Below are 53,954 nucleotides of genomic sequence, written 5' to 3'. Positions count from 1 at the left end.
ACGCGCGGCTATGCGGTGGACGACCGCCTGCTGACCAGTCGGGAGCAGACCGACGCCTTCAAGGCCGAACACGGGGTGAAGACCACGCCCCAGACCTTCATCGACGGGGTGCGCATCGGCGGCTACGACGACCTGCGGCGGCATTTCGGGATGAAGGTGAAGGACCCGGAGGCGACCACCTATGCGCCGGTGATCGCCATCTTCGGTGTCGCCGCCCTGATGGCCCTGGCGGCCACATGGGCCATGATGGGCACGGTGCTGACGATCCACGCGGTGGAGTGGTTCATCGCCTTCGCCATGTGTCTGCTGGCGCTGATGAAGCTGCGGGACGTGGAGGGCTTCGCCACCATGTTCCTGAACTACGACCTGCTGGCCCGGCGCTGGGTCCCCTATGGCAAGGTCTATCCCTTCGCCGAACTGTTCGCCGGGGTGATGATGATCGCCGGCGCCCTGACCTGGCTGGCGGCGCCCGTGGCCCTGGTCATCGGCGGCATCGGCGCGGTTTCCGTGTTCAAGGCCGTCTATATCGACAAGCGCGAACTGAAATGCGCCTGCGTGGGCGGGGACTCCAACGTGCCGCTGGGCTTCGTGTCCCTGACCGAGAACCTGATGATGATCGGGATGGCGGTGTGGATGCTGGCGCGGATGTAGGGCGTCAGTTCTGGATCAGGCGCAGCAATGTGCCGTCCGGGTCGATCATGAAGCCCACCCGGCCGCCCCAGGGCTCGAGCCGGGGTGGATGGAGGCGGGGCTGGCCGACGTTGGTCTCCGGCAGACCCGCAGCCTTGCAGACGGCGTAGAAAGCGTCGAGGTCGTCCAGCCGCAGGCAGCAGCCGAAGGAACTCTGCAAGGGGTCCAGGTCGGGATAGGGGAAGAATTCCAGCGTCAGCTCGCCGCGCGACAGGATCATCCAGCCGCCGTCGCGCCAGTCCTCCTCAAAACCGAGCGCGCCATAGAAGGTCGAGGTGGCGGCGAAATCACGCGAGGGCAGGTTCGGCGTCGCGTGATCGGTCATGGCCTTATCCCTCAAGATCCAGCGCATAGCCCGCCGAGCGGACCGTGCGGATGGGATCGCGCAGGCCGTCGGTGACGGTCAGGGCCTTGCGCAGGCGGCCCACGTGGACGTCCACGGTGCGGACCTCCACATAGACGTCCGAGCCCCAGACGGCGTCAAGCAGCTGCTCGCGGCTGAACACCCGGCCGGGATGCTGCATCAGATAGTCCAGCAGGCGGAACTCGGTGGGGCCCAGATGGACCTCCTTGCCGTCGCGCTTCACCCGGTGGGCGACCCGGTCGATGATGATGTCGCCGTGGCTGACCCGGTCGTCGGCCAGGCCCGGACGGATGCGGCGCAGCACGGCGCGGATGCGGGCGTTGAGCTCGACCATGGAGACCGGCTTGGTCAGATAGTCGTCGGCGCCCGTGTCCAGGCCGCGGACCCGGTCGGATTCCTCGCCGCGCGCGGTCAGCATGATGATGGGCACGTTGCGGGTTTCCGGGCGGCCCCGCAGGCGGCGGCAGACCTCGATGCCCGACACCTTGGGCAGCATCCAGTCCAGCAGGACCAGATCGGGAGTCTCCTCCTCGGCCTGCATCAGGCCTTCCTCGCCGTCGGAGGCGACGCTGACCTTGTAGCCCTCCTTTTCCAGATTGTACTGGAGCAGGGTGGCCAGGGCGTCCTCGTCCTCGAATACCAGGATGTGCGGCGTCATCCGTTCTGCTCCGGCGTGCCGATTTCACTGGGACTGGGCGTGGCGGTGGCGCGGGGGCGTTCGCCGGTCAGTTCGTCGCCGGTCATTTCGTAATGGATGGTCTCGGCGATGTTGGTGGCGTGGTCGCCGATGCGCTCCAGGTTCTTGGCCATGAACAGCAGGTGGGTGCAGGCCGTGATCGTGCGCGCGTCGCCCATCATGTAGGTCAGCAGTTCGCGGAACAGGGCGTTGTAGTGCTCGTCCACCTCGTCGTCGGTGGACCAGACGGCGACGGCCTGATCCACATCGCCGGTGGTGTAGGCGTCCAGCACCTGTTTGAGCCGCTGGGACACCAGCCGGCCCATGCGCTCGATGGAGCGGGTCAGGGGCGCCATGGGCTCGGTCTCGGCCAGGCTCAGGCCGCGCTTGGCTATGTTCTTGGCCAAGTCGCCGGTGCGCTCCAGATCCATGGCCAGCTTCATGGCCGCCAGCGACTTGCGCAGGTCCGAGGCCATGGGCTGGCGCAGGGCGATCATGCGGATGGCCTTGCGGTCGATCTCGTTGTGCATGGCGTCCAGCTTGGCGTCACGCTCGATGACCTGCCTGGCCAGGGCCACGTCGCGACGCACCACCGAGGCCACGGCGTCGTTGATCTGGGCCTCGGCCTGACCGCCCATGCGTGTCACCTCGGCGGTGAGGGCGTTCAGTTCTTCGCCATAGGCGCGGACGGTGTGTTCGTTCATGGCCATTGTGATGGTCCTCAGCCGAAGCGGCCGGTGATGTAGTCGAGGGTGCGCTTGTCGCGCGGGTTCTGGAAGATGGTCTCGGTGTCGTCGAATTCCACCAGCTCGCCCATGTGGAAGAAGGCGGTGCGCTGGCTGACCCGCGCGGCCTGGGCCATGGAGTGGGTGACGATGACGAGGCAGTATTCCTCGCGCAGCTCGTCCATCAGCTCCTCGATCTTCGCCGTGGCGATGGGGTCCAGGGCCGAGCAGGGCTCGTCCATCAGGATCACCTCGGGCTCCACCGCGATGGCGCGGGCGATGACCAGGCGCTGCTGCTGGCCGCCCGACAGGCCCGTGGCGGCCGCGTCCAGACGATCGGCCACCTCGGCCCAGAGCCCGGCGCGCTTCAGCGACTGCTCGACCCGGTCGGCCAGCTCGGTCTTGTTCTCGGTCAGGCCGTGGATGCGCGGGCCGTAGGCCACGTTCTCGAAGATCGACTTGGGGAAGGGGTTCGGCTTCTGGAACACCATGCCGACCCGGGCACGCAGCAGCACCGGATCCAGCGCCTTGTCATAGATGTCCTCGCCGTCCATGCGGATGGAGCCCTTCACCCGCGCGATGGGGATGGTGTCGTTCATCCGGTTCAGGCAGCGCAGGAAGCTGGACTTGCCGCAGCCCGACGGGCCGATGAAGGCGGTCACGGCCTTGTCGGGAATGTCGACGCTGACGTCGAACAGGGCCTGTTTGTCGCCATAGAAGACCGAGACGTCGCGGGTCTGGATCTTGATGGGGCCGGTGGGCTCCTGGTGCGCGGCGTGGGGCGGGGCCAGCAGGGGCGAGGTCGCCGCGGTCCCGCCGCTCTCGGCGCCGTCCAGCTGTCGGAAAAGATTGAAGCGCATGGGGACTACCACCGACGTTCGAAGCGGCGCCGCAGATAGATGGCGGCGGCGTTCATGATGATCATGAAGACGAGGAGAACCATGATGGCCGCGGCCGTGCGTTCATGGAACGCACGCTCGGAGGCGTTCTCCCAGATGAAGACCAGCACCGGCAGGGCGCTGGAGGGCGAGGTGACGGCCTCGGGCACGCCCGGCACGAAGCTGACCATGCCGATCAGCAGCAGCGGCGCGGTCTCGCCCAGGGCGTGGGCCATGGCGATGATCGACCCGGTCATGACGCCGGGCATGGCCAGGGGCAGGACGTGGTGGAACACGGCCTGGGTTCTGGAGGCGCCCATGGCCAGGGCGGCCTCGCGGATGGAGGGGGGCACGGCCTTGAGCGCGCTGCGGGTGGCGATGATCACCGTGGGCAGGGCCATCAGGGCCAGCACAAGACCGCCCACCAGCGGCGAGGATCGGGGCAGGTGCATCCAGTTGATGAACACCGCCAGACCCAGCAGGCCGTAGACGATGGAGGGCACCGCGGCCAGGTTGTTGATGTTGACCTCGATGATGTCGGTGATCCGGCCCTTGGGCGCGAACTCCTCAAGATAGATGGCCGCGCCCACGCCGATGGGCAGGGCCAGGGAGGCGGTGACCAGCAGCATCAGGGCCGAACCCACCACCGCGCCCAGCACCCCCGCCAGCTCCGGCTGGGTGGAATCGGAACGGGTGAACAGGCCGGTGTTGAACTGGCCCTGGATGCGGCCCTGATCGCGCATCTGGTCCAGCCAGAGGATCTGACGGTCGTTCAGGCGGCGGAATTGCTCCTCGCCTTCCCCGTCCAGCTCGCCCTTGTAATAGAGGTCCGCGTCCGCGCCGATGGGCAGGGTCACGGTGATGCGGTCGCCGATGACCTCAGGGTTCTCGCGCACCAGACGCTGCATCTCGAAGGCCACGCCCGCCGACATCAGCTGACGCATGTCGCGCGACGCGCTCATGGCCTCGTCGTCCTGGACGCCCAGGCGGGCCAGCTGCTGTTCGGCGACCAGCTGGTCGAAATTGGTCCCTTCGGGATAGGCCGGGTCGATGCGGGCGGGGTCCAGATAGACCTCGGTCTGCACCGTGTGGGTCCAGAAGGCGGTGTGGCCCTGTTCGATGATCCGGCCCAGCAGCAGGGCCAGGAAGCCGATGGCGATGGCGATGGCCAGCACGCCGTAGAGCTTGAACCGCCGCTCACGCGCGTGCCGGCGCTTGAGGCTCTTCCTCAGCTGGGCGGTGCTGCGACCGGAGGCGCCGGCGCGGGTCAGGGTCGCGTCAGTCATATTGTTCCCGGTAGGTCTGGACGATGCGCTGGGCCGCGAAGTTCAGGATCAGGGTCACCACGAACAGGGTCAGGCCCAGGCCGAAGGCGGCCAGGGTCTTGGCGCTGTCGAATTCCTGGTCGCCGGTGAGAAGGGTGACGATCTGGACCGTGACCGTGGTGACGGTGTCGAGCGGGTTGAGGGTGGTGCGCGCGGCCAGGCCCGCGGCCATGGTCACGATCATGGTCTCGCCGATGGCGCGGGACACGGCCAGCAGGAAGGCGCCGGCGATGCCCGGCAGGGCGGCGGGCAGCACCACACGCTTGATGGTCTCGGACCTGGTGGCGCCCATGGCGTAGGAGCCGTCGCGCAGGCTCTGGGGCACCGCGTTGATGATGTCGTCCGACAGGGACGAGACGAAGGGGATCAGCATGATCCCCATGACGGCGCCGGCCACCAGCGCCATCTGGTTCTGCACCAGCAGCAGGTGCTGGCCGAGGCCGTCCAGCGGACCGCCGACCAGTTGGGCGCCGATCCAGTTGAAGAAGGCGCGGAACGACGGCCCCACCGTCAGGGCGGCGAAGAAGCCGTAGACCACCGTGGGCACACCGGCGAGAATCTCCAGCACCGGCTTGATCACGGCGCGGCGCTTGGGCCCGGCGTACTCCGCCAGATAGATGGCCGAGAACAGGCCGATGGGCCCCGCCACCAGCATGGCGATGACCATGATCAGGAAGGTGCCCACGAACAGCGGCACCGCGCCGAAGGCCCCGGTGGACCCCACCTGGTCGGCGCGGATGGCGATCTGGGGCGACCACTGGGTCCCGAACAGGAACTCGGTGATGGGAACCGTCTGGAAGAAGCGCAGGCTCTCGAACACCAGCGAGGCGACGATGCCGATGGTGGTCAGGATGGCCACGGCCGAACAGGCGAACAGGGCCACGCTGACGAAGGCCTCGACCCGGTTGCGCGCCCGGAACTCAGGCCGGGTCTGACGCCAGGCCAGGCCCGCGCCGATCAGGGCGGCGAGAATCGCGGCGATCAGACCGCCCCAGGCCAGGGCGCCGTCGACGCGGGACGCGCGTGCGGCCTCTTCCTGCAGCGCCGTCGACAGGTCGCCGGTCCAGATCTGGCGCGGCATGCCGCCGGCGCCGACGATGCGGGCGTCCTCGATGAAGGCGGCGCGGCGCGGTGCGTCCAGGGCCTGCACGGCCTCGGGCGCCGAGGCGATGAGCACCGTCCGCTCGATGCGGGCGTCGAAGGTCGAGGCGAGAATCAGGATGATCAGGGCGGGGACCGCGGCCCAGATCAGCGCCCAGGCGCCGTGATAACCGGCGGCGCTATGCGCCTTGACGACGGTCGCACGACGGCGGGCGGCGCGCCGGGCCAGGACGAACACCGCCGTCGAGAACACGGCCAGAACCAGAAGATAAATAAGAAGCATTCACCGTCCGCACGCACGAGGGGACGAATCGGCTCGGATGACCGTTCGCCGGGCCCGTATGCCCACGACCCGCCGCCGCATTACGACGGTTCCGTGACAGTTTTATAACATCGTCCGATCCCGGACGGATTGTCACGGAGCGGCGACCCTCAGGGGGAGGTAGACGCCGAAGGCGGCGCCCTCGCCCACGATGCTCTCGACCGTCATGCCGCCCCGATGGCGGTTGACGATATGCTTGACGATGGCGAGGCCCAGGCCGGTGCCCAGCCGCTCGCCGCTCTTCTGGCCCTCGACCCTGTAGAAGCGCTCGGTCAGGCGCGGCATGGTCTCGCGGGCCAGCCCCGGGCCGTGATCGCGGACCGTGATCAGGACATAGCGGGCCTGGGAATCCCGGTCCGGCGTCAGCAGCGGCAGGCCCGCCGCGTTCGGCGTGCGCACCCGGGCGGCGTCGTCGGCGCCGACCCCCACCCTGAGGTCGATCTCGACCTCCGTGTCGTCGGGCGAGTATTTGATGGCGTTGTCGGTCAGGTTCTGGATCACCTGGATCAGCTGATCGCGGTCACCGGTCACACTGGCGGAGCCCTCACCCTCTCGTGTGACCTTCAGCCTGATGCCGCGCCGCGCGGCCAGGGGGCCGGTGGCGTCCACCACATCGGAGACGGCGCCGGCCAGATCCACCTTGCCCGACGGGGGAATATGTTCGTTCAGCTCGATGCGGCTGAGCGACAGCAGGTCGGCCACCAACCGCGTCATGCGCTCGGCCTGCACCGCCATGATGCTGAGGAATTTCTCCCGCGCCGCCGGGTCGTCGCGCGCGTGACCGCGCAGGGTCTCGATGAACCCCGACAATGACGCCAGGGGCGTGCGAAGTTCGTGGCTGGCGTTGGCCAGGAAATCGACCCGCATCATTTCGGCCCGCTTGGAATCGGTCTCGTCGCGAAGGCGCAGAACGGCCAGACGGCCCTCCGCCTCGCCGTGGCCGGGCAAGGGCGCGACCCAGGCGCTCCAGTGCCGGTCCTGGGCGCCGCCCGGCTCATAGTCGATGGACTGGGTGCGCCTGCCGAACAGGGCCTCGTCGATGGCCTCGAGCAGGTTCGGATCCCGAATCGCGGCGTGCAGCGGGTGATCCTGCCCGCCGGACGGCAGGCGCAGCAGCGCGGCGGCGGCGGCGTTCGCGCGCACGATGGCCCGGTCGCCCACGTCCTCGGCGTCATCGCCCGCGATGACCAGAAGAGGATCGGGCAACGCCTCCAGCGCCTCGGCGGCGAGCGCGGCGCCGGCGGCGGACACGTCCGGCTCGTCCTGTTCGGAAATCGGGAGCGCGAGTGACGGCCGCCTCAGCAGAACCAGGGCCATCACGGTCACGACTGCGCCCGCGGCCAGGACCGGGGCGACGCCGGGCTGGAGAACGGCGGCCAGCCCCATCGCCGCCAGGGCCGGCAGGATGACCACCCAGCGCCTCAGAGGGTCCAGATCGATGCGGGCTGCGGCGCGAGTGTCGGTCATATGTCTTCCAGAGGGGCGCCATCCTGTTGGCCCTGCCCGACAGTCTGACGGCTTCGCGTGACGGTTTCAGCCCTTTTTCACACCTTGGCCGTAGGAAGAGCGTGAAATCCGGGGGCACCGTGCTCGAAACGCTCACTTGTCTGGCGACAGAACATGACTGGCGGCTGCTGATTGCAGCCGTCTTCGTGTGCGTGCTGGGCACGGTCACGTGCATGCGCCTGTTCAACCAGTCCCATAACCGCAAGCGCAGCGACCGGGATCTGATGCTTCTCGTCGCGGGCCTCGTGGGCGGCGTGGCGGTCTGGACCACCCACTTCATCGCCATGATGGCCTTCCAGCCGGTCACGCGGTTTGACTACGACCTGTTCGCCACCCTGGGCTCGCTCATCATCGCCGCCTCCGGCGTTGCGGCGGGCCTGCTGATCGCCAGCCATCTGCGCTCCACAGCCGGGCGCGTGCTGGGCGGGGTTCTGGTCGGCGCCACGGTCTCGGCCATGCACTACACCGGCATGGCGGCCGTGAAGCTCCAGGGAGTCATCGCCTGGGAGACGAGTCTGGTGATCGGCGGGGTGATCGTTTCGAGCGTACTCTGGGCGGCCGCCCTGGTGGTGCTCGATCAGGGCGGCTGGCGACGCACGTCGGCGGCGACCCTGCTGGCGGTGCTGGGCATCTGCAGTCTGCATTTCAGCGGCATGGCCGCGGCGGAGATCACCTTCGACCCCACCCTGCCGGTGATCGAGGCGGGCGCGGGCGCCCGCATGGCCGTCAGCGCGGCCGCCCTCGCCGCCTTTCTGGTGACCGCCGCCGCGGTGGTGGAGGCGCTGAGCTTCTGGTCGCGGGCGAGCATGCTGACCCAGCTGCGCGAGGCCATCGACGCCATGCCCGACGGCCTGGCCTTTTATGACTCCCATGACCGGCTGGTGATCTGGAACGCCCGCTACGCCGAAATCAATCCCGAGATCTCCGAGATCCTGAAGCAGGGCGCCACCTTCCGCGAGATCGTCCAGATCGGGATCGACAAGGGGCACTATCCCGAGGCCGAGGGCCGGGAAGCCGAGTGGCTGGAGGAACGACTGACGGCGCGCGCACGCCTGTCCTGCGCCATGGAGCAGAAGACCTCGGACGACCGCTGGCTGAAGGTCCAGGACCGCCGCACCGCCGACGGCGGCGTGGTCACCCTGGTCAACGACATCACCGACCTGAAGCGCGACGCCGAGACCCTGGCGGCCGCCCGCGATGCGGCCGAGGCGGCCAACCGCGCCAAGTCGGAATTCCTGGCCAACATGAGCCACGAGATCCGCACGCCCCTGAACGGCGTCATCGGCGTGGCCCAGGCCCTGTCCGGCACGCCGATGAATGACCGGCAGCAGGAGATGCTGGAGCTGATCCGCTCCTCAGGCGTGACGCTGCAGCATCTGCTGTCCGACATCCTGGACCTGGCCCGGGTGGAATCGGGACGGCTGGAGCTGCGGCCCGAACCCTTCGACCTGCTCAAGGCCGTCAATGAAGCGGCCCAGCTCTATTCCGCCCAGGCCGAAGAGAAGGGGCTGCGCTTTTTCGTCGACGCGCCCGAAGACACCCACGTGTGGATCGACGGCGACGTGGTGCGCCTCAAGCAGATTCTGACCAATCTGGTCTCCAACGCGGTCAAGTTCACCAGCCAGGGCTTCGTCAGCCTGTCCATCTCGCGCGGGCAGGACGCGGACGGCGGGCCGGTGTTCCGGTTCATGGTCGAGGACACCGGCATCGGCTTCGACTCCGCCGCCCGGGCGCGTCTGTTCAGCCGGTTCGAACAAGCGGACGGCGCCATCACGCGCCGCTTCGGCGGCACCGGTCTGGGGCTGGCCATCTGCCGCGAGCTGGCCGCCATGATGGATGGCGGTCTGGACTGCGAAAGCGAGCCCGACGGCGGCTCCACCTTCATCCTGACCGTCCCGCTGCGCGAGGTCGCCGCCCCGGTTCAGCAGACAGCGGCGGTCGCGGTGAGCGACGAAACCGCCAAGGATCGCCCCTTGCGGGTTCTGCTGGCCGACGACCACCCCACCAACCGCAAGGTGGTGGAGCTGATCCTGTCCCAGATCGATGTGGACCTGGTCATCACCGAGGACGGCGCCCAGGCCCTGGCCGCCTTCCGCGACGGCGCCTTCGACGTGGTGCTGATGGACATGCAGATGCCGGTCATGGACGGTCTGACGGCCACCCGCGAGATCCGGCTGCATGAGGCGGCCATGGGCGCCGCCCGCACCCCGGTGGTCATGCTGACCGCCAACGCCCTGCCCGAACACGTGACCGCCACCCGGGAGGCGGGCGCGGACCATCACCTGTCCAAGCCCTTCGGCGCCGAAGCCCTGATCGACCTGGTCACCACCCTCGGCCGCTCGCCCGCCAGGATGGAAGAAGCGGCGGCCTGAGGTCATGTCCTCATAAGCAACCGAGGTCGACCTGCCGAACACCCGACGTCCCGAAGCGGGGCAACGGGTGGGGAGTGGACATCTACTCCATCACTTCGATCCCAATAATCTCGCCTGCCTCGTTTAGATCGAGTTGTATCTCCGGACCAACGTAGTTGGGAATGAGCGCGCTGACTCGCACCATGCCCTTCACGCATCCTACCGCTCCGGGGCCGGGATGGTTCGACAGGTAAAGATAGCCAACCGAAGGGTCGTCGCTGGGCTCAAATCGCATGGGGCACCTTTTATCGACCGATAGCCTAATCGCGCCACCCGGCGTCCGCTATGGGGCGTGAGCCGACCGTCGAAGATGGGTGGATAACGGACGCGCAGGGAGGCAGTCTGCCGAAATGGTCGAGCAGCCGAAGATAAAGCTCTCACGCCTTCGCGAGATTGGGTGGTCCGAGTGGGACCCTATCGGTCTTAGTCAGATGGGGAGCGATGACTGGAAAGACGGCGGCCCGTGCGCCGACGAATATGACAGCTACCTGCTTCAGGTGGCGGGACGACTGCGGCGCGGTGAGGCACGCGGAAACATTGTCGCCTATCTGGAAAAAATCGAAATGGTTCACATGGGCGGCGGTCGACTCGCCACGACGCGCACTCGGGCTGAAGCGACGGTTGCCGCGATTGCTCACTATCTCGCCGATCTTCCAGCGGGACCACTCAAGGTCCGCTAGGGGCCGGGAGCGGTCAAACGCCAGACGCCGGGAAGCGGACCTCCGGCGACCCCTTAAGAGCCGACGCGAGAAACGTCAGCAGGGGGTCGGAAGCGGACATTGATCGCGACCACTCTGCGTCAGGGTGTCAGCGGTCCCCAGCAGCCGATCAAGGCCGAAACGGCGTCGTGCCCCCATTGGGCGTAAGCATTGCCGCCTGCGATCTCGACTGTTGCGTAGGAACCGTCATCCGTCCGCGTCGCAAACCTCAAGCGGGTCTGGAAGCCGTCCTTGCGGGTAGGCGGGATTGGTTCAGCCTCGGCATGAACGCGGGACGGCCTCGGACTGACCGGTATGTCGGGCAGGTCGGCGAAGGACAAGGCGAGACGCCGCAGCGCAGGGCACATATCGGACCGGACCTCCTCAACCCCCCGTTCTGATGTGCGTGTGGCCCGCCAGAGCCGGCCCTCCAGCTGCGCTTCGGTTCGCACAGCAAACGGTTCGTCGGGTTCGATGACGATCTCGTGGGCGAGTGTGTAGTGACGGTCTTCGGCGACTGTGATCGTGACCAGCCTGTCGCTGCGCATGAGCGCAGCCTCGGCGCTGGCCGTGGAGCCGGACGTCAAGGCCACAAGTGAGATTACAGACCTCATCAAGCGCATGAACTGACGATAGCAGCCGAAGCCATATCGGTCATGCCCGCCAAGGCCCGCTCCGGGTCGGGAGCAGCCCTTAGCCTGCCGCCTGAAAGCGGACCCGCGATTTCATGATGACACGCCCTGGGCCTCCAGCCGCGCATAGGCCGGCAGGGTCAGGAATTCCTCGCAGGTCTCGGCCAGGCACAGGTCGGTGAACAGGCGCACCGCCTCCTCCAGATGCGGCAGTTCCTTCGGCATGCGCCGGATCTCGTCCTCGATCAGGGCCCGCACCAGCGCCTCATCCACCACCCGGCCGTCGTCCAGATGGGCCGACAGCGCGCGCCACTGCCACACCTGGGTGCGGCTGATCTCGGCGGTGGCGGCGTCCTCCATCAGGTTGAACAGGGGCACGGCCCCGCGGCCGCCCAGCCATGCTTCCGTATAGAGAATGCCCACGCGGATGTTCTCGCGCAGGCCCGCCTCGGTGCGCGGACCCTGATGGATCTCCAGCAGGCGCTCACGGCCGATGTCCTGACCCGACAGGGGCCGGTCCAGCTGGTTCGGGCCGGGCATCAGGCGGTCGAACACCTCCATGGCCACGGGCACCAGATCCGGGTGCGCCACCCAGGTGCCGTCGTGGCCGTTGGACGCCTCGCGCTCCTTGTCCGCCCGGACCTTGGCGAAGGCGGCGGCGTTGGCGGCCTCGTCGTTCTTGACGGGAATCTGCGCGGCCATCCCACCCATGGCGAACGCCCCGCGCCGGTGGCACGCATCGATCAGCTTGAGGGAATAGGCGTTCAGGAACGCGTCGCCCATGACCATCGCCGACCGGTCCGGCGTCAGGAAGTCCGGGTTTCCGCCCAGCCGCTTGATGGTCGAGAAGATGTAGTCCCACCGCCCGCAGTTCAGGCCGACGATGTGGTCCTTCAGGGCGTGCAGGATCTCGTCCATCTCGAAGGCGGCGGTGATGGTCTCGATCAGGATGGTGGCCTTGAAGCTGCCCGCCGGCAGGCCCAGCGCGTCCTGGGCGCGGCGGAACACCTCGTCCCACAGGGCCGCCTCCTCCATGGTCTCCAGCTTGGGCAGGTAGAACCACAGGCCCGACCCGGCCTCTGTCGCCGCCCGGGCGTTGTGGAAGGCGTACAGGCCGAAGTCGAACAGGGCTCCCGACACCGGCTTGCCGTCCACGGTCAGGTGGTTCTCGGGCAGGTGCCAGCCGCGCGGACGCACCTTCAGCACGGCGCGCCGGTCCTTCAGGCGATAGGCCTTGCCGCTTTTCGGATCATCGAACGACAGGGTCCCCGCCCACAGGTCCTTCAGATTGACCTGCCCCTCCACCTGGTTGGTCCAGGTGGGGCTGGTGGCGTCCTCGAAGTCGGCCATGAACACCTTCGCCCCGGAGTTCAGGGCGTTGATGACCATCTTGCGGTCCACCGGGCCGGTGATCTCCACGCGGCGGTCCTGCAGCTCGGCGGGGATCGATCCGACGCGCCAGTCGCCGTCCCGGATGTGGGCCGTGTCGGCCCGGAAGTCCGGCGTCTCGCCCGCGTCGAACCGCGCCTGCCGCTTGGTGCGCTCGGCCAGCAGCGCCAGCCGCCGGGCGTCAAAACGCCGGTGCAGATCGGCCACGAAGGCCAGCGCCTCGGGCGTCAGGATCTCGCCCGCACGGCCCTCCACGGGGCCGGTGACGCGGATGGCGGTGTCGGTCAGGGTGTCCAGGGGCATGGCCTACTCATACCCGTGCGCGGCTTCATTGATGACCAGCGGCGGCATGGCGTTGAAGTCCACGGCCACCGGCTGGGGGATGCGCGCCTGATAGGTCTTGATGACATGGGCCATGCGGTGGCGCACCTCCCGCTCGGCCGCCCCGCCCCCGTCCAGCCCCAGCGGGGCCAGGCAGAAGTCGATGATGGCGTCGGCGCTTCTGATCTCGGTCATGATGGTGCTCCTTATTCCGCCGCCACGAACTGGGCGGTCTCGGTGGAATCCTTCAAGGCGGTGGTGGACGAGGCGCCCGACGAGATGGTCATGGCCACCTGGTCGAAATAGCCGGTGCCCACCTCACGCTGGTGCCGGGTGGCGGTGTAGCCCGAGGCCTCGTTGGCGAACTCGCGCTGCTGCAGCTCGGAATAGGCCGCCATGCCCCGGTCGCGGTAGCCCTGGGCCAGCTCGAACATGCCGTTGTTCAGGCTGTGGAACCCGGCCAGGGTCACGAACTGGAACTTGTAGCCCATGGCCCCCAGCTCGCGCTGGAACTTCGCAATGGTCGCCTTGTCCAGCTTGGCTTCCCAGTTGAACGAGGGCGAGCAGTTGTAGGCCATCAGCTTGCCGGGGTGTTCCTTCTGGATCGCCTCGGCGAACCGGCGCGCATCGTCCAGATCCGGGTGCGAGGTCTCCCACCACAGCAGGTCGGCGTATTTCGCATAGGCCAGACCGCGCGCGATGCAGTGGTCCAGACCCGTGCCGGCCTTCAGGCGATAGAAGCCCTCCGGCGTGCGGTTCTCGCGGTCGATGAACGGGTGGTCCCGCTCGTCCACATCGGACGTGATCAGCTGGGCGCTCTCCGCATCGGTGCGCGCCACGGTCAGGGTCGGAACCCCCATGACGTCGGCGGCCAGCCGCGCGGCGATCAGGTTGCGCTCATGGGCCTGGGTGGGGATCAGCACCTTGCCGCCCAGATGGCCGCACTTCTTCTCCGAGGCCAGCTGGTCTTCGAAGTGCACGCCCGCGGCGCCCGCCTCGATGAAGGCCTTCATGATCTCGAAGCTGTTCAGCGGCCCGCCGAAGCCGGCCTCGGCGTCCGCCACGATGGGGGCGAACCAGTCGCGCTTCGCCCCGCCCTCGCCGTGCTCGATCTGGTCGGCGCGCTGCAGGGTGCGGTTGATGCGGCGGCACAGCTCCGGCGCCGCATTGGCCGGATACAGCGACTGGTCCGGATACATGGCCGAGGCCGTATTGGCGTCCGCCGCCACCTGCCAGCCGGACAGATAGATGGCCTTCAGGCCCGCGCGGACCATCTGCATGGCCTGATTGCCGGTCACGGCGCCCAGGGCGTTGATGAAGGGCTCGGTGTGCAGCAACTCCCACAGGCGGTTGGCGCCCCGCTCGGCCAGGGTGTGCTGGATGGGGAACGAGCCGCGCAGGCGCTCCACCTCCTCGGGGCCATAGGGACGCTCGATCCCGTCGAACCGCCCCGCGGGGGCGCCCGGAACCAGTTCCGCGAAAGTGGTCATGATGTGTCTCCGACAACAGATCTTGCGGCCTCGTCGCCGCGTCGCTGCTCAGAAAACATGCGAGCGCCCGGATTGTAACGGCTGCACGCCCGTCTTTCGCGCTTATTGGTCACATCGTGACTATCTTTTGTCAGTCACTTCATGACATCATGACTGAATGAGCGACGACGCCGACCGCAAACTGTTTCTGGGCGGACGCCTCAAGCGGCTGCGGCGCGAGCTCGCCCTGTCCCAGACCGCCATGGCCGCGGATCTGGGCGTCTCGCCCAGCTATCTGAACCATATCGAGCGCAACCAGCGCCCCGTCTCGGCCCAGCTGCTGCTGCGGCTGGCCGAGACCTATGACGTGGACCTGCGGGCCTTCGGCGGCCAGACCGGGCCCGGCGGCGAGGCGGCCCTGGCCGAGGTCTTCGCCGACCCCCTGTTCCAGGGCATCCCCATCCCGCGCCACGAGATCCTGCAGCTGGCCGAGGATCTGCCCGGCGCCGCCGACGCGGTGGTGCGCCTGTACCGCGCCCTGTCGCAGGGCCGCCCCGCCGCCCCGGCCGCCGAGACCGCCGGCCCCGCCGACTGGGTCCGCGACCACATTCAGGCCCGCCGCAACCACTTCCCCGAACTGGACCTGATGGGCGAGGCGCTCAGCAACGATCTGGCGCCCGATCCCGCCACCCTGCAGACCGCCGGCCCCGAGGCCCTGATCCGCGAGCGCCTCAAGGCCCGCCACGACATGGGCGTGCGCGTCATGCCCGCCGAGGTGATGGTGGAATGGACCCGCCGCTTCGACCCGCACCGCAAGCGGCTGCTGGTCTCCGAGGTGCTGTCCCCCGCCTCCCGCGCCTTCGCCCTGGCCTATCAGCTGGGCCTGATTGAGCACGGCGGCGAGCTTCAGGCGCTGGTGGATCAGGCCGCCCCGCCCGACCCGGCCTCGGCGCGCCTGCTCAAGGTGTCGCTGGCCAACACCCTGGCCGCCGCCATCCTCATGCCCTATGGCGCGTTCCAGACCCTGGCCGAGCAGAGCGGCTACGACATGGACCGCCTGTGCGCCCGCTTCGGCGTCTCGTTCGAACAGGCGGCCCACCGCCTGACCACCCTGTCGCGGCCCACCGCGCGGGGCGTGCCCTTCTTCTTCATCCGCGTGGACCGGGCGGGCAATGTGTCCAAGCGCTACGCCTCCTCCGCCTTTCCCTTCGCCCGGTTCGGCGGCGGCTGCCCCCGCTGGCGCCTTCACGACGCCTTCGGCTCGCCCGGCCGCGTCCTGACCCAGATCGTGGAGACTCCCGACGGCCAGCGCTGGTTCACCCTGGCCCGCACCGTCCCGCGTCAGGGAACCCACGACCACGACCTGGCCGTGGGCCTCGGCTGCGAGCTCAAGCACGCCCACCGCCTGATCCATGCGAAGGGCCTGAACCTCGACGCCCCCGAAGTCACCGGCATCGGCCCCGCCTGCCGCCTGTGCGACCGTCACCCCTGCCCCCAACGCGCCGAACCCCCGCAAGGCCGCCCCCTCACCGTCGACGACTGGGCCAAGTCGGTGAGCCCCTATCCGTTCGTGATCAGCTGACTTAGATCTTCCCGGTCAGAACGAGCCGCTTCAGCTTCTTGCCCCACACGATCGCGCTTTCACGAAGCCGGATCATCCTCGCCTCGGCGGGCGAGACCTCATCATCGAATGTCTTGAAGGCGACCCGCGCGCGACGCTTGATCTTCATGGGGCGAATGGTCGGGAAGTGAGGCTTCAGCCTGGCCTCCCACCAGTCCGCGCCGTGAAGGGTGACGTGGGCGTTGCGCCCATCCAACAGCAGGGTGCGCGCCGGGGCCGTGTCGATGACCAGAAGGGCGTGTTCAGCGACCGCCGCCATATCGGTGAGGACAGGGTCCAGGTCCTCTTCGGGAATATGTTCAAGAACATCGACATTGATCAGCACGTCGAAACGGCGCTTCGGGCGCGCCGAAAACGCCGGCACCGCAGGATCGTACCGGCCGATCTCCGCGATCCCCAGCCGCCGCCCCACCAAAGGCCCCAGCATGCCCTTGCCGCAGCCGTAGTCGATCAGCGACGTCGCCTTCAGCGCCTTCAGATGCGGCAAGATCCACGGGAGTGTCTTGTGTCCCGTGGACCCATAGGACGCGTCCTTGGCATGGAACGCCGCATACTCATCCACGAGTGCCTGATCCGTCATAATCCCCCCCATTTTTTTATGGTGGGTCATCCATCAGACTCCACTCGAAATATCAATGGTGTCTGAGATCAATTGGATCAGGGTCAAGACCTTTTGATCTTCGCGAACGGTCGTCTGGCTAGAGCAGCACCACCCGCCCGTCGCGCACCTCGTGCGCCACCCCCGCGCGCTGGAACAGCGAGGCGATCTCGGCCGCGGGATCCGCCGCGCCGTCCGTCAGCAGCCGGCGGATGTCGCCCGCAAGGGAGGCGTCGCCGCTCACCCGCGTCAGCTCGGCCAGCCACTCGTCGGCGGTCAGGATACCGTCCTCGCGGTTGGCGTCGATCATCCCTCGCACCACGGTGAAGACGTCCCCGCCCGTTCGCGCCGCGCCGGGCTCGGCCAGCATGTGGAACACGGCCCCGCAGGCGTAATAGGCCTGATGCTCGCTGCGCTCCGCCGCCGTGTGAATGGGCCGGGCGGCGAAGCCGGCGCATTCGTCCACCGCCGTCTGCAGTCGGGCGCGCGCGTCATAGGTCGGATCGATCCGGGCCAGGGCGCGCACGGCCAGGATGTCGGCGCCGCCCTCGGTGATCCACATGTCGCGCACGCGTTCGTAACGCACCACCTGACCCAGCCAGAAATGTGCGCCCTCGTGGGCGATGAACCACCGTGCGCCCGCGCGCACCTCGGGTGTCGGCTCAAGCACGCCGACACCCTCGAAGGTCATGATGACCAGCCCGGGCAGGACGCTGCCACCCATGCTCAACAGGGACGGGGTCGGCCCGGCCCAGCTGACCATCAGGGTCGGCCGGGCCGACTGGCCCGCGCCGAGCCGATCCGCGTAATGGCTCATGACCCGGGGCGTGAAAGCCGACAGCTCCGTCTCGATCCAGGCGGGCAGTTCCGGGTCGAACACGGCGGCCAGATGCGCCGTCTCGTCCACCGGCACATCGCCGAACAGCACATAGGTCGGCGCCTCGGGCCGTTCAGCCTCGGCGCGCCGCTCGCCGTTCATCAACACCGGTCCCGCCTGATCGCGGAACAGGGCGCGAACCACCTCCCCATCAAGTTCTACGCCGTTGAGGTCCATGGGCAGGGCGTCGGCGTCCGCCGCATTCGCCAGCGGCCGCATGTCGAACTGGTCGGAATACAGCGCCACCGAGCCGTCGGTGAACGTCAGGGCCGGATCATAGGCGGCCAGCAGATTGCCTGAGAACGGCTCGAACCGGATGCGCACACGGCGGGGGACCGGGACGCCGTCCTCGCCCACCAGTACATCGTGCCAGCCGCGCCGCTCGATGCGCACACCGGGCGTCTCCACCGTAAAGGCGCGAGGCCGCCACGGCTGATTGTCCACCCGCGTCAGCGCCGAGTCCGTGAACAGCCAGGCCGGGGCGTCGCGGTCCAGCACATAGTCGGCGGTCCACACATCCCCGTCGCGCAGCACCCGCACCGTGGCGGGCCCGGCCAGGTCCTGCTCCGGCATGGGCCCGGGCGTGGCGGCGCAGGCGGCCAGCAGGGCGGCGGCCATCAGGAGGCAGGCGTGGCGCATCATGGCGATCTCCATTGCTAAGCTCGCCATATCCCCGGCCCCGCGCCCGGTCATCTTAAGCTTGAGTCATTTGCGCGGCCGGTCAGGCCCTGAGAGACCGCAGCATCAACTCGTGCCGCCACGCCGCCACATCGGCCAGGGCCCGGTCCAGTTCATTGCGCACCCGGCCCAGCCCGGCGCCGTCCCCGGCCTCCGCCTCTGCGCAGGCGCGGGCCAGGTCGGCCGCCCCGATGCCCGCCGCCGCCCCGCGCAGGGTATGGGCCGCGTCGCGCCAGCCGTCGGTCCCCGGCGCCAGCATGGGGGCCCACAGGGCCGCCTGTTCGGTGAACAGGGCCAGCACCTCCCCGGAGACGTCATCGTCCCCGCCGGTGGTCCGCTCCAGCACCGAGAAATCCACCGCCCCGCTCAGATCCCGCCTCGCCATCGCGCCCTCCATTTCCGTTCATCATCATGACCGACGCAAAAGCCTTGCGAAAGCATTCGCGACCTAGTAGGTGGTCCGCCCTTCGCCGGACATGTCCAGCGAGGCGTACGATGGTTCGGGTGATTAGCTCAGTTGGTAGAGCAGCTGACTCTTAATCAGCGGGTCGTAGGTTCGAGCCCTACATCACCCACCATCGTTTCTCAATAAAAACAATAACTTACACCCATCTGGAGGGGTCGCCCCGTTCTAGCTTGGCCGTTTAGAACGGTGTTTAGAACGGTGCTCTCGGGCGCCGTTTACGGCCTTTAAGAACCAGTGACTTCTTCGTGATGGAGGAAGGTGACCTGTCTTTTCACGGTGCGAACCCTTCGGGTCGCTTGCGCCTGGTGTTCGGGGGATGGTGGTCTGAACTGAGACGGAGGTTCGCCGTGAGCGCACGGGTCGGTCAGCGATTTCTACGCACCCCGCAAGCAGGGGAATATCTGGGCCTCTCGAGCCGAACGCTCGAGAAGCACAGAACCTACGGCACGGGGCCCGTGTATCGAAAGCTCGGCGGACGCGTGGTCTACGATCTCGACGACCTTTGCCAATGGGCCGACAGCGGCCTTCGAGCCTCGACATCCGATCCTCATTCCGGCCCGCATCCGGCGTCACCCCGCGCCTAGCCTTGTCATCCGCCCTCATTTAGACTTGTGAATGGCGGGTTCCGGAACGGGTAGGTGCTGGTCTTGAGTCAGGGGACGCTTAGCGTCGACGGCGACCAGGGTCGAAACGCCGGGCTTCATCACAGAAGTTCCTGGCCCGCCCCCTTCCCTCATCGTGCTTCGATCAAACCTTGTCGAACAGCCGACGCGACGGCCTCAATTCGCGTTCGAACCTTCAGCTTGGAGCAGACTTTCTCAAGGTAGCTGTCCACCGTGCGCGGCGACAATGAGAGGATGGTCCCAATGTCTGCGGAGCTTTTCCCGCGACACACCCACTGCAGACATTCCTGTTCGCGAGGGCTCAGCGAGGCCGGGGGCGGCTGGGGTTCCGGGTCTTGGGCATTAGCTTCCATGCTACACCACTGGTTGACTCGGTCCATCCGTACACGGCGGATCGAAGCGAGAGCAACGTCAATGTTTTGCGGCTTTCCCGCAGGTTTCTTGCGGTCCCGCCAACCTTGCCGGATGGTTGAACCCGCAACCGTCGGCGACTACAGCCCTCCGGTCGGGCGCCGTGAGATAGGCGCGGAGCTGGAGCCGGGGTTCGCCCATGGTGGAGGCAGCGCTGCGCGTCGAAGTATCGGGCCTCGTTTCGCGAGGATTCCAACGCCCGACCCCTCCGCCTTGCGTCAGGATTCCGTTTGATTCATGCTCTAGTGTCGGCGTGCGCGCCGATAGGGGCTTGGAATCCCCTGTGCGAAGTCAAACTCAAACGACGCGCGCCCCGCGCGCTTGTCGCTTGTCGACGGAGAGAGCCCGTGCGTCCGCACGGCGGCGACCCGTCTGATCTCGTCTGCGGATTCCCCGTCCTTCCCTGAGGGTCGGAGAGGTGCGTTGACCGATACCAAAGAGCTGGAACCGGAAGCAGCGGAGGGCCTAAACGGCCTGTATCGCCGCTATGCCGGCTGGCTCGATGGGCGGCTCAGGGCGCACGTGGGCGCCGACCAGGCAGCCGACGTGGTTCAAGAGACTTATCTGCGGGCCGCGCCCTATCGGAGCGCGGACATCCGACACCCCAAGTCTTTCTTGCTGCGGATTGCGCTCAATCTGGTTCGTGACGAGAGCCGGCGCCTGAAACGACAGCACGAGGCATTGGGCGATTTTGGTCAAGAGCAGAGTGGGGCCGCTTCTCAGGCGGAACAGCTGATGCTGAAGCAAATCATCCTTACCATGCCGCCGCTGTATCGGGACATCTTCGTATTGAGCCGCTTTCGCCCGGCGCACCCGACCGGCTGCCATCACATCGCGCAATTTCGCCGCCTTGGCTCCTTTCCACGCCCATCCCGTGGGCAAGGCGCGCGGCAACCATTGGGGTGAGGCGGTCGCGACCCTGCGGACCACGGCCGGCTCGCCCTTCTACTTCAACTTTCACGTCGGCGACCTGGGCCACACCTTCATCTGCGGGCCCTCGGGCTCGGGCAAGACGGTGGTCCAGAACTTCATGCTGGCTCAGCTGGAGCGTTTCGGCGCCCAGCAACTGTTCATCGACAAGGATCGCGGGGCCGAGATCTTCGTGCGCGCCTCTGGCGGAACCTATCTGGCGCTGCGGAATGGCGAGCCGACCGGGTTCGCCCCCTTCAAGGCGCTGCCGCCCTCTCCCGTCAATCGAGCGTTTCTGGTCCGTCTGGTCCGCGCCCTCGTCGCCCGTCCGGACGAAACCCTGACGGTGCCTGAGGCGCGGGCCATCGACCAGGGCGTGGCCGCCCTAGAGGCCTTGCCGCGCGACCGCCGCTCGATCGCCGCGTTGCGCAGCCTGCTCGGCCAAGGCGACGCCGGCGGGGTGGGGGCCCGGCTGGAACGCTGGCAACGCGGCGGGCCACTTGGCTGGGTGCTCGACAATGAGGAGGACGCGCTCGGCCTAGAAACCCGCTTCGCCGGCTTCGACATCACCCAGGTGCTCGATCATGACGAAGTCCGCACGCCGGCCATGCTCTATCTGTTCCACCGCATCGCAGAGCGTGTGGACGGTCGCCGGCTGGTCCTCGACATCGACGAATTCTGGAAGGTGCTAGGCGACCCGGCTTTCACCGACCTTGCGCAGGACGGCTTGAAGAGAGGTCTGGGTCCAGGCCAAGTCGCTCGGCATGGACGTTACCGGATACCGCCCGAGACAGCGAGACCGCCAAGCTGGCGGCGAGGTCCAGGAGCGCCAGCAGGAAACGGCTCCCGCTCGCGTCCAGGTCGGGCGAACCGTGGACGATCGGGTGAAGATCGCTTCCGCCGTCATTCGCACGCTGGTCACCGATCCGCAGGCGCAGGGCCGGTTGATCGAGCGGGCCTGGACCCGGGCGACGGCGCATCTGGAGCGGATTCGTCGGGCACCGGACATGGGTCTGTGCGGCAGAGAGATCAGAACCGCGACCGCTGAAACGGTAGGTCCGGAAGGTTTCCGGCGGCGACGCCCTCGCCGCCGGAAGCCTGAACACTCGCTCCAGAGGAACGCTTCGCCTAGCCTTGGGGCGCTGGTTCCGGCGTGGCTGAGGCCTCATCGGACGGTTCAGCCGACGGCGCCGTAGGTTCTTGGGTCGGTCTCATGTCGTCACAGCATTTCATCTCGGCGTCAGCCGCCATATCCTTGCAGCATTCGCAAGCTTCGGCGGCGAGAGCCGCGCCAGCGCTCAGCGTCAGGATCGCGCCGGCGGCCGCCAGCAGGTTGGAAATTTTCATCGTCATTCTCCTAGTGAACCATGGATGGTCATGAAATTCCTCGAAACCGTCGTACCCCCCGTATGGGCGGATATCGGCCACGAGCTAAATTGATCGGCGGTCGCCGCGTAACGGCGCGCACGGCCTCCCAAGCAGCGGAAGCCGTTCTACGACAGCCGTTTTGGCGGATTCTTGTGTGGAAGCGGGCCAGCGCCCTCTCGCACGACATCGACGGCGTCGAACCTGATCCCCCGCCGCGCGGACGGGCGTTGGACAGTCGGCGCCGGCGGCAGGGGCGCCGCAACGGCGGCGCAGCCCATCTTGGCGATGCAATCGGGCGTCATCTCGTCGCAGGGGCTCATCGCCTTGCCGGAAGACTCGTCCTCCATCACCATCATTAGGGCGCAGTCCATCTCCGCCATGCCACCCGTCGATGCGAACACCTGCAACGGGGTGGCGTGCGCCGACGACTGCCCGATAAAGCCGGCCACTGCCAAGGCGAACAGAACGGTGCGAACGATATTCCACATGCCCTTCCATCCCACCCCTGCCGACGCGGAGTCAAACGACCGATCTTGCCTGCGTCAGGCCCTCGCGCGGCCAATGGGTGCCGATTGCCTTGCACCGCATCCCATTCCGGACAGCGCCGACCCGGGGTGAGTTTGCGTCAGCCGAAGGTCGGATGAGGGATTGAGCCCCGGCGCCCGTATATATCGTTGAACCCCTTTGGTTTCGGAGTATCCAGAATGACCCCTCGCAAGATCCTTTCCCTCGTCGGCGCGGCCAGCGCTCTGCTGCTGGTCGCCACCCAGGCCGAGGCCCATGCCCGCGTCGTCTCCTCCACGCCGGCGGCAACCGCGACCATCGCTTCTCCCCGGGCGCTCACGGTGACCTTCAGCGAGCGCGTGGTCCCGGCCTTCTCGGGCCTTGAGGTCGTCAACGCGGCGGGGGCCAAATTCGCCGTGACCACCACCGTCTCCGAGGACGGCAAGACCATCTCAGGGCGGACGGCCCGCCCGCTCGCCGCCGGCGCCTACAATCTCAACTGGCGCGCGGCGTCGGCTGATGGTCACCGCATGACCGGCGTTATCGTCTTCACCGTGCGCTGAGCCTTCGTGCTCGACAGCCTGGTCATTCTGCTCCGGCTCGCTCAGTACGGGGGCGCTGTCGTCCTTCTGGGAACGCCGCTGTTCCTCATCTATGGACTGCGCGCGTCGGACGGGGTGGCACTCGGTTGGCCGAGGCCGCTGCTGATCGCCGCCTCGGCCGTTGTCGCCCTGAGCTCGGCCGCAGCGCTCGGGGCCCAGACTTCGGTGATGGCGGGCTCGATCGCCGAGGGTCTCAAACCCGCTTCCCTGGGTTTCATGATCACCGGCACGAGCCTAGGGCCGGCCTTCCTGGCCCGCGCCTTGGTCGCTGCGGCCGCTCTGGTCCTCCTTGTGCTGGCCAAGCCTTCCCGACCGGTCTGGATCGTCGTCGCCTTGGCCGGGCTCGTCGTGAGCGCCAGTTTCGCTTGGACGGGGCACGGCGCGGCCACGGAGGGGCCGGGAGGTCTCGTTCACCTGACGGCGGCCATACTGCACAGCTGGGGGGCCGCAGTCTGGCTCGGCGCGCTCGCGGCCCTGCTGATCCTGACGGTCCGCCACCGTCCCGCCCCAGCCGCTGACCGGATCCTTCACCAGGCGCTTCACGGCTTCGCAGGCGTGGGGACCGCGTCGGTCGCCGTCCTGGTGCTGAGCGGCCTGGTCAACAGCTGGTTCCTGATCGGACCTGACCGACTCTCTGGTCTTCTCACCACGCCCTACGGCCTGCTGCTGACGGGCAAGCTTGTCATCTTCGTGCTCATGCTGGTCCTGGCCGCAGCAAATCGCTTCCACCTAACCCCGGATCTCGCCCGCGTCCTCGATGATCCCGAGGATCTTCGGGTCGCGGTGGGACGTCTGAAGCGCAGCCTGATCATGGAAACTCTGCTGGCCCTAGCGCTTCTCGTGCTCGTTGCGGTTATGGGCACCTTAGCGCCTGTCTCTGCAATGGACATGACGATGTAGCCGTCAGGTTCTGAAATGGGTGCAAAGAAGCCTCGAAACCGCACGAAGACCCAGAAACGTTTCTCGAAGCCGTCGTGCGCCGCCGGTCCATCGGACCCGGGGTCCTGGCGTGTCCTTTTGCACCCGGTATTGTGAGGCGACATATCGGTTCCCTGGCAAAAACCATCGCCAAGGCCCTTCTGGCCGCCGCGTTTGTGATGGCAGGCATCCTCCAGCTGACAGCGCCAGAACCGTTCCTGGCGATCACACCCGACTGGGTGGTCTGGCCGCAAACGGTGATCCGCGTCACGGGCCTGCTGGAGATACTGGGCGCGAGCGCCCTGTACGTCCCGCGCCTGCGTCGCGCGGCCGGACTGGCCTTGGCCGCGTATGCGATCTGCGTCTTCCCGGCCAACATCAAGCACGCCATGGACTCGGCCGCTGAGGCCAGCGCCTTCCCAGGTTGGTGGTATCATGGCCCTCGGCTAGCGCTTCAGCCGATCATCGTCTGGTGGGCGCTCTGGTGCTCTGGCGTGATCGACTGGCCCTTCCATGGCCGCCGCAAATCACCCGACTGATTGGTCCAGGCCGTCGAGACAGGCACAGACTCAGCGTTTGGATCCCCTGGACGCGCGCGCCGTCTTCAGGTCCCGCGAAATCCTTATCCACAACAGGATGAACCCTGACACGACGATGCTCAGCGTCAACGCCGTGGTGATGATGATCAAGGGGTGATTGAAATCCTCGCCATCGTTCCAGTCCATGACATGGAGACGCCAGAAGAAGTCGAAGATCCGCCAGACGCCCGACCGGCGTGTCACCACCTCGCCGGTCGCCGGCGACAGGTAGAAACTGGTCTTTTCGCGGTCGGCGAAGTCCACCCGCCACAACGGCCCGGTTTGTCCGGTCTCCTGGGGCGCGGTGTTCAGGAACACGGCTTCCGACACCCCCGCCTCGCCCCTGTAAGCGCGCCTGGCGAAGCCCGTGGCCTGGGCGGTCGACATCGGTCCGAACGGCCGACCTGTCGCAGCCGACACGATGACCGGCTCGCCCGCCGCCGGTGTCAGGGTCCACGCCGGGCCCCGCGGCGTTGTGCGCAACTCCGCCTGGACCGGCGCGACGCCCGCGCGGCGGGCGATCTCGCCGAGGGCCGGAAGGGCGCCGAGCTCCAGCGGCACCGGGTTGAGTTCAGCCGCGCGATGCTCGCCGCGCACCGTCTCGATCGGGATGGCCGTCATCACCAGACCGCCGCCGACCCAGAACAGCACTTGAAGACCGACGACGAGCGCGATCCATTTATGCAGTTGGGTGGAGAGCCTGAGAACCTTCATGCCCGCGCCTCCGCCTAGCCGTGACGCGCGAAGACGCGCGTGCCGCCGCCCTTGAGGATCAGCAGGGTTTCATAAGGCTCCCGCTGGCCGTCGGGCGTCTCCATGCCGGGAGACCCCAGCGGCATCGCCGGCACCGCCAGACCCAGGGCGTCGGGACGCTCCGCAAGCAGCCGGCGCACGTCCTCGGCTGGTACATGGCCCTCCAGGACATATCCCCCGATCACGGCCGTATGACAGGAGGCTACAGACGCGGGAACGCCTTCGGCGCCGCGAACTGTGCCAGGGTCGCTCACCTCGGTGATTTGCGCCTGAAAGCCCGCCGCTGTCATGTGCTCAACCCACGCGCCGCAGCAGCCGCAGGTGGGCGATTTGTAGACGGCGAGGTCAGATGAAGGATGCAAGGTTTGCGAGCAGGCTGCGGCTGCCGAGGCGCTGACTCCAATGATCAGAAGAGAGCGGCGCGAAAGCGACATTATCATTGGCTCGTTACTCTGGTGATTGAGAGGCGGGGTAACCCGGTTGGGCGTCAAGTCGCCCGACGCAAGGGCCGAGCCGAAGAGTGATAGATGTCGAACCTCCACTCGTCGCCCCGCTTGCGCAGGACGCTTGTGGCGACGCCGCGGCGCTCGATCGGTTCGCGCGCCGTGTCCTTGAAGGTGATGTGATAGGTGTAGGTCTCGCTCACGAATGCGGTATCGCCGTCGATCTCCACAGTCATCTCGTGGTTACGAAACTCGAAACCCGCCAGATCGGTGAACTCGGGTCCGAGATGGTGCTCGAGATAATAGGCGAACGTCCCCTCGACGCCGCCGTTCTCGAAAATCGCCGAGTCCTCCCAGAACAGAGCCGTGGTCTGTGACACGTCCATCCGAATAATGGCGTCCTTGTAGGCGGTGACGACGGTTCGGACCTGCGCCTCGTCAGCGGTTTGCGCATGACCGGGGGCGTGTGCCGAGCCTGGAGTGTGTGTCGAGCCGGGGGCGTGAGAGTGGGGCGCCTGGGCCTGGGCAGAGGTAGCGAGGATGGCGGCGAGCGCCGATCCGGCGAGTGCTGAACGAAACGACATGGATCAAGCTCCTGGTTAGCCGCGGCCGCGAAAGCGTCCTGGTCCGGCCGAAGTGGATCGAAAACAATGTGGCTGGACGGCGAGCGTCCTTGGGGACCGTCAGAACATCAGATGTCTCATGCCGTGAGTCAGCATCCCGCCCAGCAGGCCGTTGACCATCACGGCGGCGGCGGTGAGCGTCAATAGGCCGATGTAGATCATCTCACGCCCGCGCCCCGGTCGGCGGACCCAGTGTTCCTTCGCCCACCAGCAGAGCAGGCCCAGAAGGGCGATCGAGGTGCCGAGCCACCGGTGATAGGCGTGGGTCGCGTCGTCCTTGCCGGGAAGCCCCATGGCGAACCACCCCAGCGCCACCGCGACGATCGAGGAGATCGCCGCCAGAGCGATGATGACGCGGGTGCCCTGGGTCAGGACCGGCCGACGCAACGTCAGAGCAGCGATCTCGAGAAGGGCGGCGACGAGGAACAGTGCGATAGGGAAATGCACCGCCGCCGGATGCATGGCGCCGAACCAGCGATACAAACGCTGGGGCATGGGCCTGGGACTCTCGTCTGCCATCATGGCGCCGTGGTCCATGTCTTGGGCCATGTCCGGCATGGCCATCATCCCCCCCTCCGGCACGGCGCCGGCCGGGGCAGCGGCCTGGACGCGGGCCGCAGCCTGCTTGTCATGGTCCTCGTGCGCGATTGCCGGCGCGCTGACCGACAGCGCCAGCACCAGGGCGAGACCCGACAGAAATCTACGCAGCGCCATGGCCCTCTCCAATCCTGTCCCTTCTGCTATCTACGCGCCGCAAAGCCCGTCCCCTCGCTCGAGGGATTTGGCGCGTTTCGGCGTAATAGGGATTAGGGGCGCAAGGAGAATGTTCGATGATGCGTAATTTGGATGATCTTCTGGTGCGGTGGGCGGCGATGCCCGTCGATAGGTCGCTCGACGGACTGGAGCCCATCGTCTGGCGCCGAGTCGATGTTTTAAGGGGGGAGCGCCTCGTCGCGCAGCTTCGGTTCGGGGCTGTGGCCATGGCCCTGGCGACCGGCCTTACCGCAGGCGGCGTCGGCGCTGTCGCCGCGCCACGACCGCCCGGCGAAATGGCCATCTTCACGGTTGATGCGGGCCTGTCGCTCCTGGTGCGCCTGGAAACCGGCCGATGATGCGCGGCTGGCGGGCGATCGTCCTGACGGCCGTGCTGGCCGCAGTCGCAGGCGGCGCGGGCACCTGGATCAGCGCCAGCTGGGTGCTGAGCCGGCGCGAACCGCCGTCGCTGCACGACATCGTGCACAATGGCCTCACGCTCTCATCCGACCAATTGACCCGCATCGAGGCGGTCGAAGCCCGGTTCGCGGCCCGCCGGCCTGCGCTCGAAGCCGACGTCCGCGCGGCGAACCGAGAATTGGCGCGCGCCATTGAACAGAGCGATGGCGACGGGCCCCAGGTCCAAGCCGCAGTGGACCATTTTCACGTCGCGATGGGCGCCCTCCAGAAGGAGACGATCGCCCACGTGTTCGAGATGCGATCGGTGCTGACGCCGGCCCAGGCCGAGGTCTTCGACGACCGCATCGTCGCGGCTCTCGCGCCCGACGAAAACTAGCGGTCCGGGTGGAGAGTCCAACGGACCTGTCAGCCCGCGCCGCCGGCGGCGACCGGGCGGCCTTCAGCGAGTTGATGCGGCAGACCAAGACGGCGCTGTTCCGCTTCGTCCGGCGCTATGTCGGCGACGAGCAGGAGGCATGGGATCTGTTACAGGAGACCTATGCGGCGGCTTGGATCAACATCCACCGCTACGATCCGATGCGGCCCTTCGAGGCCTGGATCCGGACCATCGCGCTCAACAAATGCAGGGACTGGAGCCGCCGTCGCGCCGTCCGGCGGCTCATCCGGGGCGGCGTCGATCTGTCTTCGCCGGAAGCCATGGCCGTGCCGGACGTGGCCGAGTCGGCGGACGAGAGGATGGAGGCCGGCGAGCGGCTCGCCCGGCTGAACGAGGCGATGAGCCGTTTACCCCCTCACCTCAAGGCTCCGCTTCTGCTCACGGCGATCGAGGGCCGCAGTCAGGCGGAAACGGCTGGAATGCTCGGGATCTCCATCAAGGCCGTCGAGACCCGCGTGGCGCGCGCCCGCCGCAAACTTTCCGACGCCTTGGGGGACACGAGCGCCGTCCGGACCATTCTGGAGTGACCGGTCCGCTGTCCCCGGGACCGTCATCGGCGTCCGGCCATATGCTCGCGCCGGACCGAGCGCCAGTCGATCGACATGGTCGGCGAGGGCTGCGGCGCGCGCCCGCGTAATCAAGTATAAGACGTCGCCCGCTCCCGCGGGTGGCCCAACAAGGCCGAATTCCTTTTGACCTAGGCGTCGCCAAAGGCGACCCGACCGTCACCCCTTTCTGAGGAGCCGTTACATGAGAACCTTGATCCTCACCGCCGCTGCGGCGGTCACCCTGGGCGCCTGCCAGCAAGCCGCCGAGCCTCAGCCTGTCGACGCCCAGACTGCGCCGGACGCCTCGGCGACGACCCCGATGGACGCCGCGCCGGTCGTCACGCCCGAGCCGACCCCGCAGCCGCAGACCGCCGAGTCGGCGCCCGCGACCCCGCGTGCCCCGGCGCCCCGACCGGCCCGGCCAGCGCCAGCGCCCGTTCCGACGCCGCCGCCCGCCGATCCGATGGCCGGCCATGACATGTCGAAGATGGACGACATGACCATGCCGCCCAACCAATAGTTCCGCGTAAGTATCAGGAGTTTTTCCCATGAACCGTTCAATTCTCGCCGGCTTCGCTATCTTGGCGGCGCTGGCTCCCGTCTCCCTCGCCCACGCCCAGAGCCAGCCGCACGCGGGCATGTCGGCGCAGGAGCACGCTGCAATGCAGGCACCGGCCAACGGCGTCGTGACGACCCCGGCGGACAACGCCATGCTGTCCGCCGCCCCGACCGCTTTCTCGGCGACCTTCCCGCACGCCATGGTCCTGACGTCGCTTCGCCTGACCGGCGGGCCTTCGGGGCAGGCGGTCGATGTGGCCGTGTCGGCGGATGCTGCGCCTGCGACCATGGTCAGGGCGCCGCTTCCCACCATGGCGCCCGGCTCCTACACCGCCGCCTGGGCAGCGAATGGCCCCGACGGCCACGAGATGAATGGCGTCGTTCGTTTCATGGTTCACTGAGGCGGCGGCCTCTCGCCTCCTGAGGGCCCAAACAGATGTGAAGGAACGCCGCGCGGCTTGCCGCGCGGCGTTCCTTTTTGACCAATCGGATCATCGGCCTCCTGACCTCTGATCATCGGTCGATTGCAAGCGGCGGTGAGATCGCGCGTGTGGCGGTCTTCATCCACGCTGGCTCTGGGGGCCGGGACCAGCCGTTCGCCCAGGCCCGCCAAGGTCCGGACCACGATATCGGCGTCGCCGGAACGGCCCCTTACCCTTGGCCCGCCTCCGGATCGTATAGGATAGTAAAACAGCCCAGAGCCTTGGACGGACGATGTCCCTTTCGGGGTTGCCGCCGATCACGCAGACTTTGCGGGGCTCACCCGCCAGGGGGCAAAACGCCCGTCTGAACGCGGCGGGGCAGGTCTTTCCGATACCGACTTCGCCCTCGATCCAGATGTGATCGAAATAGGATTCGGGACCGAACCGCTTGATCTTGGCGAGCTGCAACGGACCGGAGCCGTTGGTGAGAAGCGCGAAACGATGTCCCGCGTTCCGCAACTCAACCAGCAGCGCCTCCGCCCCGACCTCGAGCCGTATGTCTTGGTCTCGCTGCTGGCTGAAGGCGTGAGCGAGGCGCTCGGCGACCTCCGTCAGCGGTGCGGGATATCCCTCCCGGTCAAGCGCCTTTGAAGGCGGCGGCGGCGATGCGGCGGGCGGCGCGGCCCCGGCGGTGACTGTTCGGGTCACGCCAGAACGCTTCGCCGGCTTGGTTCAGGGCCTGTGCCGCGATGTCTGGCGCCAAGTCTCCAAGCTCGGCTTGCAACGCCAAGCAAACGCTCCGCTACGCCTAATCCGGCCTGCGGTAAGCCGAGATCAGCGTATCATCCATATCGATGACCACGACCGACGACGCCGCCCTGCGGGCGGGCGCCGGGCTGATCTTGCGAGCGGTCCGGAAGGGCCTGCGATAGCTTCAGGTCGGATGAGGTTTGCCGCCCTCAACCCCGCTAAAACCACGTCCGGATACCGACGACGAACCGCGTGTCTTCAGAACTTCGCCCATCGGCTTCGAGGAAGTCCGCCGTATTGCCGAAGCTCTTCGTCCATTCCAAGCCGACATAAGGGGCGAACTCCTTGCGGAACTCATACCGCAACCGAGCCCCCACCTGGAGCGACGACAGGCCGGACCCGACTCGAAGCTCGGGAATGTCCTCGGCTGACAACACCACTTCAGCGCGCGGCTGCACGATCCAGCGATTGGTGATTCGCTGATCGTATTCGGCCTCCGCCCTCGCCGTCAGCTCGCCCTTGGTGGACAGGAAGGCGGCTGCATCGACTTCGAACCAATAGGGTGCCAGCCCCTGGATACCGACGACCAGATCAGTCCGGTCGCCTCCGTCGGGGCGATAAGTCTGGCGCACTCCGGTTTGGAAATCGAAGAAAGGTCTGATGGCGCGGCTGTACAAGGCCTGAAGCTCGGCCTCCTCCAACCCGCCATCGAACTCACCCTCCCCTTCCGATTTCCACCAGAAGCGATTGATGTCTCCGCCCGTCCAACCCTGAACATCGAAGCCGTATGCCTCCTCGCCATCCGAGAAGCTCGCTTCCAATTGGTCGATGATGACGGAACTGGCGCGCACCTCGCCGTTCTCGATCCGAAGCTGCTCCCTCGACGCCGCCATCTCAGCCGGATCGAACAACAGATCGGCGGCATGCGTGGGACCAGAGGTCGCGGCCAACGGGACCGGCATCTCCGGGGGGCGCCCCGGGGTGTCGGCGCTCGTCGGCACGTCGGGGGGAATTGCCATCCCTAACATGTCGTGGCCGGCATGGGGATCCGCTTGTCCCGGCTGGGGCTGGCCCATCGCCGACATGTCGTGGCCTGCGTGCGGATCGGCCTGGCCAGTCGCGGGCCTCGGTTCCGATGGCATCGTGGACATGTCATGGCCGGCATGGGGATCCGCCTGCGCCGGCTGGGCTTGGCCCATCGCGGACATGTCGTGGCCTGCGTGCGGATCGACCTGTCCTGTCGCGGGCATCGATTCCGCTGGCATCGTGGACATGTCATGGCCGGCATGGGGATCCGGTTGCCTCGGCTCAGGCTGGCCCATCGCGGACATGTCGTGGCCTGCGTGCGGATCGCCCTGTCCGGCCGCGGGCATCATCGATCCCGCCGGCATCGTGGACATGTCATGGCCGGCATGGGGATCCGCCTGCGCCGGCTGGGCTTGGCCCATCGCGGACATGTCGTGGCCTGCGTGCGGATCGACCTGTCCTGTCGCGGGCATCGATCCCGACGGCATCGCGGACATGTCATGGCCGGCGTGAGGATCTGCGGCGGGCTGAACGCGTTCGGGAACGGCTCCCACAGGACAAATGGGAGCCCCGGTCGCGCTGACCCGCGCGGCGTCGCCGGTCGGGGCGCCGCGTCGAACACAGCCTGGCGGAAGCGGCGCGGATTGCGCGGGCTGGGCGGCGACCGAGTGCCCAGCATGGGACTGAGCCAGGGCGGGAGACGCGGATGCGAGGATGAGCGGCAGAAGGGCGACTGAGGTCCGGATCACGAGGCGACTCCATCCATGGGGCGCACGGTGACGACGTTGAACATCCCCGCGTGCATGTGCATCAACATGTGGCAGTGGAAAGCCCAGTCGCCGGGGGCGTCGGCCGTCAGATCGAAGGTGACCTTGCCGCCCGGCGCGACATTGACCGTATGCTTGAGGGGCTGGTGGCCGGCTGGTCCGCCCGTCACGAGTTCGAAGAAATGGCCGTGCAGGTGGATCGGGTGGGCCATCATTGTGTCGTTGACCAGGGTCACCCGCACACGCTCATCTCGCTCGAAGCGGATGGGTTCAACGATCTCGCTAAATTTGCGCCCGTCGAAGCCCCACATGAATCGCTCCATGTTGCCGGTCAGATGGATTTCCATCGTCCGTGACGGGGGACGCTGGTCCTTATTGGGCTGGAGCGACACCAGGTCGGTGTAGACGAGGACGCGGTGGGGAACGTCCTGTAGCCCGGTCGGGCGCTCGCCCAACCGGTTCGCCGGGGCCATGGCGATGGCGTCAACGCCCACCCCGACCGCCATGTCGGGCGGCGCGTTCTCAGGATCGCGCATGTTCATCCCGGCCATGGACCCATGGTCCATCCCGCTCATCGTCCCGGCGGATTGGGGAGCCATGGCGCTGTGATCCATGCCCGCCATGGCTCCGCCGGACGCGCCGGTCATGGCCCCGTGGTCCATCCCGGCCATGGCCGCGCCTGGTTGGGCTCCCATGGACCCGTGATCCATCCCGCCCATGCCGCCCATGTCGCCCATGCCCATGTCGCGCATGGTCAGGTTGGGGACCTCGCGCAGCGGCGGCACCTCGGCGCTCATGCCCAGGCGCGGCGCCAGGGTCGCCCGACCCATGCCGGAACGGTCGATGGCCTCGGAGACGATGGTGTAGGCGCGGTCCTCGGTCGGCCGAACGATCACGTCATAGGTCTCGGCGACCGAGATCTGGAATTCGTCGGTTTCGACCGGCCGGACGTTCTCGCCGTCGGCCTGGACCACCGTCATCGGCAGGCCGGGGATGCGGACGTTGAAGATCGACATGGCCGAGGCGTTGATGATGCGCAGGCGCACCCGCTCGCCCGGCCCGAACAGGCCGGTCCAGTTCTCCTGCGGCCCGTGGCCGTTGATCAGATAAGTGTAGGTCGTGCCGTTGACGTCGAGGATGTCGCGCGGATCCATGCGCATCTCGCCCCACATCCGGCGTTCCTCCAGGCTCATCCGGTCCTCGCCGGAGATGAGCCCGGCCAAGGTCGTCCGCTGCCGATTGAAATATCCCGGGCTCTGCTTAAGCTTGGTCAGGATGTCGTGGGGGTTCATGAAGCTCCAGTCCGACAGGACCAGAACATGCTCTCGGTCATAGCCGATCGGGTCCGCGGCCGCTGGATCGATGACGATCGGGCCGTAGTGGCCGAGCGCTTCCTGGAGCCCCGAATGGCTGTGGTACCAGAAGGTCCCGGACTGACGGATCGGGAACTCGTAGACAAACGTCTCGCGCGGTCTGATGCCTGGGAAGCTGATGCCTGGAACCCCGTCCATCTGGAACGGCAGCAACAGGCCGTGCCAGTGGATCGAGGTGTCCTCGTCCAAGGTGTTGGTCACAGACAGTCGCACGTTCTGGCCCTCGCGCATCCGAAGCAGGGGCGCCGGAAGCATCCCATTGATCGTCGTCGCGAGACCGGTTCTGCCGCCCACGGTGAATGGGGTCTGGCCGACGGTGAGGTCGATGTTCGGTCCCGTCAGGGTCGGCAGGTCGGACCTCAGTCCCGGCGTGCCGGTCTGTGCCCAGGCAGGCATCATGCCCTGCAAGGCCGCAAGACTGCCTCCGGCGACGGCGCCGCGCAGCAGCAGTCGACGATCCAGCTTCATGGGATACTCCTGAAAGTCATGATCGCACCTCCGAACGGCGACGATCTATAGGGATTTACGCAAGCGGCGCGGCCGTCCCTCGCGACACGCTGCCGCAGAGAGCCGACCGCGCCAGCGCCTTCTTGGACCGCCCGCCGAATTACCGCCGCGCCAGAAGAGCCTTCATCTGGGCGATTTCTCGTTCCTGGGAGCTGACGATCTCTTCGCACAGACTGAGCACTTCCGGATCCGTCAGCGACGCCTGCTGGCACATCAGGATGGCGCCGGAGTGGTGCGGGATCATCGAACGCAGGAATTCCGCATCGCCCACCGCCGCCTGGGTCCGCATCCCCCAGAAGCTGACCGCGAAGACCAAAGCGGCGGCGGCGCCGATCAGCAGATTGGTTCGTTTAGAGGGATACATTGACCTCATGAAGACCAGCATAAGAATCGCCATCGGCGAGACCATCATCAGGGTCATGTAGACGTTATTGAGGTTAAGGTAGAAATGATCGAGGGACGCGATCATCGTATACATCACAAGGTACATGATGATGAAATCAAGGACGAGTTCGATCGCAAACGACCGATAGCTCCCCTTCATGGCTTTCATGTTTTCCACGGCTGCAACCCTTTTCTGATCAAAACCCGCCCCCGCATCAGCAACGCTGCGTCAGCCGGCATTCCCGGGATGGGCTTCCAACCACGCGCGTAACTCGCCGATGTCGGCCGTCTGCATCTCGATCGTCTTCTGCGCCATGCGCCGGATGCCGGCGTCCTGGCTCTCGCGCAGCACCACCTGGGACATGTCGAGAGCGCCCTGGTGGTGAGCGATCATCTTGCTGGCCCACATCTGGTCCGTGTTCGCTCCGGTCGCGGCCATCATGGCGTCTATCATTTTCGCTTCGGCCGGCGCGAACGGCGGCTCACCGCCTCCGTCCGGCGCCGCCGCACCGTCTGCGGCCCCCACGTTCGTCTCAAGCCAACGCCGGAGCTCGGCGATGTCCCCGGTCTGCATGTCGATGGTCTTCTGCGCCATCCGGCGAATGTCGGCATCCCGGGTATCCCGCAGCACGATCTGGGACATGTCGAGGGCGCCCTGATGATGGGGGATCATCTTGCGGGCCCATGACTCGCCGGCGTTGGCTCCTGTCGCCGCCCTCATGGCCTCGTGCATTTCGGTCTCGGCGGCGGAGAACGGCGTCTGCGCCATCGCCATGGGTTCCGAGGAGGCGTCCGCCTCCGGCGCCGACGGCGCCTCTGCCGCAGGACTGCAGGCTGCAAGAACGAGAGCTGAAGAGCCGGCTGCAAGGAGGGTCAAGCGCGTGATGGTTGGGTTGATCATTGGAATCTCCGGCTTCGATGCGGTCGCCGGCGATTCGCGGGGCGGCCAAACAATGAGGGGCGTCCGGCATCCGCTGCGGCGGGGCGGACTTGACCTGCCCCGGCAACACGCCGGACATGGATGACAACCTAATCCGGGCCAGCCGCCACGGTTCCGCCTTGATTAAATATACCGGAGCGTCGCCAGATCAGGCGAAGGATCTTCCGCCGGGATGCGTATTGACCCAAGCGCCATTCATCATGTTCCCTGATCGCATCCCGACGCCGCCCCCTTCAAAGCCGGACCGCACGAAGCCGAAGCGCATTGGCGATGACGCTGACCGAGGATAAGGCCATCGCCAACGCCGCCAGGGCCGGTGACAGCAGAAGGCCGAAGATCGGGTACAACAGCCCCGCCGCGACCGGGATGCCAAGGGCGTTGTAGCCGAAAGCGAAGACCAGATTCTGGCGGATGTTGCTCATCACCGCCTTCGACAGCTTCCTGGCTCGGACAATGCCCTGAAGGTCGCCGCCTAGCAGGGTGACGCCGGCGCTTTCGATCGCCACGTCCGAACCTGCGCCCATCGCCACACCGACATCTGCGGCGGCCAGCGCTGGAGCGTCGTTGACCCCGTCCCCGGCCATGGCGACGATCCGGCCCTCGGCGCGCAGCCGCTCGACGACTGCCGCCTTGTCCTGCGGCAGGACCTCGGCCTGGACGTCGTCGATGCCTAGCTGGCGCGCCACCGCCTCTGCCGTGGTTCGGTTGTCGCCGGTCATCATCACCAGACGCAGGCCCGCCGCCTTCAGGTCGCGGATAGCCCCGGCGGTCGTCGCCTTGACTGGATCGGCGATGCCCAGGACGCCGGCCGCAGCTCCGTCCACGGCCACGAAGATGGCGGTGGCGCCGTCCTGGCGAAGCGCCTCAGCCTCGGCCTCAAGCGTTGCGACGTCGACGCCGATCTCCTTGAGGTAGCGGCCGTTACCGAGCACCACGCGGCGACCGTCGACCACCCCGGTGACGCCGCGCCCGACCGGGCTGTCGAACTCCGACGCCTCCGACAGCACCAGATTTCGGTCGGTCGCTGCGCGTACGACCGCATCGGCCAGCGGATGTTCACTGCTGCGTTCCAAACTGGCGGAGAGCCTTAGAAGCTCAACCTCGTCGAAACCGGCGGCTGGGCGGATAGTCGTCACCGACGGGCGTCCCTCGGTCAGGGTGCCGGTCTTGTCGAGCACCAGGGTGTCCACCTTCTCAAAGCGCTCCAACGCCTCGGCGCTCTTGATCAGAACCCCCGCGTGGGCGCCGCGTCCTACCCCGACCATGATTGAGATGGGTGTGGCCAGACCCAGCGCACACGGACAGGCGATGATCAGGACCGACACCGCAGCGACCAGCGCGTATGACAGTCGCGGTTCGGGACCGACCAGGCCCCAGACGATTGCGGCGAGAACCGCGATAACGATCACCGCCGGCACGAACCAGCCCGAAACCTTGTCAGCCAGACGTTGGATAGGCGCTCGGCTTCGTTGCGCCTGGGCGACCATCTGGACGATCTGGGCCAACAGGGTGTCGGCGCCAACCTTATCCGCCCGCATGACGAAGGAGCCGGTCTTGTTGAGCGACCCGGCAACGACCTTGTCGCCGACGGTCTTGGTCACCGGCATGGATTCGCCCGTGACCAGGGACTCGTCGATGGTCACGCGACCGTCCAGGATTTCGCCGTCGACCGCCACCTTCTCGCCGGGACGGACGCGCAGCCGATCTCCCACGACGACCAAGTCGAGCGTGACGTCTTCGTCGCCGCCGTCGTCACGAACCCGCCGCGCGGTCTTGGGTGCCAGATCCAGCAGCGCCCGGATGGCGCCGGATGTCTGTTCGCGCGCACGCAGTTCCAAGATCTGGCCCACTAGAACCAGCACTGTGATGATGGCCGCAGCCTCGAAATAGACCGGCGCGCTTCCGTCCATCCGCCGGATAGCGTCCGGGAACAGACTTGGCGCCATCACCGCGACCACGCTGTAGATCCACGCCGCTCCGACGCCGATGGCGATCAGGGTGAACATATTGAGGCTGCGGTTGCGGATCGAAGCCCAACCACGCTGGAAAAAGGGCCAGCCGGCCCACAGCACAACGGGCGTCGCCAGGGCGAACTGAATCCAGTTGGAGGTCTGGCCCGGAATCCGCATGGCCAGTCCCGTCAGATGGCCGCCCATTTCGAGCGCGAAGACCGGCAGGGTCAACACCGCGCCGACCCAGAGGCGGCGGGTGAAGTCGATCAGTTCGTGATTGACCGGCGCCTCGGCGGAGACTGTCTCCGGCTCCAGCGCCATGCCGCAGATCGGGCAGGAGCCAGGGCCTTCCTGGCGCACTTCCGGATGCATGGGACAGGTGTAGATCGCGCCGGGGGTGACGGACGCCGGTCCCGGGGCCTCGCTGAGATACCGGTCCGGATCGGCGATGAATTTGGTCCGGCAGCCCGCCGAACAGAAGAAGTGATCTTGTCTCTCGTGGGCGGTTCGATGCGCCGTGGTCGCCGGATCGACGGTCATGCCGCAGACCGGATCGACCGTCTTTGAGTCCCTGTCCGCCGATTTGGTCGAGCAGCAGCTGTGACCGGCTGGCGGCGAATGGGAGGGCATGGACATTGCGGGCTCCTTGGAAGGCCGCGCTTCAAATATACCCTACGGGGGTATATCGCAAGGCGCCGACCTGGGATACGGTCCAACCACTCGATCGAGGAATTGGATGCAGACCGAAGCTAAGCCCAAGGTGTTAAACCGCTTGAACCGAATCGAAGGACAGGTGCGCGGCATCGGTCGGATGGTCGAAGAAGATCGGTACTGCGTCGAGGTCCTGACCCAGCTCCAGGCGGTGCGGGCCGCCCTCCTGCGCGTCGAGAACGAGGTCTTGAAGGACCACCTCGACCACTGCGTCATGGGGGCGATGACCGGCGACGATCTCGCCGACCGCAAAGCCAAAGCCACCGAACTGATCTACCTTCTCGCTCGCGCCCGCTAACGCGACAGGTCCCGTCGGAGCGGTTCGGCGACGTGCTGAGATATCCTCCGACGCCGGGGTCCGGTATGAGGGCTGTCTGCATCCGATGCGTAACCCAATTAGGCGGACGTTTTATCCCCGCCCGCCTTGGGGGCCATCGCTCATGACGTCTGTACCGCCGACCCGCGACGGCTACCCCGCCGAACTGAGGGCCCTGACCAGTTTGCGGGCCTTCTTGGCGGTGGGGGTGGTGCTATTCCACTATCAGCTCCAGTGGGACCCAGCCTTGGGCTTCAGTCCGATTATTGAGCGAAGCCGCCTGGCGGTGGACGCTTTCTTCATGCTGTCGGGCTTCATCCTGACCCACGTCTACGGGCCGGCCTTCGCTGCCGGGACCTTCAATTACAGGCGCTTCATCGTGGCCCGGCTGGCGCGGCTCTACCCCCTGCATCTGACCGTACTGACAGGGGTGCTGATCATGGTGTTGGGCGCCATGGCGGCCGGGGTGCAGTTCGACGCCGACAGCTACCCTCCGCTCGCCTTCTTCCAGACCCTGTTCCTCGTCCAGTCCTGGTTCCCGACGGACGCCGTCATCAACTGGAGCGGACCCAGTTGGTCGCTTTCGGCGGAATGGTTTGCCTATCTGCTGTTCCCCGCCTTTGCATGGCTGGCCCTGCGGTTCCGAGCGCGCCCCTGGGCGTTGCTCGGGATCGGAGCGGTGGCTTTCATTGCGATCGACGCCCTGTATGTCCAGGCGTTCGGCAAGGTCCTGCCCCGGGCCGAGGATTCGCTCGGCATCCTGCGGATCGTCCCGGAATTCTTGATCGGCATGGCGCTTTATGCGCTGGGCCATCGCTGGCGCTGGAGCCGGCCCGTCGCCGCCGCCGCCGCCCTGTTCACCACAGTGCTCCTGCTCGGTGCGATGCAGCTGTCGCTGGACGACCGCATCATCGTCGCCCTCGCGGCCCCCGTGATCCTGACATGGTCGCTGCTCGCCCGCGCGGACTGCGAAGGCCCCCTTGCCGCCCCGGCCCTAGTCTTCGCCGGCGAGGCGTCCTTCGCCCTCTATCTCGTGCATATGCCCGTCATCGTCGCATTCAAGGGTGTCGTTGCCGAACTCCGAGGCATCGACAGCGCTTTCCGGATCACACCGGTCGAACTGACGGGGTTGTTTGTCGCCACGGCGCTGATCGCAGCCGCCTTGCATTTGCTCGTAGAGAAACCCGGTCGAACTTGGATACGACGCAGGTTCGAGAGCCATAGGTCTGAAGGAGTTGCGCCCGACTAATCAGCATCTATCCTGCTGCTGGTTCTTTCAGCCCAAATGATGGTGTCGGCCCGACCGCCTTGTCGGAGCCGTCGGCGACTCCTGATCTAATAGCTCAGACGCTGACGCGCAGACCTGCGGCCTCTTAAGCCGCAGGTCCGTGGTTCAAGTCCACGAATGCCCCCACTTGTCACCACTCCTCGCAGGGACTTTGTCATCAAGCTTATTCGGCCCGCAACGTCAGGCAGCTAGGCTAGGATAGCTACGGACACGCCGCCTTTCTGTAGGTCAAGGCCGCCAATTCATCAGCAGAAAGACGAACTCCTTGAATTCGGCCCGACAGAATTGGCCGCAAGCAATCTAGCGGCACTCATATCCGCAAAAATACCTGACGCTGTCGCAGCCAAGCTACTATAAACCAAGTGACGCCTAGCACGACAGCGAGTGAAAATAACGACGCTAGGGTCGCCCCTCCTACTAACCCGTCGAAAGCCCGGCCTACATATAAGCGTCCAGCGGAAAGCGCCGTCAAAATCAGCGCATGCAGAACGTAAGCCGCGATCGCATTGAGCCCGAACGACCGGAAGAATTCGGTGCCGATGGGCCGTCGGCCAAGGACGTCGACTAACCAGTATGCAGATGCCAGTATCAAAAGAGTGAGGCCAGCACTGACCATCGCATAGCTGCTAGTCCAGAGGTTCTTTACGATCGGGAGCGCCCCTGACCAGACAACGCCCACCGCCAAAAACAGAGCACCGCTAATCGCTAAGCGAAAGGATATACCAGCGGACGGAGTGCGCTTGCACAACCATAGACCCGCCATCACACCGATCATACACAGGGCCACCGCAGGAAACGTACTGAGAACCCCTTCCGGATCGTAACCCGAAGGGCCCGGTACGTAGATGTGGCCGCTGAGCGTCACGCGATCAAACCACGAGACGAAGTTTGCGCCCGGCACCGTTATATCTCTAGGGACACCGGAGGGTAGCGGCGCGAGGAGAGCCGCCCAGTACCCGACAAGAAGAGTTGCAATCATGACTATCTGGAAACGGCTGGAACTATGGCGAATGAGAAGGGCGGTCGCCAAATAAACAAGGGCGAGCCGTTGTAAAACGCCGAGTATACGGAATGTGTCTGGGTCCGGATCCCTCAACCAATAGAGATTGGAAAGCACAAGGCCTACGGCAAAGAGGCGGCTTGATCGGACCAGGACTCGTCGAAACGGTTGCTTTACAGAGGCGTCATAATTGAGCCCCAGCGAGACCCCCATCAGTACAACGAACGCTGGGAATACGAGATCAGCAGGGGTTAAACCCGTCCATTCTGCATGGAGAAGGGGCCAAGGCACGACGCTGACATGATGGTTTGCGACCGTAGCCGCCCAATTCACGATAATCATGCCTACGACGGCGAAACCGCGCATCACATCGAGCGAAGCAAGACGCTGCGCACCAACCATCGACAGTCCTCCGCTTCCTAAATTGATTACGTGGCGAGCGACTAGTTCCCTCACTCCGCTCGTTCGACTTCCTCGACGAATTAATTATTTCGCGCTCTATCTGAAAGGAAGGCGGCGCTCCGTGGGGGAGCTGAGTAGAAATCGCCATGAGACTGACCCAGAGCCGGATTCCGACTCAGGTCTATTCAGCGCCGGACGATCCGATGTTGCTGGCCCTTGTATTGGAGCTGACGGACCCCAAGGGGGTCTAGCGCGGCTCGTCGCAGCGGTTAATCGAACGGCCCAGGAAGAACCGCTCGGCGTGGACCTGTCGGTCACGCTCAACCCGAAGACGATTAAGCACGGCGGCAGGCATGTCGCGCTTCGCTGTTCCTTACTGATTTTTCCGCCTCAAAAGCGCTCGTGATTCTGCAATGAAAATGACGACAAACGGCTCACCGAAACACAGGGCTTCGTCCTGACGCTTTCGGCTGCCGCCAATCAGCGGCGACGGCGCGCCGATCGGTCGGGTGGCGGCGCCGCCGGAGGATGGGTGAAATCCTTCCCAAGCCACGCCTGATCGAGTTGACGCTCGATCTGTTGTCCTCGAGTTAGGACGGGCGGCATGTCGGGCACGAACTGCTCGATCCTGCGGCCCATCGCCTGGTCTTCCACCTGACCGGACCGGGCGAGCCTCAGCGCCTCCGCGACGAACGCTCGCCTTATGGTCAGCTGCCGGTCCCGGATCGGTCCGAGCCAGCCGGCGTCACGACCGTCCGGTCTGGCGGCGTCGCGATAGGCGCTGGCCAGCACCGCAGGGATCTCACCCGTCCCCGCGACGAACCGTTCCCGCAGCTTGCGTACGGGGATGCGCTCGGCCTTCTTGACTACGCCTCGCGCGCGACGCGGGGTCGCCTCGGCTTCGACGCCCCTCGCCCGCATCGCGGCTGCGAACCTGTCCCGCCAAACCTGCAGATCGGCCTTGCGCGGGTTCAGCCGTTCTCCATCCCGCCCGAGCGCCCGCACAGTCATATGCACATGAGGGTGACGGTCGTCTGTGTGGAGCGCGAACACATAGGGATGGCGGTCGCCGAAGGTTTGGTCGGCGAAGGCGCGCGCGGCGTCGTGGACCCGAAACGAGTCGGTCCCCGCCGGCATACTGAGCACGATCGACAGCGACACCGGCGAATTCCGTCGATGCCTTGGGTCGACCGAAAGTTCGGCCGTCCAGTCTTCCGCCAGTGACTTAACCGCAGATCGACCCTCCAGCCGCTCGCCGTCCGGCCCCTCCAGAACGAGCTTGCCGTTGCGCGAGATGTAGTCGAGGTGGCGCAGAAGATGGCCTCCATCGCGCGTCCGACCCGTGATCTTGACCATCACCTCCGGCGCCCGGCGCACGACCCGCGCCAGTTGCGCGCGCGTTCCCGACCCTGCCGCGGCGGTTGGTCCGCGAAGCACGGTCGGAGTGATCCGCGCGCGTCGAATGTCGATGGGCGGCCGAAGGACCTCCTCGAAGCCGAAGGGTGTCCGGAAGTCGGTCATAGCTCCGCGGACCAGTAGGCCAAGTTCCCGTTGAAGGCATCATGCAGACCCGCGATGTGCGCCCGGACTTCGTCGCTGAAGGCCGCCAGCTGGGCCGTCTCCAGGTCGAGCACCGTCCCTTCCATCACCGCCGTGTTCAGGGCGCGGGCGATTTGGTTGACGTTGACGCCGATCCGCCGGAGTTCGCGCTGGACCTCGATGAACGCCAGGGCCTCCGGCCGGGTGAACTGGGGCCGGTTGTGAAGGCGTCCGCGGATCAGGGCGACAGACCATTGGGTGCGGGACAGGCCCGCGCTCGCCGCCTCGGTCTCGAGCAGGGCCACATCCAGCTCGCCGAGGCGGAGGGTCAGCTTGCTCGACTTGCCGCCCGTCGGAGGGTTCTCGGGCACGGGAAGATGTGCCTGCGCGACGCCCTCCATGAGGCTGCGCAGGAAGCGCGACCGGCCCCCGTGACCGGCTGCGGCGGCGTCGAAACGACGGGCCAGATCGGGCGAGAGGCGAAGGGTGAGGCGGTCCATCGGTCGAGGGCTTTGTCAGACATTGCCGGCGCAAAGCCTATCCTGCCCTAGACAGTCACCTCCCTCGCCCCGTAGGCCTGCGGGGCTGCCCCGTCCTCCCCTCGGCGTCCGCTTCGCGACCGCTCGCCCACCGCCCTGAAGGGCGCCCCAGCCGGACGACGGGCGATGGATGGACCCCGCCATGCTTTCATCCAGATCGTGCTCTCAGCGTTCCAGGCACTTGTGCGGCGGCGGTTGGAGAACACACCCCTCAGGTTCGACTGCGTGTATTTTCTGTCGCCCCACGACGCCGCGGACGCGACCATCTTCACCGTCTATCCCGGTCAACCACACAGCTTCTTCACGGAGATGTCGGATGAACGGCTGGCGGTGATACGCCTTCTGCGGGTAGATTCAGCGACGTGACGAACGATCCAACCTCGTAGATCGACGCCGCCGCCACGCGGCGTCGATACGATTGACGGTCTCAGCCGGATTGAAGTTCGTGCAGGAAGGTCACCGCGCGTTGGGCGTGGGCGGCCGCGCTGAAGACGAAACGCTTGTCGTCGCGCAGCACCCGGAGCCAGGACTCGACATAGGCGGCGTGATCGTCACGCGGTTCCAGATGGAGTTCGAGGTCGGCGCACAGGAATGCTGCGCCCAATTCGGCGACCAGTTCCTCGCGAGCATAGCCTTCATCGCCGTGCCGACGACGCCCGAAGTCGCGGTCCAACCGACTGGCGTGGCGTGTCCAGTGGGTCATCTCGTGGCCGAGCGTGGCGTAATAGCTCCCGGCGTCGATGAAGGTCTCAAACGCCGGCATCTGGATAATGTCAGGCCCAGGCGCATAGAAGGCGCACCCGCCACCGTGCCGAACAACCGCCCCGGTCGCGCTGAAGAAGGCTTCGGCGCGGGCGATGCGATCGTCGGGGTTTTGGACGGGCGGCTTCACCGGCGCGAAGGCCTCGGGGAGTCCCTCGATCTGTTCGGTGTTGAAAACTGTGTAGGCCTTCAGGAACGGAATGCGGGCCGTCTCGGGCTCGCCGACGTCAGAGATTTCCTCGCGGACGATGGTGTTGGCGTAGACCACGGTCGATCCGGTTTCGCCCTTGCGGACGTGGGCGCCAAGCGCGAGCGCCTGTCGGAAGGTCATCCAGGTGGCGGAGACATAGCCTCGCGTCATGGCTTTCGACCAGAGAAGCAGGACGTTGACGCCATTGTAGGGCGTGCCGTCGTGGCGGAGCGGCCGGCTGACGGTTTCGCTGGCTGTCCAGGGCTGGGTCCACGGCCGGACCCCGGCTTCAAGCTGGGCGATGATCCGATCTGTGACGCGAGCGTAGAGATCGGGGCGAGCGGGTTCGTTGGGGCGCGTCATGGCGGCCTCCTCGGACGGGATGTGAAGGAAGGGGCGACGGCGCTTGGTCAGCGCCGCCGCGACTCGGTCAGCGAGACCAGATCAGGCTGTGCCCGCCGTCGATCTCGACCAGAGAGGCGTAGATCGGAGCGGGGAAGCTGGGATCGTCGAGCTTGACCGAGAGGTAGTCGCGGTTCTCGCGGGACGTCTTCTTCCAGGCGGCGCCGAACTCGGTCTGGCCGGAGAAGATGCGGAAGTCGGGAGCCTTCTCGTCGGTCTTCTCGTTGGCCCGCAGATTGGCGGACTTGACGTTGAGGGTGAGGGTCTTGATCGAACCGCTGTAGGTTCCGTCCGCTTGCTGGGTGAAGGTGCCGATGGTGGCCATGGTCGTCTCTCCTTGCTGATGTCGGGCCACGCCTGCCGCGGCCTCGATGGCGATCGACGGACCGGGAGACGGACGGCCCGCAGGTCGGAGCGCCGCAGGCGAGAGAGACCCCGAAGCGCACGCGAAGGACTGGGCGGGGCGTGTTTCTTGCTTGCGCGAGGAGGCCGTCAGGCCGGGGAAGAAACTCGCCCCGCCCGGTTGCGGAAGACGACCGGCTTTCGGTCAGATCAAGCCATTGAGAGGCCGCGCACGGCTGAGCCCGCTGCCAGGAGAGCCGGCCCGTCCGCTCCTCGGTCAGCCGGCAAACGGACGGTCGGCGGCGACCTTACCCGCCCGTCATAGGCGCGCGCCCAACGCCCTGGCTCAGAGAAGAACGATGCCGGCGCCCCCCGCCGCCACGATCACCGCCACGATGTTCAACCGACTGGTCCAAACGTAGAGCACCGCCAGCGACGCCGCGAAAATCCCCACGCCGATGACCAGGGGAGAGATCCGTTCGCTCGTCGCCAGGGCGAGTTCGACGGTCGTCGCCGCGATCAGGCCCACCACGGCGGCGGTGATGCCCTCCAGCAAGGCGTGCAGTCGCTTGTCCTCCAGCACGGCCTCCAGACGATCATACAGGACCAGGGAGAAGCCGAACGCCGGCAGGAACACCCCCGCCGTCATCACCACCGCGCCGACCGGCCCGCCGCCGACATAGCCCACGAAGGTGGCGAAGATGATTAGTGGAGCGGGCAGCACCCCCGACAGGGCCAAGCCGTCGAGGAACTGTCCATCGGTCATCCAGCCTCGCCCCACGGCGTCGTTGCGGATGAACGGGATGGCCGTATAGGCACCGCCGAAGGTGAGCAGTCCGGCCTTCAGGCCGGACGCGAACAAGGACAGGAGCGAGGCATCGACCGCTCCGGTCACGATCGGCGCAATGTCGAGGTCCGCTGTCGAACCCGACGACGTCACGACCCAGGCCAGCGCGACCGCGACGATGAAGACCAACGCGGCCAGGATCCCACGCCCCAGCGCCAGAAGCGCATAGACGAGCCCGGCCGCTGGCAGGGTGATCCAGAACGGCGTCCCCGCGAAGGCCGCCAAGCCGCAGACGACGGCGATGACCCAGAGCCAGCGATTGCGCAGAACGTGTTCGCCGATGCGATGCACGGCCCGGACGATGAGCGCGATGACGGCCGCCTGGATGCCGAGGAAGGCGGCTCCCAGCGCCGTCCCGTCGATGTCGAGGGCGAAATAGGCCCAAGACAGCCCCATCATCAGCAGGAAGCCCGGCAGCATGAAGCCCAGGCCAGCCAGCACGCCGCCGATGCGGCCCCTGGCCCGCATGCCGAGATGGACGCAAAGTTCGTGCGCCTCTGGGCCCGGCAGGGCCTGCATGACGGCCAGCAGGCGGTTGAAGCGGGGGCTGGATATCCAGCGCTCCTCGTCGACCAGCTCGCGGCGGATCATGGCGATCTGGGCGACGGGTCCGCCCCAGGCCATGAAGCCGAACTTCAGGAAGCGGAGGAACAGCGCGGCGTACCCGAGCGGGGGCGGCTGCGGATCGGCGGCGACGCGATCCAGCGACGCGCTCACGGCCGCTTCCGCAGGGTGGCCCATGTGAAGGCCTGAAACCCTCCGGCCGGGGTCCGGTGATAATCCGTCCAGTGGTCCACGAGATCGAAATCGACCTCGAACTCACGGTGCAATCCGGCCACGTCGTAGCGGCGGACCGGCAGTCCGCTGCATCGGTCGGGCCCTTCCGGCGCGAAGGTGGCGATGATCACATGGCCATCGGGCGCCAGGCCGGCCGCCAAGGCCCGCCGGTAGGCCGCTCGCGCCTCGACCGTGATCAGGAAATGAAAGACTGCTCGGTCGTGCCAGAGATCGTAGCGCCGCTTCGCCCGCCAGGTGACGATGTCGGCGACGCGCCAGTCCACCCGATCCGCTCGCGCGCCCAGGCGCGCTTTCGAGACCTCCAGGGCTTCCTCTGCGATGTCCAGGACGGTCAGGTCGCTCCAGCCCAGATCGAGCAGCCGGTCCACCAGGGCCGACGCGCCTCCGCCGACATCGATCAGTGACCGGCGCGGACCGGCGCCCACGCGGCGCAGCGCCTCAAGCGAGGCGGTCGGGGTCGCCTCGAACCAGCTGACCTGATCGGACGTCTTCGACCGATAGACGTCGTTCCAACGGTCGCCGTCATGACCGGTCATGGATTTCGGCGAGTCCCTGTAGGTTCAAATCAAGCCCCAGCGTCATCGTCGACCTCGTCGCGCAGTTGCACCAGCCGCTCTTCACAGACCATCTCCGCCAGCCCACGCAGCACCTCTACCCGTTCCGTCAACCAGGCCAGTTCCTCGTCGCTGATCTTGTAGTGCTTGGAGTAGCGCGCCTTGACGTATGCTTCGCGCAACAGCTCGAAGCAGCGCCGCTCGAACTTGCTCTCACGCGGCCACGCCGCCGTGAGGCGCGCGTCGATCGCCTCGCCCTTCTTGCGTAGAAAGGCGAGGTTGTGCGCTTTGCCGCTATACAGCGTCACCACCAGCAAGATGCAGTGGTAAAGGTGCTCAGCAGCCTGATGAAGAAGGAAGGCCGCCCAGTTGCGGTCTCCCATCTCGATATAAAACTTCGCGCCAGCCTGCGCTCCGGTGGCGCTGGTGATCCACTTCTCGAAATGCTGCTCGGCTTCCGCCAGCGCCACCTGCGCCTTAAGGTCCGCTGGCTTGTGCAGCTTGGCGCCAGGCGTGTCGTGCAGAACCACGCCCTCCCGCACGATGTCGGCGAAGAAGTAGCGACCCCGGTCCAACTGCTCGTTCACGTCGTCCAGGCTGTGAACGATCAGGCTGACCGGTGTCTTGATGTCCGGCCCCAAGGGCATCAGCCGGTTTTCGGCGTCATGCCAGAACTCGCCGTCGGTCAGGTCTTCGTGGTCGACCACGATCAGCAGGTCGAAGTCGGAGAAGTAGCGGCCGACCGGATCGTGCACCCAGTCGCCGCGCGCGTATGATCCGTAGAGGATGATCTTGAGGATATTGCCGTTCTTCAGCCGCGCGGCCCGGCGCGTCGAGATCGCCTCCTCGAACGACTCCCGAACCACCTCCACCACCCGGCGCAATTCCGCCTGCTTGCGCAGCGGCAGATGATCGAGACTCTTCTTCATCGCCAGAGTCTCCCTGATGGCGGCTCGAACAGCAAGCCTCGCGTCCAAGTGGAGCGCGCGTCGTGAATCCTAGGCGTTGTGGATCAAACGGAGCAGTGTCCCGTCGAGGTCGATCAAGGCACCAATGCGCAGTCCTGATGCTTCGACGGCGGGCGCGTGAAGCCGGGGCGCTCCCCAGCACTGCCCGGGCAGGCCGGCGGCCTTGCAGACGGCGTAAAAGCCGTCGAGGTTGTCGAGATGTAGGCAGCAGCTGAACGAACTGGTCGTCGGGTCGAGGTCGGCATAGGGAAAGAACTCAAGCGTGAGATCGCCGCGCTTGAGGATCATCCAGCCCTCGTCGCGCCAGCCTTCGACGAAGCCCAACGCCGCATAGAACCGCGACGTGAGTTCGAAATCCCGCGAGGGTAGATTCGGCGTGGCGTGATCGGTCATGGACTGAGCCTAGCCGCAACATCCCTTGCCATCCACCTGAACCGGCGGACAGGCGGTGTCGCCATAGGAGCAGAAGACGCAGCAGTCTCCGGGCAGGGGCCTTAGCTGGCGCCTGCATCCGAGGCAGTTGTAGAACCAGAGGCAGGCGTCGGTCGGCATCGTCTCCGTCGCGGCGTGGCGGCAGTGCGGACAGACGAGCGTCGAGGTCAGAACCACGGGCGTGCTCATCGGAGGGCTGCCAAGCGCAGCATGAGGAATGGTTCAATCAGGGGTTCCCAGACGAAGGCCGTCGCCACAAGAGCCGTCGCAACTACTAGAACCCAGAAGGACAGACGCGATGGCCGGTCGCAGCTCGCATCGGTTCGGCAGCGCCGCAAGCGCCAAAAGTGCAGCAGCCAGCCCACCGCGACGATGAGCAGGGCGATCGGGGTCAGCGTATGGCGCAGGCCCGCGAGCATCGCCGCGCCGGCGAAGGAAAGCCCGACGACGGACAGAGCTAGCGGCAGGACGCAGCAGGCGGCCCAAGCGAGAACCGACGCCGCGCCGGCAATAGCGGCTGAGGCGCCGACGGCAATTTCGGCCTTGTCGCGGTCGGTAGGATCGGGAGTCATCGGCAGCTCCTGTTCAGCGCCAGTCACCCGCTCTACAACCCGTAGCGGCTACGGGTTCAAGAGTGATGTGTGCGATGAAAATCGGCGAACTGTCGGCGCGGGCGGGGGTCCACCTCGAAACGATCCGCTATTATGAACGGATCGGGCTTTTACCTCCGCCTGGACGGACCAGCAACGGTCATCGCCGTTATGGGTAGCAGGAGGCCCAGCAACTGCGCTTCATCCGGCGGGCGCGTGATCTGGGCTTTGGGATTCCCACGATCCGCGATCTCGTGGCGCTTAGCGATGCCGAGACTGAAGCCTGCGGGGCTGTGCGGGACTTGATGCGGAGCCATCTGGAATTGGTGGATGAGAAGATCGCCGACCTCGAGCGGCTGGGAACGGTGCTGGGTCGCGCCCTCGACGGCTGCGAGGACGGCGATCAGGCGCGCTGCCCCGTCATCGAGGCGCTCGGCGCCGGGTGAGTTTCGTCGGTTGACGCCTTTGCGCAGAGGCGGCGCCGCATGCGAGGCTCGTTTCAGTGTCGGGACGCGGTGATGGTGACGGCGGCCTCGCGACAGGCCTCTTCGCAGCGGCAGCATTCGTCGGCGCAGAGGCGGCAGTGCTCGTGCTTGTCGGCGTGCTTGTCGCATTCGGCGGCGCAGTCGGCACAGGCCTGGGCGCAGGCTTCCAACATGCGCTTGATGAGGGCCTCATTGCCGCCCGCGCGCCGCGCGGCCAGACCGCCCGTGACGAGACAGACATCGGCGCAGTCCAGGTTCAGGCGGATGCACTGGGTCAGGTCCGCCACTATCTTCTCGGCCAGGCAGGCGTCGGCGCAAATGCGGCAGACGGCGGCGCAGCCGTAGGCGGCCTCGATGGCGCGAACGAGGGAGTCGTTGACGTCGCCTCGCACGTCGGGGTGGCTGTTGATCATCGGTTGGATATGCATGGGAAGCTCCTCACGGTTCCCGGAACAAGTCAGACCGATTGCCGCTGTTCCCGCGCCTGGCGTTCCCTATTCATCCGCGAGCCCCGCCGACGGCGGCGCGAGCGTCTGGCCTTGTCGGATAACGGGCGCCGGGACCGCTGACGCGGCCCCGGCTTTCCCGCCTATTCCGCCGCGAACGGAGCGTCCGTCGCCTGCTCAGCCGCCGGACCGAGTTGCGCCCGTCAACCGGTCGTGCGAAGGTCTTCCGCATGTGGAATGTCATCCGCACATTCATCATCGCCTTGGCGTTCGTTGGCTTTCTTGACCAGTCGATGGCGCGCGCCGCTCCGTTGCCTGTCGCTGCCGACGCGGTCGAGATGTCCTCGGACTGCGCGGAAATGGCGATGGACCAAGCCGACCCATCAGACGGGAAACGCATGCCGTGCGACGAGATGACGCCGGAGTGCATGGTCCAGATGGGATGCACGGCGGTTTCGCCGGTGCTGAGGCCTGAATCGATACTGTCTCATCCGTCGGTGGGCGTACCAGCGGCCTACGACCGGGTGGTGACGCGCCTGACGGGGACGACCCCGTGTCCGCTTCGAGATCCTCCCAGACTCCAGCCCTGACACTGTCTTCGCGGGCGGCGCACCATTGGACGCCGACCATTCGAGCAGCTGAACCCGTAGCCTGACGGCGACGGGTCCGAGGGTTTCGGAGTTCCTTGTCGTGTTAAAATCATCTGCCGGTCGGGCGCGCCGCGGCGCGCCGCTCTGGCTCCGCGCCGCATCGTTCGGCGGCTGCGCCTTGCTCATCGCAGGCTCGGTCCAGGCTGAACCTCTGACGTTCGAACAGGCCTTGGAGGCCAGCTCGGACGCGCCGTCCCTGCGCGCCAGCGAACTGGGCGTGGACGCCGCCCGGGCCTCTGCGATCGCCGCCGGTCGGCTGCCGGATCCCCGCCTGCGCGTCGGCCTGAGCAACTATCCGGTGTCGGGTCCTTCGGCCGGCCGGTTCGACGAGAGCGCGATGACCATGTTTCAGGTCGGCGTTCAGCAGGATGTTCCAAGCCGGGCGCGCCGGCGCGCCGAACGTGAAGTCGCCGGGGCGGATGTCGACGTGGCCCGGGCGAGGGCGGCGACCACCCTCTGGGAGGTGCGCATCGCCGCCGGCCAGGCCTGGATTGATCTGCACTACGCCGAGCGCCGGCTGGCCGTCCTCGATGAGCTTCTGGCGTCGCTCGAGCCGCTCTGGGAGGCGGCGCCCGCCGCGGTGGCGTCATCCCGGCTCCGCCCGGCCCAGGCCCTCGGACCTGTGGAGTTGAAGGCCGATCTTGAGGACAGGCGCGACGGCCTGGACGCGAACATCGCCGAGGCGCGCGCTGGACTTTCGCGCTGGACCGGCGATCCGGCGCCGACAACGGACGGCCCGCCGCCGGACATCGATCTCGATCCGACCGCCCGGCGCATCAGCCTTGCGGACCTGCCGCCCCTGCGGGCCTACCGCGCCGCCGCCGAGCGCGCCGAGGCGGATGTCGATCTGGCCCGCGCGGGCCGGCGGCCCGACTGGTCGTTCGAGGTGGGTTATTCGCGCCGCGACCCGATGTTCGGCGATCTCGTCTCCGTCGGCGCCAGCGTCCGCCTCCCGCTGTTTCAATCGACACGACAGGCGCCGCTGATCACCGCCCGCGCAGCCGATGCGCGACGCGTCGCCGCCGAGCGTGAGGCGCTCGAGCGCGCCCTCTCGGCGGAGCTCCAGGGCGATCTGGCCCGGTACGAATCGGCGCGAACGCGCTGGATCCGGGCGAGGGACGTGGTCCTGCCCAACCTGCGCTCCCGCGCCGATGTCGAGACCGCCGGCTATGCGGCCGGCTCCGCGGACATGTCCGGGGTCATCGACGCCTTTACCGCCCTGGCCAATGCCCGCCTCGACGCCCTGGACCGGGAAGCCGAGGTGGCGCGGCTCGCCGTCCAGATCACCCTGACCTACGGGAGCGGCCAATGATCCGGCTCGAGCGCAACCATCTCCGGTGGGCGACGGCCGCCGCCGGTCTGATCATCATCGGCGCCGGCCTCGGATGGGGACTCTCCAGACCTGGGGCGGATCGCGCGGAGGCGCCCGAAGCCGCGTCGGGCGAGCGCGAGGTGCTCTACTGGTACGATCCCATGGTCCCGGACCAGCGGTTCGACCGGCCGGGCAAGTCCCCCTACATGGATATGGACCTGGTCCCCCGATACGCCGACGAGGCCTCGGACACCGGGGCCGGCGTTCGCATCGATCCCGCTCTCGTCCAGTCGCTCGGCGCCCGCTTCGCCACGGTTCGATCAGGAACCCTGGAGGGCGATGTCGCGGCGACGGCCGTCGTCGATTTCAACGCGCGCGACGTGGCCGTCGTCCAGGCTCGCGCCGCCGGCTTCGTCGAACGCGTCTATGACCGCGCGCCCGGCGACGTCATCCGGGCCGGCGCGCCGCTGGTCGATCTGCTCGTGCCTGAGTGGGGCGGCGCCCAGCTCGAGTATCTCGCGCTCCGGCGCACGGGAGATGCGGCCCTCACGGCCGCTGCGCGCCAACGCCTCATCCTGCTGGGCATGCCCGAAAGCCTGGTCGCTGCGGTCGAGCGCTCGGGCCGGCCCCGGACGACGGTGACGGTGTCCAGCCCGATCGGCGGCGCCATTCGCACGCTCGGCGTCAGGGCCGGGATGAGCGTGCCCGCCGGCATGACCCTGGCCGAGATCAATGGGCTTTCGACCGTGTGGCTCAACGCAGCGATACCCGAAGCCATGGCGGGCCGCCTGCGCGTCGGGCGCACCGTCGGGGTGACGCTGGCGGCCTTCCCCGGCGAGCGGATGACGGGGCGGCTGACCGCCCTGTTGCCGGAAATCGCGGGCGACAGCCGGACCGTGACGGCCCGCATCGAGATGACCAATCGTGGAGGTCGGCTGCGGCCGGGCATGTACGGGCAGATCGTCTTCGGCGGCGAGTCCGGGACCACCCTGCTCGTACCGTCCGAGGCGGTGATCCGGACCGGCCGGCGGACGCTCGTCATGCTCGCGCTGGAGGGCGGCCGCTATCAACCCGCAGAGGTCCGGGTCGGGCGCGAAGCCGGCGGGCAGACGCAGATCCTCGCCGGACTCAATGAAGGCGAGCGGGTGGTCGCGTCCGGGCAGTTCCTGCTGGATTCGGAAGCCAGCCTGTCGGGCGTGGAGGCGCGCAACCTCGACCAGGCCGCGGCCGCCGACGGACCGGCCATCCACCGGGCCAGCGGACGGGTCCAGGCGATCGGGGAGGGGACCATAACCCTCGCCCACGGACCGGTGCCGGCGTTGCAGTGGCCGGCGATGACCATGACCTTCCGGATTCCGGAGACGGTCGATCAGGACGTATCGATCGGCGACCAGGTGGACTTCACCTTCGAGGCGGCGGACAGCGAACCGACGGTGCGCAGCCTGACCCGCAAGGAAGCAACCCGATGATCGCCGCCGTCATTCGCGCGTCGGTCCGGGCGCGGATTTTCGTCCTGCTGGCCGCGCTCGCCCTGCTGGCGGGCGGGCTTTGGGCCGTTCGCAGCACGCCCGTCGACGCCTTGCCGGACCTGTCGGACGTCCAGGTCATCATCCGGACAGCCTATCCCGGCCAGGCGCCGCAGATCGTCGAGAACCAGGTCACCTATCCCTTGGCCACGACCATGCTGTCGGTGCCCGGCGCCCGCACGGTGAGGGGCTATTCGTTCTTCGGCGACAGCTACGTCTATGTCCTGTTCGATGAGGGAACCGATCTCTACTGGGCCCGGTCGCGGGTTCTCGAATACCTCAGCCAGGTCCAGTCGCGATTGCCCGAGACGGCGAGGCCGGCGCTGGGCCCGGACGCGACGGGGGTGGGCTGGATCTACGAATACGCCCTGGTCGACCGAACCGGCCGGCACGATCTGTCCCAGTTGCGCAGCCTGCAGGACTGGTTCCTGCGCTACGAGCTGAAGACCGTGCCCGGCGTGGCCGAGGTCGCCACCATCGGCGGCATGGTCCGCCAATATCAGGTCGTGCTCGACCCGGTGAAGCTCGCCGCCTTCGGCG

The 53,954-nt window shown here is 66.9% G+C and carries 62 protein-coding genes and 1 tRNA gene (2 of these 63 only partly in view); 25 read left to right on the top strand and 38 right to left on the bottom strand.

Annotation, left to right across the window (positions count from 1 at the left end):
* Positions 1–651, top strand: the 3' portion of a protein-coding gene (locus tag IWC96_RS15780) for a glutaredoxin family protein (protein ID WP_021696747.1). The gene continues 96 nt to the left of window position 1, outside the view; only the last 651 of its 747 coding nucleotides appear in the window; the start codon falls outside the window, past its left edge; the stop codon is at positions 649–651.
* Between the two features lie 4 nt (positions 652–655).
* On the opposite strand, the gene IWC96_RS15775 is transcribed toward IWC96_RS15780, so the two are convergent.
* From IWC96_RS15775 to IWC96_RS15745, 7 genes are all read right to left on the bottom strand, one after another.
* Positions 656–1,015 (bottom strand): bleomycin resistance protein, encoded by a 360-nt coding sequence (locus IWC96_RS15775; RefSeq protein WP_021696746.1) that lies wholly within the window; start codon positions 1,013–1,015, stop codon positions 656–658.
* 4 nt (positions 1,016–1,019) lie between these two features.
* Entirely contained in the window at positions 1,020–1,712 is a 693-nt protein-coding gene (phoB, locus tag IWC96_RS15770; protein ID WP_196839262.1) for a phosphate regulon transcriptional regulator PhoB, read from the bottom strand.
* A complete protein-coding gene (phoU, locus tag IWC96_RS15765; protein ID WP_045318871.1) occupies positions 1,709–2,434 on the bottom strand; it encodes a phosphate signaling complex protein PhoU in 726 nt (241 codons plus the stop codon). The genes phoB and phoU overlap by 4 nt, the downstream gene beginning before the upstream one ends.
* Before the next feature lie 17 nt (positions 2,435–2,451).
* The gene (pstB, locus tag IWC96_RS15760) at positions 2,452–3,315 is read right to left on the bottom strand and encodes a phosphate ABC transporter ATP-binding protein PstB (protein ID WP_021696743.1); all 864 of its coding nucleotides are present in this window, start codon (positions 3,313–3,315) and stop codon (positions 2,452–2,454) included.
* 5 nt (positions 3,316–3,320) lie between these two features.
* Positions 3,321–4,619, bottom strand: coding sequence for a phosphate ABC transporter permease PstA (gene pstA / locus IWC96_RS15755; RefSeq protein WP_021696742.1), 1,299 nt, complete (start codon positions 4,617–4,619; stop codon positions 3,321–3,323).
* Entirely contained in the window at positions 4,612–6,042 is a 1,431-nt protein-coding gene (pstC, locus tag IWC96_RS15750; RefSeq protein WP_021696741.1) for a phosphate ABC transporter permease subunit PstC, read from the bottom strand. The genes pstA and pstC overlap by 8 nt, the downstream gene beginning before the upstream one ends.
* 132 nt (positions 6,043–6,174) lie before the next feature.
* On the bottom strand, positions 6,175–7,548 hold the full coding sequence (locus IWC96_RS15745; RefSeq protein WP_021696740.1) for a cell wall metabolism sensor histidine kinase WalK: 1,374 nt from the start codon (positions 7,546–7,548) through the stop codon (positions 6,175–6,177).
* Positions 7,549–7,667: 119 nt separating this feature from the next.
* Between IWC96_RS15745 and IWC96_RS15740 the strand changes: the two genes are divergently transcribed.
* The gene (locus tag IWC96_RS15740; protein ID WP_196839261.1) at positions 7,668–9,959 is read left to right on the top strand and encodes an ATP-binding protein; all 2,292 of its coding nucleotides are present in this window, start codon (positions 7,668–7,670) and stop codon (positions 9,957–9,959) included.
* Between the two features lie 389 nt (positions 9,960–10,348).
* On the top strand, positions 10,349–10,678 hold the full coding sequence (locus tag IWC96_RS15730) for a hypothetical protein (RefSeq protein WP_081703420.1): 330 nt from the start codon (positions 10,349–10,351) through the stop codon (positions 10,676–10,678).
* Between the two features lie 743 nt (positions 10,679–11,421).
* On the opposite strand, the gene aceB is transcribed toward IWC96_RS15730, so the two are convergent.
* The 3 genes from aceB to aceA are packed head-to-tail and all read right to left on the bottom strand — an operon-like array spanning position 11,422 to position 14,528.
* A complete protein-coding gene (gene aceB, locus IWC96_RS15725) occupies positions 11,422–13,020 on the bottom strand; it encodes a malate synthase A (RefSeq protein WP_196839260.1) in 1,599 nt (532 codons plus the stop codon).
* Positions 13,021–13,023: 3 nt separating this feature from the next.
* A complete protein-coding gene (locus IWC96_RS15720; RefSeq protein ID WP_021696737.1) occupies positions 13,024–13,233 on the bottom strand; it encodes a hypothetical protein in 210 nt (69 codons plus the stop codon).
* Between the two features lie 11 nt (positions 13,234–13,244).
* Positions 13,245–14,528 carry an isocitrate lyase gene (gene aceA / locus IWC96_RS15715; protein WP_021696736.1) on the bottom strand — a complete coding sequence of 428 codons (1,284 nt, stop codon included), beginning with the start codon at positions 14,526–14,528 and terminating at the stop codon, positions 13,245–13,247.
* Between the two features lie 157 nt (positions 14,529–14,685).
* On the opposite strand from aceA, the gene IWC96_RS15710 reads away from it, so the two are divergent.
* A complete protein-coding gene (locus tag IWC96_RS15710; protein ID WP_196839259.1) occupies positions 14,686–16,089 on the top strand; it encodes a short-chain fatty acyl-CoA regulator family protein in 1,404 nt (467 codons plus the stop codon).
* 1 nt (position 16,090) lies between these two features.
* Here IWC96_RS15710 and IWC96_RS15705 read toward each other — a convergent pair whose 3' ends face one another.
* From IWC96_RS15705 to IWC96_RS15695, 3 genes are all read right to left on the bottom strand, one after another.
* Complete coding sequence (locus tag IWC96_RS15705; protein ID WP_148291425.1) at positions 16,091–16,738, bottom strand: methyltransferase domain-containing protein; 648 nt, start codon at positions 16,736–16,738, stop codon at positions 16,091–16,093.
* Positions 16,739–16,826: 88 nt separating this feature from the next.
* Positions 16,827–18,245 carry a hypothetical protein gene (locus IWC96_RS15700; RefSeq protein ID WP_231379120.1) on the bottom strand — a complete coding sequence of 473 codons (1,419 nt, stop codon included), beginning with the start codon at positions 18,243–18,245 and terminating at the stop codon, positions 16,827–16,829.
* Positions 18,246–18,324: 79 nt separating this feature from the next.
* On the bottom strand, positions 18,325–18,666 hold the full coding sequence (locus IWC96_RS15695) for an Hpt domain-containing protein (protein WP_021696577.1): 342 nt from the start codon (positions 18,664–18,666) through the stop codon (positions 18,325–18,327).
* Between the two features lie 117 nt (positions 18,667–18,783).
* Between IWC96_RS15695 and IWC96_RS15690 the strand changes: the two genes are divergently transcribed.
* Together IWC96_RS15690 and IWC96_RS16060 are read left to right on the top strand one after the other, a co-directional pair.
* A tRNA-Lys gene (locus IWC96_RS15690) sits at positions 18,784–18,859 on the top strand.
* A 235-nt stretch (positions 18,860–19,094) separates the two neighbouring features.
* Positions 19,095–19,331: an AlpA family transcriptional regulator gene (locus IWC96_RS16060; RefSeq protein WP_081703410.1), complete on the top strand. Its 237-nt coding sequence runs from the start codon at positions 19,095–19,097 to the stop codon at positions 19,329–19,331.
* A 149-nt stretch (positions 19,332–19,480) separates the two neighbouring features.
* Here the strand turns inward: IWC96_RS16060 and IWC96_RS15685 are convergent, their stop codons facing one another.
* Positions 19,481–19,723, bottom strand: coding sequence for a helix-turn-helix transcriptional regulator (locus IWC96_RS15685; RefSeq protein ID WP_081703411.1), 243 nt, complete (start codon positions 19,721–19,723; stop codon positions 19,481–19,483).
* A gap of 481 nt (positions 19,724–20,204) precedes the next feature.
* Here IWC96_RS15685 and IWC96_RS15680 point away from each other — a divergent pair, with 481 nt between their 5' ends.
* Complete coding sequence (locus tag IWC96_RS15680; protein WP_081703400.1) at positions 20,205–20,687, top strand: RNA polymerase sigma factor; 483 nt, start codon at positions 20,205–20,207, stop codon at positions 20,685–20,687.
* The gene (locus IWC96_RS15675) at positions 20,656–21,738 is read left to right on the top strand and encodes an ATPase provides energy for both assembly of type IV secretion complex and secretion of T-DNA complex (RefSeq protein WP_021696578.1); all 1,083 of its coding nucleotides are present in this window, start codon (positions 20,656–20,658) and stop codon (positions 21,736–21,738) included. Before IWC96_RS15680 ends, IWC96_RS15675 begins: the two co-directional genes overlap by 32 nt.
* 80 nt (positions 21,739–21,818) lie before the next feature.
* On the opposite strand, the gene IWC96_RS15670 is transcribed toward IWC96_RS15675, so the two are convergent.
* Together IWC96_RS15670 and IWC96_RS15665 are read right to left on the bottom strand one after the other, a co-directional pair.
* On the bottom strand, positions 21,819–22,118 hold the full coding sequence (locus IWC96_RS15670) for a hypothetical protein (protein WP_231379119.1): 300 nt from the start codon (positions 22,116–22,118) through the stop codon (positions 21,819–21,821).
* A gap of 65 nt (positions 22,119–22,183) precedes the next feature.
* Positions 22,184–22,546, bottom strand: a complete 363-nt coding sequence (locus IWC96_RS15665) for a hypothetical protein (protein ID WP_045318780.1) — start codon at positions 22,544–22,546, stop codon at positions 22,184–22,186.
* Positions 22,547–22,762: 216 nt separating this feature from the next.
* On the opposite strand from IWC96_RS15665, the gene copC reads away from it, so the two are divergent.
* The 3 genes from copC (at position 22,763) to IWC96_RS15650 (ending at position 24,621) form a co-directional block, all read left to right on the top strand.
* The gene (gene copC, locus IWC96_RS15660) at positions 22,763–23,125 is read left to right on the top strand and encodes a copper homeostasis periplasmic binding protein CopC (protein ID WP_196839257.1); all 363 of its coding nucleotides are present in this window, start codon (positions 22,763–22,765) and stop codon (positions 23,123–23,125) included.
* A gap of 6 nt (positions 23,126–23,131) precedes the next feature.
* Positions 23,132–24,064: a copper homeostasis membrane protein CopD gene (copD, locus tag IWC96_RS15655; RefSeq protein WP_021696582.1), complete on the top strand. Its 933-nt coding sequence runs from the start codon at positions 23,132–23,134 to the stop codon at positions 24,062–24,064.
* A gap of 131 nt (positions 24,065–24,195) precedes the next feature.
* Positions 24,196–24,621 carry a DoxX family protein gene (locus IWC96_RS15650; protein ID WP_045318781.1) on the top strand — a complete coding sequence of 142 codons (426 nt, stop codon included), beginning with the start codon at positions 24,196–24,198 and terminating at the stop codon, positions 24,619–24,621.
* 30 nt (positions 24,622–24,651) lie between these two features.
* On the opposite strand, the gene IWC96_RS15645 is transcribed toward IWC96_RS15650, so the two are convergent.
* The 4 genes from IWC96_RS15645 to IWC96_RS15630 form a co-directional block, all read right to left on the bottom strand.
* Positions 24,652–25,374 (bottom strand): PepSY domain-containing protein, encoded by a 723-nt coding sequence (locus tag IWC96_RS15645; protein ID WP_196839255.1) that lies wholly within the window; start codon positions 25,372–25,374, stop codon positions 24,652–24,654.
* A 14-nt stretch (positions 25,375–25,388) separates the two neighbouring features.
* Complete coding sequence (locus IWC96_RS15640; protein ID WP_021696585.1) at positions 25,389–25,703, bottom strand: DUF411 domain-containing protein; 315 nt, start codon at positions 25,701–25,703, stop codon at positions 25,389–25,391.
* Positions 25,704–25,900: 197 nt separating this feature from the next.
* The gene (locus tag IWC96_RS15635) at positions 25,901–26,440 is read right to left on the bottom strand and encodes a nuclear transport factor 2 family protein (protein WP_045318783.1); all 540 of its coding nucleotides are present in this window, start codon (positions 26,438–26,440) and stop codon (positions 25,901–25,903) included.
* Positions 26,441–26,539: 99 nt separating this feature from the next.
* Positions 26,540–27,193 carry a DUF2231 domain-containing protein gene (locus IWC96_RS15630; protein WP_196839252.1) on the bottom strand — a complete coding sequence of 218 codons (654 nt, stop codon included), beginning with the start codon at positions 27,191–27,193 and terminating at the stop codon, positions 26,540–26,542.
* A 116-nt stretch (positions 27,194–27,309) separates the two neighbouring features.
* Here IWC96_RS15630 and IWC96_RS15625 point away from each other — a divergent pair, with 116 nt between their 5' ends.
* The 5 genes from IWC96_RS15625 to IWC96_RS15605 all read left to right on the top strand — a co-directional run bounded on the left by IWC96_RS15625 (position 27,310) and on the right by IWC96_RS15605 (position 29,595).
* Positions 27,310–27,591, top strand: coding sequence for a hypothetical protein (locus IWC96_RS15625; protein WP_045318784.1), 282 nt, complete (start codon positions 27,310–27,312; stop codon positions 27,589–27,591).
* Positions 27,588–28,028: a Spy/CpxP family protein refolding chaperone gene (locus IWC96_RS15620; RefSeq protein ID WP_021696589.1), complete on the top strand. Its 441-nt coding sequence runs from the start codon at positions 27,588–27,590 to the stop codon at positions 28,026–28,028. The genes IWC96_RS15625 and IWC96_RS15620 overlap by 4 nt, the downstream gene beginning before the upstream one ends.
* Before the next feature lie 8 nt (positions 28,029–28,036).
* Positions 28,037–28,615 carry an RNA polymerase sigma factor gene (locus IWC96_RS15615; protein ID WP_021696590.1) on the top strand — a complete coding sequence of 193 codons (579 nt, stop codon included), beginning with the start codon at positions 28,037–28,039 and terminating at the stop codon, positions 28,613–28,615.
* A 223-nt stretch (positions 28,616–28,838) separates the two neighbouring features.
* A complete protein-coding gene (locus IWC96_RS15610; RefSeq protein ID WP_021696591.1) occupies positions 28,839–29,156 on the top strand; it encodes a hypothetical protein in 318 nt (105 codons plus the stop codon).
* 28 nt (positions 29,157–29,184) lie between these two features.
* Positions 29,185–29,595 carry a copper resistance CopC family protein gene (locus tag IWC96_RS15605; protein ID WP_021696592.1) on the top strand — a complete coding sequence of 137 codons (411 nt, stop codon included), beginning with the start codon at positions 29,185–29,187 and terminating at the stop codon, positions 29,593–29,595.
* Between the two features lie 159 nt (positions 29,596–29,754).
* Here IWC96_RS15605 and IWC96_RS15600 read toward each other — a convergent pair whose 3' ends face one another.
* From IWC96_RS15600 to IWC96_RS15575, 6 genes are all read right to left on the bottom strand, one after another.
* On the bottom strand, positions 29,755–30,324 hold the full coding sequence (locus tag IWC96_RS15600) for an HAD family hydrolase (protein ID WP_081703401.1): 570 nt from the start codon (positions 30,322–30,324) through the stop codon (positions 29,755–29,757).
* A 260-nt stretch (positions 30,325–30,584) separates the two neighbouring features.
* Positions 30,585–31,889 (bottom strand): copper resistance protein B, encoded by a 1,305-nt coding sequence (locus IWC96_RS15595; RefSeq protein WP_231379118.1) that lies wholly within the window; start codon positions 31,887–31,889, stop codon positions 30,585–30,587.
* Between the two features lie 248 nt (positions 31,890–32,137).
* On the bottom strand, positions 32,138–34,000 hold the full coding sequence (locus tag IWC96_RS15590) for a copper resistance system multicopper oxidase (protein ID WP_021696596.1): 1,863 nt from the start codon (positions 33,998–34,000) through the stop codon (positions 32,138–32,140).
* 139 nt (positions 34,001–34,139) lie between these two features.
* Complete coding sequence (locus IWC96_RS15585) at positions 34,140–34,592, bottom strand: DUF305 domain-containing protein (protein ID WP_045318786.1); 453 nt, start codon at positions 34,590–34,592, stop codon at positions 34,140–34,142.
* A gap of 60 nt (positions 34,593–34,652) precedes the next feature.
* Positions 34,653–35,324, bottom strand: coding sequence for a DUF305 domain-containing protein (locus IWC96_RS15580; protein ID WP_196839251.1), 672 nt, complete (start codon positions 35,322–35,324; stop codon positions 34,653–34,655).
* A gap of 272 nt (positions 35,325–35,596) precedes the next feature.
* The gene (locus IWC96_RS15575) at positions 35,597–37,951 is read right to left on the bottom strand and encodes a heavy metal translocating P-type ATPase (protein WP_021696599.1); all 2,355 of its coding nucleotides are present in this window, start codon (positions 37,949–37,951) and stop codon (positions 35,597–35,599) included.
* A 100-nt stretch (positions 37,952–38,051) separates the two neighbouring features.
* Between IWC96_RS15575 and IWC96_RS15570 the strand changes: the two genes are divergently transcribed.
* Together IWC96_RS15570 and IWC96_RS15565 are read left to right on the top strand one after the other, a co-directional pair.
* A complete protein-coding gene (locus IWC96_RS15570) occupies positions 38,052–38,324 on the top strand; it encodes a metal-sensitive transcriptional regulator (RefSeq protein WP_045318788.1) in 273 nt (90 codons plus the stop codon).
* A gap of 142 nt (positions 38,325–38,466) precedes the next feature.
* The gene (locus tag IWC96_RS15565; protein ID WP_021696601.1) at positions 38,467–39,591 is read left to right on the top strand and encodes an acyltransferase; all 1,125 of its coding nucleotides are present in this window, start codon (positions 38,467–38,469) and stop codon (positions 39,589–39,591) included.
* 349 nt (positions 39,592–39,940) lie between these two features.
* On the opposite strand, the gene IWC96_RS15560 is transcribed toward IWC96_RS15565, so the two are convergent.
* From IWC96_RS15560 to IWC96_RS15550, 3 genes are all read right to left on the bottom strand, one after another.
* Complete coding sequence (locus tag IWC96_RS15560; RefSeq protein WP_196839250.1) at positions 39,941–41,032, bottom strand: acyltransferase family protein; 1,092 nt, start codon at positions 41,030–41,032, stop codon at positions 39,941–39,943.
* A gap of 480 nt (positions 41,033–41,512) precedes the next feature.
* Positions 41,513–42,553: a relaxase/mobilization nuclease domain-containing protein gene (locus IWC96_RS15555; protein ID WP_021696602.1), complete on the bottom strand. Its 1,041-nt coding sequence runs from the start codon at positions 42,551–42,553 to the stop codon at positions 41,513–41,515.
* Positions 42,550–43,071 carry a MobC family plasmid mobilization relaxosome protein gene (locus IWC96_RS15550; protein WP_021696603.1) on the bottom strand — a complete coding sequence of 174 codons (522 nt, stop codon included), beginning with the start codon at positions 43,069–43,071 and terminating at the stop codon, positions 42,550–42,552. The genes IWC96_RS15555 and IWC96_RS15550 overlap by 4 nt, the downstream gene beginning before the upstream one ends.
* A gap of 165 nt (positions 43,072–43,236) precedes the next feature.
* Between IWC96_RS15550 and IWC96_RS15545 the strand changes: the two genes are divergently transcribed.
* Complete coding sequence (locus tag IWC96_RS15545; protein ID WP_045318789.1) at positions 43,237–43,476, top strand: hypothetical protein; 240 nt, start codon at positions 43,237–43,239, stop codon at positions 43,474–43,476.
* A gap of 61 nt (positions 43,477–43,537) precedes the next feature.
* Here the strand turns inward: IWC96_RS15545 and IWC96_RS15540 are convergent, their stop codons facing one another.
* The 8 genes from IWC96_RS15540 to IWC96_RS15510 all read right to left on the bottom strand — a co-directional run bounded on the left by IWC96_RS15540 (position 43,538) and on the right by IWC96_RS15510 (position 48,977).
* Positions 43,538–44,425 carry an ArdC family protein gene (locus tag IWC96_RS15540; RefSeq protein WP_021696605.1) on the bottom strand — a complete coding sequence of 296 codons (888 nt, stop codon included), beginning with the start codon at positions 44,423–44,425 and terminating at the stop codon, positions 43,538–43,540.
* A gap of 67 nt (positions 44,426–44,492) precedes the next feature.
* Complete coding sequence (locus tag IWC96_RS15535; protein WP_021696606.1) at positions 44,493–44,789, bottom strand: DUF736 domain-containing protein; 297 nt, start codon at positions 44,787–44,789, stop codon at positions 44,493–44,495.
* A gap of 363 nt (positions 44,790–45,152) precedes the next feature.
* On the bottom strand, positions 45,153–46,370 hold the full coding sequence (chrA, locus tag IWC96_RS15530; protein WP_021696607.1) for a chromate efflux transporter: 1,218 nt from the start codon (positions 46,368–46,370) through the stop codon (positions 45,153–45,155).
* Positions 46,367–46,987 carry a trans-aconitate 2-methyltransferase gene (locus tag IWC96_RS15525; protein WP_021696608.1) on the bottom strand — a complete coding sequence of 207 codons (621 nt, stop codon included), beginning with the start codon at positions 46,985–46,987 and terminating at the stop codon, positions 46,367–46,369. Before IWC96_RS15525 ends, chrA begins: the two co-directional genes overlap by 4 nt.
* 29 nt (positions 46,988–47,016) lie before the next feature.
* Positions 47,017–47,934 carry a HEPN domain-containing protein gene (locus IWC96_RS15520; RefSeq protein WP_021696609.1) on the bottom strand — a complete coding sequence of 306 codons (918 nt, stop codon included), beginning with the start codon at positions 47,932–47,934 and terminating at the stop codon, positions 47,017–47,019.
* A gap of 69 nt (positions 47,935–48,003) precedes the next feature.
* Positions 48,004–48,366 carry a bleomycin resistance protein gene (locus IWC96_RS15515; RefSeq protein WP_021696610.1) on the bottom strand — a complete coding sequence of 121 codons (363 nt, stop codon included), beginning with the start codon at positions 48,364–48,366 and terminating at the stop codon, positions 48,004–48,006.
* 9 nt (positions 48,367–48,375) lie between these two features.
* On the bottom strand, positions 48,376–48,594 hold the full coding sequence (locus IWC96_RS16180) for a GDCCVxC domain-containing (seleno)protein (RefSeq protein ID WP_081703406.1): 219 nt from the start codon (positions 48,592–48,594) through the stop codon (positions 48,376–48,378).
* Positions 48,591–48,977, bottom strand: a complete 387-nt coding sequence (locus IWC96_RS15510) for a hypothetical protein (protein ID WP_045318810.1) — start codon at positions 48,975–48,977, stop codon at positions 48,591–48,593. The genes IWC96_RS16180 and IWC96_RS15510 overlap by 4 nt, the downstream gene beginning before the upstream one ends.
* A 65-nt stretch (positions 48,978–49,042) precedes the next feature.
* Between IWC96_RS15510 and IWC96_RS15505 the strand changes: the two genes are divergently transcribed.
* Both IWC96_RS15505 and IWC96_RS15500 read left to right on the top strand, forming a co-directional pair.
* A complete protein-coding gene (locus IWC96_RS15505) occupies positions 49,043–49,174 on the top strand; it encodes a MerR family DNA-binding transcriptional regulator (protein WP_370541150.1) in 132 nt (43 codons plus the stop codon).
* Between the two features lie 15 nt (positions 49,175–49,189).
* Positions 49,190–49,441: a MerR family DNA-binding protein gene (locus tag IWC96_RS15500; RefSeq protein ID WP_196839276.1), complete on the top strand. Its 252-nt coding sequence runs from the start codon at positions 49,190–49,192 to the stop codon at positions 49,439–49,441.
* Positions 49,442–49,494: 53 nt separating this feature from the next.
* Here the strand turns inward: IWC96_RS15500 and IWC96_RS15495 are convergent, their stop codons facing one another.
* Positions 49,495–49,908 (bottom strand): four-helix bundle copper-binding protein, encoded by a 414-nt coding sequence (locus IWC96_RS15495; RefSeq protein WP_231379117.1) that lies wholly within the window; start codon positions 49,906–49,908, stop codon positions 49,495–49,497.
* A 248-nt stretch (positions 49,909–50,156) separates the two neighbouring features.
* On the opposite strand from IWC96_RS15495, the gene IWC96_RS15490 reads away from it, so the two are divergent.
* The 4 genes from IWC96_RS15490 to IWC96_RS15475 form a co-directional block, all read left to right on the top strand.
* Positions 50,157–50,516, top strand: coding sequence for a hypothetical protein (locus tag IWC96_RS15490; protein ID WP_052516731.1), 360 nt, complete (start codon positions 50,157–50,159; stop codon positions 50,514–50,516).
* Between the two features lie 178 nt (positions 50,517–50,694).
* A complete protein-coding gene (locus IWC96_RS15485) occupies positions 50,695–51,888 on the top strand; it encodes a TolC family protein (RefSeq protein WP_021696613.1) in 1,194 nt (397 codons plus the stop codon).
* Positions 51,885–53,357 carry an efflux RND transporter periplasmic adaptor subunit gene (locus IWC96_RS15480; protein ID WP_021696614.1) on the top strand — a complete coding sequence of 491 codons (1,473 nt, stop codon included), beginning with the start codon at positions 51,885–51,887 and terminating at the stop codon, positions 53,355–53,357. Before IWC96_RS15485 ends, IWC96_RS15480 begins: the two co-directional genes overlap by 4 nt.
* On the top strand, positions 53,354–53,954 hold the 5' end (the start) of the coding sequence (locus IWC96_RS15475; protein ID WP_021696615.1) for an efflux RND transporter permease subunit. The gene runs 2,534 nt beyond the window's last position; only the first 601 of its 3,135 coding nucleotides appear in the window; the start codon lies at positions 53,354–53,356; its stop codon lies off the right edge, out of view. The genes IWC96_RS15480 and IWC96_RS15475 overlap by 4 nt, the downstream gene beginning before the upstream one ends.

Source organism: Brevundimonas sp. BAL450 (assembly GCF_015767455.1).
In the GTDB taxonomy this organism is placed as follows: Bacteria; Pseudomonadota; Alphaproteobacteria; order Caulobacterales; family Caulobacteraceae; genus Brevundimonas; species Brevundimonas abyssalis.
The sequence above is the reverse complement of the archived record's forward strand: the minus strand, read 5'-3'. Positions and strand labels throughout refer to the sequence as shown.

Bases quoted from the DNA above. Each gene is read 5' to 3' on its own strand.
- IWC96_RS15625 (WP_045318784.1), top strand. From the start codon at position 27,310: ATGATGCGTAATTTGGATGATCTTCTGGTGCGGTGGGCGGCGATGCCC.
- IWC96_RS15505 (WP_370541150.1), top strand. From the start codon at position 49,043: ATGTGTGCGATGAAAATCGGCGAACTGTCGGCGCGGGCGGGGGTCCAC.
- IWC96_RS15585 (WP_045318786.1), bottom strand. From the start codon at position 34,592: ATGAAAGCCATGAAGGGGAGCTATCGGTCGTTTGCGATCGAACTCGTC.
- IWC96_RS15665 (WP_045318780.1), bottom strand. From the start codon at position 22,546: ATGTGGAATATCGTTCGCACCGTTCTGTTCGCCTTGGCAGTGGCCGGC.
- aceA (WP_021696736.1), bottom strand. From the start codon at position 14,528: ATGACCACTTTCGCGGAACTGGTTCCGGGCGCCCCCGCGGGGCGGTTC.
- IWC96_RS15580 (WP_196839251.1), bottom strand. From the start codon at position 35,324: ATGATCAACCCAACCATCACGCGCTTGACCCTCCTTGCAGCCGGCTCT.
- IWC96_RS15685 (WP_081703411.1), bottom strand. From the start codon at position 19,723: ATGGAAGCTAATGCCCAAGACCCGGAACCCCAGCCGCCCCCGGCCTCG.
- phoB (WP_196839262.1), bottom strand. From the start codon at position 1,712: ATGACGCCGCACATCCTGGTATTCGAGGACGAGGACGCCCTGGCCACC.
- IWC96_RS15730 (WP_081703420.1), top strand. From the start codon at position 10,349: ATGGTCGAGCAGCCGAAGATAAAGCTCTCACGCCTTCGCGAGATTGGG.
- phoU (WP_045318871.1), bottom strand. From the start codon at position 2,434: ATGAACGAACACACCGTCCGCGCCTATGGCGAAGAACTGAACGCCCTC.
- IWC96_RS15775 (WP_021696746.1), bottom strand. From the start codon at position 1,015: ATGACCGATCACGCGACGCCGAACCTGCCCTCGCGTGATTTCGCCGCC.
- IWC96_RS15620 (WP_021696589.1), top strand. From the start codon at position 27,588: ATGATGCGCGGCTGGCGGGCGATCGTCCTGACGGCCGTGCTGGCCGCA.
- IWC96_RS15605 (WP_021696592.1), top strand. From the start codon at position 29,185: ATGAACCGTTCAATTCTCGCCGGCTTCGCTATCTTGGCGGCGCTGGCT.
- IWC96_RS15515 (WP_021696610.1), bottom strand. From the start codon at position 48,366: ATGACCGATCACGCCACGCCGAATCTACCCTCGCGGGATTTCGAACTC.
- IWC96_RS15635 (WP_045318783.1), bottom strand. From the start codon at position 26,440: ATGTCGTTTCGTTCAGCACTCGCCGGATCGGCGCTCGCCGCCATCCTC.
- IWC96_RS15745 (WP_021696740.1), bottom strand. From the start codon at position 7,548: ATGACCGACACTCGCGCCGCAGCCCGCATCGATCTGGACCCTCTGAGG.
- IWC96_RS15550 (WP_021696603.1), bottom strand. From the start codon at position 43,071: ATGGACCGCCTCACCCTTCGCCTCTCGCCCGATCTGGCCCGTCGTTTC.
- IWC96_RS15695 (WP_021696577.1), bottom strand. From the start codon at position 18,666: ATGGCGAGGCGGGATCTGAGCGGGGCGGTGGATTTCTCGGTGCTGGAG.
- IWC96_RS15480 (WP_021696614.1), top strand. From the start codon at position 51,885: ATGATCCGGCTCGAGCGCAACCATCTCCGGTGGGCGACGGCCGCCGCC.
- IWC96_RS15545 (WP_045318789.1), top strand. From the start codon at position 43,237: ATGGATGGACCCCGCCATGCTTTCATCCAGATCGTGCTCTCAGCGTTC.
- IWC96_RS15610 (WP_021696591.1), top strand. From the start codon at position 28,839: ATGAGAACCTTGATCCTCACCGCCGCTGCGGCGGTCACCCTGGGCGCC.
- IWC96_RS15570 (WP_045318788.1), top strand. From the start codon at position 38,052: ATGCAGACCGAAGCTAAGCCCAAGGTGTTAAACCGCTTGAACCGAATC.
- IWC96_RS15495 (WP_231379117.1), bottom strand. From the start codon at position 49,908: ATGCATATCCAACCGATGATCAACAGCCACCCCGACGTGCGAGGCGAC.
- pstC (WP_021696741.1), bottom strand. From the start codon at position 6,042: ATGCTTCTTATTTATCTTCTGGTTCTGGCCGTGTTCTCGACGGCGGTG.
- aceB (WP_196839260.1), bottom strand. From the start codon at position 13,020: ATGCCCCTGGACACCCTGACCGACACCGCCATCCGCGTCACCGGCCCC.
- IWC96_RS15540 (WP_021696605.1), bottom strand. From the start codon at position 44,425: ATGACGCGCCCCAACGAACCCGCTCGCCCCGATCTCTACGCTCGCGTC.
- IWC96_RS15645 (WP_196839255.1), bottom strand. From the start codon at position 25,374: ATGAAGGTTCTCAGGCTCTCCACCCAACTGCATAAATGGATCGCGCTC.
- IWC96_RS15720 (WP_021696737.1), bottom strand. From the start codon at position 13,233: ATGACCGAGATCAGAAGCGCCGACGCCATCATCGACTTCTGCCTGGCC.
- IWC96_RS15575 (WP_021696599.1), bottom strand. From the start codon at position 37,951: ATGTCCATGCCCTCCCATTCGCCGCCAGCCGGTCACAGCTGCTGCTCG.
- pstB (WP_021696743.1), bottom strand. From the start codon at position 3,315: ATGCGCTTCAATCTTTTCCGACAGCTGGACGGCGCCGAGAGCGGCGGG.
- IWC96_RS15525 (WP_021696608.1), bottom strand. From the start codon at position 46,987: ATGACCGGTCATGACGGCGACCGTTGGAACGACGTCTATCGGTCGAAG.
- IWC96_RS15630 (WP_196839252.1), bottom strand. From the start codon at position 27,193: ATGGCGCTGCGTAGATTTCTGTCGGGTCTCGCCCTGGTGCTGGCGCTG.
- IWC96_RS15705 (WP_148291425.1), bottom strand. From the start codon at position 16,738: ATGACCCACCATAAAAAAATGGGGGGGATTATGACGGATCAGGCACTC.
- IWC96_RS15535 (WP_021696606.1), bottom strand. From the start codon at position 44,789: ATGGCCACCATCGGCACCTTCACCCAGCAAGCGGACGGAACCTACAGC.
- IWC96_RS15700 (WP_231379120.1), bottom strand. From the start codon at position 18,245: ATGATGCGCCACGCCTGCCTCCTGATGGCCGCCGCCCTGCTGGCCGCC.
- IWC96_RS15560 (WP_196839250.1), bottom strand. From the start codon at position 41,032: ATGGTTGGTGCGCAGCGTCTTGCTTCGCTCGATGTGATGCGCGGTTTC.
- IWC96_RS15490 (WP_052516731.1), top strand. From the start codon at position 50,157: ATGTGGAATGTCATCCGCACATTCATCATCGCCTTGGCGTTCGTTGGC.
- IWC96_RS15510 (WP_045318810.1), bottom strand. From the start codon at position 48,977: ATGACTCCCGATCCTACCGACCGCGACAAGGCCGAAATTGCCGTCGGC.
- IWC96_RS16180 (WP_081703406.1), bottom strand. From the start codon at position 48,594: ATGAGCACGCCCGTGGTTCTGACCTCGACGCTCGTCTGTCCGCACTGC.
- IWC96_RS15590 (WP_021696596.1), bottom strand. From the start codon at position 34,000: ATGAAGCTGGATCGTCGACTGCTGCTGCGCGGCGCCGTCGCCGGAGGC.
- IWC96_RS15555 (WP_021696602.1), bottom strand. From the start codon at position 42,553: ATGACCGACTTCCGGACACCCTTCGGCTTCGAGGAGGTCCTTCGGCCG.
- pstA (WP_021696742.1), bottom strand. From the start codon at position 4,619: ATGACTGACGCGACCCTGACCCGCGCCGGCGCCTCCGGTCGCAGCACC.
- IWC96_RS15565 (WP_021696601.1), top strand. From the start codon at position 38,467: ATGACGTCTGTACCGCCGACCCGCGACGGCTACCCCGCCGAACTGAGG.
- copC (WP_196839257.1), top strand. From the start codon at position 22,763: ATGACCCCTCGCAAGATCCTTTCCCTCGTCGGCGCGGCCAGCGCTCTG.
- IWC96_RS15710 (WP_196839259.1), top strand. From the start codon at position 14,686: ATGAGCGACGACGCCGACCGCAAACTGTTTCTGGGCGGACGCCTCAAG.
- IWC96_RS15520 (WP_021696609.1), bottom strand. From the start codon at position 47,934: ATGAAGAAGAGTCTCGATCATCTGCCGCTGCGCAAGCAGGCGGAATTG.
- IWC96_RS15640 (WP_021696585.1), bottom strand. From the start codon at position 25,703: ATGACAGCGGCGGGCTTTCAGGCGCAAATCACCGAGGTGAGCGACCCT.
- IWC96_RS15595 (WP_231379118.1), bottom strand. From the start codon at position 31,889: ATGTCCGCGATGCCGTCGGGATCGATGCCCGCGACAGGACAGGTCGAT.